At 65.5% G+C, this 50,734-nt stretch carries 38 protein-coding genes and 1 tRNA gene (1 of these 39 running past the window's edge); 17 read left to right on the top strand and 22 right to left on the bottom strand.

What is annotated here, in order from left to right; all coding sequences use genetic code 11:
- Nucleotides 1–568: 568 nt before the first annotated feature.
- Nucleotides 569–949: a hypothetical protein gene (locus tag SRU_RS15015; protein ID WP_231847230.1), complete on the top strand. Its 381-nt coding sequence runs from the start codon at nt 569–571 to the stop codon at nt 947–949.
- Between the two features lie 86 nt (nt 950–1,035).
- Here the strand turns inward: SRU_RS15015 and SRU_RS15010 are convergent, their stop codons facing one another.
- The 5 genes from SRU_RS15010 to SRU_RS14990 form a co-directional block, all read right to left on the bottom strand.
- The gene (locus SRU_RS15010; RefSeq protein WP_013062988.1) at nt 1,036–1,302 is read right to left on the bottom strand and encodes a hypothetical protein; all 267 of its coding nucleotides are present in this window, start codon (nt 1,300–1,302) and stop codon (nt 1,036–1,038) included.
- 236 nt (nt 1,303–1,538) lie between these two features.
- Nucleotides 1,539–2,507, bottom strand: coding sequence for a ring-cleaving dioxygenase (locus SRU_RS15005; RefSeq protein ID WP_013062987.1), 969 nt, complete (start codon nt 2,505–2,507; stop codon nt 1,539–1,541).
- A 280-nt stretch (nt 2,508–2,787) separates the two neighbouring features.
- A complete protein-coding gene (locus SRU_RS15000) occupies nt 2,788–3,114 on the bottom strand; it encodes a hypothetical protein (RefSeq protein WP_103015439.1) in 327 nt (108 codons plus the stop codon).
- Nucleotides 3,115–3,167: 53 nt separating this feature from the next.
- Nucleotides 3,168–3,584 (bottom strand): hypothetical protein, encoded by a 417-nt coding sequence (locus tag SRU_RS14995; protein WP_231847229.1) that lies wholly within the window; start codon nt 3,582–3,584, stop codon nt 3,168–3,170.
- 98 nt (nt 3,585–3,682) lie between these two features.
- The gene (locus SRU_RS14990) at nt 3,683–4,294 is read right to left on the bottom strand and encodes a hypothetical protein (RefSeq protein WP_237701792.1); all 612 of its coding nucleotides are present in this window, start codon (nt 4,292–4,294) and stop codon (nt 3,683–3,685) included.
- 657 nt (nt 4,295–4,951) lie between these two features.
- On the opposite strand from SRU_RS14990, the gene SRU_RS14985 reads away from it, so the two are divergent.
- A complete protein-coding gene (locus SRU_RS14985) occupies nt 4,952–5,380 on the top strand; it encodes a hypothetical protein (RefSeq protein ID WP_013062984.1) in 429 nt (142 codons plus the stop codon).
- A 33-nt stretch (nt 5,381–5,413) separates the two neighbouring features.
- Here SRU_RS14985 and SRU_RS14980 read toward each other — a convergent pair whose 3' ends face one another.
- From SRU_RS14980 to SRU_RS14965, 4 genes are all read right to left on the bottom strand, one after another.
- A complete protein-coding gene (locus SRU_RS14980) occupies nt 5,414–6,451 on the bottom strand; it encodes an NAD(P)/FAD-dependent oxidoreductase (RefSeq protein WP_011405564.1) in 1,038 nt (345 codons plus the stop codon).
- Between the two features lie 566 nt (nt 6,452–7,017).
- Nucleotides 7,018–7,971, bottom strand: a complete 954-nt coding sequence (locus SRU_RS14975) for an endonuclease/exonuclease/phosphatase family protein (protein WP_112905099.1) — start codon at nt 7,969–7,971, stop codon at nt 7,018–7,020.
- Between the two features lie 43 nt (nt 7,972–8,014).
- The gene (locus SRU_RS14970; protein WP_237701791.1) at nt 8,015–9,463 is read right to left on the bottom strand and encodes a SusD/RagB family nutrient-binding outer membrane lipoprotein; all 1,449 of its coding nucleotides are present in this window, start codon (nt 9,461–9,463) and stop codon (nt 8,015–8,017) included.
- Nucleotides 9,464–9,586: 123 nt separating this feature from the next.
- On the bottom strand, nt 9,587–12,742 hold the full coding sequence (locus SRU_RS14965) for a SusC/RagA family TonB-linked outer membrane protein (protein WP_011405560.1): 3,156 nt from the start codon (nt 12,740–12,742) through the stop codon (nt 9,587–9,589).
- 469 nt (nt 12,743–13,211) lie between these two features.
- Here SRU_RS14965 and SRU_RS14960 point away from each other — a divergent pair, with 469 nt between their 5' ends.
- The 13 genes from SRU_RS14960 to SRU_RS14900 all read left to right on the top strand — a co-directional run bounded on the left by SRU_RS14960 (nt 13,212) and on the right by SRU_RS14900 (nt 28,755).
- Complete coding sequence (locus SRU_RS14960; RefSeq protein WP_011405559.1) at nt 13,212–14,732, top strand: PKD domain-containing protein; 1,521 nt, start codon at nt 13,212–13,214, stop codon at nt 14,730–14,732.
- Between the two features lie 131 nt (nt 14,733–14,863).
- Nucleotides 14,864–14,950 (top strand) — tRNA-Ser (locus SRU_RS14955).
- A 114-nt stretch (nt 14,951–15,064) separates the two neighbouring features.
- Nucleotides 15,065–16,336 (top strand): sensor histidine kinase, encoded by a 1,272-nt coding sequence (locus tag SRU_RS14950; RefSeq protein ID WP_011405558.1) that lies wholly within the window; start codon nt 15,065–15,067, stop codon nt 16,334–16,336.
- Between the two features lie 119 nt (nt 16,337–16,455).
- A complete protein-coding gene (locus SRU_RS14945; protein WP_013062977.1) occupies nt 16,456–17,229 on the top strand; it encodes a LytR/AlgR family response regulator transcription factor in 774 nt (257 codons plus the stop codon).
- Nucleotides 17,230–17,280: 51 nt separating this feature from the next.
- Nucleotides 17,281–17,646: a hypothetical protein gene (locus tag SRU_RS14940; protein WP_011405556.1), complete on the top strand. Its 366-nt coding sequence runs from the start codon at nt 17,281–17,283 to the stop codon at nt 17,644–17,646.
- Between the two features lie 175 nt (nt 17,647–17,821).
- Nucleotides 17,822–18,256, top strand: coding sequence for a hypothetical protein (locus SRU_RS14935; protein ID WP_103015447.1), 435 nt, complete (start codon nt 17,822–17,824; stop codon nt 18,254–18,256).
- Between the two features lie 266 nt (nt 18,257–18,522).
- Nucleotides 18,523–19,707, top strand: a complete 1,185-nt coding sequence (locus SRU_RS14930; protein WP_162713415.1) for a hypothetical protein — start codon at nt 18,523–18,525, stop codon at nt 19,705–19,707.
- A gap of 176 nt (nt 19,708–19,883) precedes the next feature.
- Nucleotides 19,884–21,128, top strand: a complete 1,245-nt coding sequence (locus tag SRU_RS14925; RefSeq protein ID WP_011405554.1) for an ABC transporter permease — start codon at nt 19,884–19,886, stop codon at nt 21,126–21,128.
- Between the two features lie 51 nt (nt 21,129–21,179).
- On the top strand, nt 21,180–22,400 hold the full coding sequence (locus SRU_RS14920) for an ABC transporter permease (protein WP_011405553.1): 1,221 nt from the start codon (nt 21,180–21,182) through the stop codon (nt 22,398–22,400).
- A 48-nt stretch (nt 22,401–22,448) separates the two neighbouring features.
- Nucleotides 22,449–23,861, top strand: a complete 1,413-nt coding sequence (locus SRU_RS14915; RefSeq protein ID WP_011405552.1) for a TolC family protein — start codon at nt 22,449–22,451, stop codon at nt 23,859–23,861.
- Nucleotides 23,862–23,912: 51 nt separating this feature from the next.
- Entirely contained in the window at nt 23,913–25,277 is a 1,365-nt protein-coding gene (locus SRU_RS14910) for an efflux RND transporter periplasmic adaptor subunit (RefSeq protein ID WP_112905095.1), read from the top strand.
- Nucleotides 25,278–25,400: 123 nt separating this feature from the next.
- Nucleotides 25,401–26,165, top strand: a complete 765-nt coding sequence (locus SRU_RS14905) for an ABC transporter ATP-binding protein (protein ID WP_173387053.1) — start codon at nt 25,401–25,403, stop codon at nt 26,163–26,165.
- Nucleotides 26,166–26,223: 58 nt separating this feature from the next.
- On the top strand, nt 26,224–28,755 hold the full coding sequence (locus SRU_RS14900) for a DUF5686 and carboxypeptidase-like regulatory domain-containing protein (RefSeq protein ID WP_011405549.1): 2,532 nt from the start codon (nt 26,224–26,226) through the stop codon (nt 28,753–28,755).
- A gap of 52 nt (nt 28,756–28,807) precedes the next feature.
- Here the strand turns inward: SRU_RS14900 and SRU_RS14895 are convergent, their stop codons facing one another.
- The 9 genes from SRU_RS14895 to SRU_RS14855 form a co-directional block, all read right to left on the bottom strand.
- Nucleotides 28,808–30,265, bottom strand: a complete 1,458-nt coding sequence (locus SRU_RS14895; RefSeq protein WP_081580713.1) for a sugar porter family MFS transporter — start codon at nt 30,263–30,265, stop codon at nt 28,808–28,810.
- A gap of 224 nt (nt 30,266–30,489) precedes the next feature.
- A complete protein-coding gene (locus SRU_RS14890) occupies nt 30,490–33,090 on the bottom strand; it encodes a glycoside hydrolase family 3 N-terminal domain-containing protein (RefSeq protein WP_011405547.1) in 2,601 nt (866 codons plus the stop codon).
- Nucleotides 33,091–33,285: 195 nt separating this feature from the next.
- Nucleotides 33,286–34,410, bottom strand: a complete 1,125-nt coding sequence (locus SRU_RS14885; protein WP_112905093.1) for a family 16 glycosylhydrolase — start codon at nt 34,408–34,410, stop codon at nt 33,286–33,288.
- 45 nt (nt 34,411–34,455) lie between these two features.
- Entirely contained in the window at nt 34,456–35,370 is a 915-nt protein-coding gene (locus tag SRU_RS14880) for a hypothetical protein (RefSeq protein ID WP_231847227.1), read from the bottom strand.
- A gap of 92 nt (nt 35,371–35,462) precedes the next feature.
- A complete protein-coding gene (locus SRU_RS14875; protein ID WP_011405544.1) occupies nt 35,463–36,998 on the bottom strand; it encodes a RagB/SusD family nutrient uptake outer membrane protein in 1,536 nt (511 codons plus the stop codon).
- 82 nt (nt 36,999–37,080) lie between these two features.
- Nucleotides 37,081–40,167 (bottom strand): SusC/RagA family TonB-linked outer membrane protein, encoded by a 3,087-nt coding sequence (locus SRU_RS14870; RefSeq protein ID WP_112905342.1) that lies wholly within the window; start codon nt 40,165–40,167, stop codon nt 37,081–37,083.
- Nucleotides 40,168–40,410: 243 nt separating this feature from the next.
- Nucleotides 40,411–41,952, bottom strand: coding sequence for a sodium:solute symporter (locus SRU_RS14865; RefSeq protein ID WP_011405542.1), 1,542 nt, complete (start codon nt 41,950–41,952; stop codon nt 40,411–40,413).
- 139 nt (nt 41,953–42,091) lie between these two features.
- Entirely contained in the window at nt 42,092–43,087 is a 996-nt protein-coding gene (locus tag SRU_RS14860) for a LacI family DNA-binding transcriptional regulator (protein ID WP_011405541.1), read from the bottom strand.
- A 192-nt stretch (nt 43,088–43,279) separates the two neighbouring features.
- Complete coding sequence (locus SRU_RS14855; protein ID WP_237701790.1) at nt 43,280–43,678, bottom strand: hypothetical protein; 399 nt, start codon at nt 43,676–43,678, stop codon at nt 43,280–43,282.
- Nucleotides 43,679–43,941: 263 nt separating this feature from the next.
- Between SRU_RS14855 and SRU_RS14850 the strand changes: the two genes are divergently transcribed.
- Nucleotides 43,942–45,747: an ABC transporter ATP-binding protein gene (locus tag SRU_RS14850; RefSeq protein WP_011405539.1), complete on the top strand. Its 1,806-nt coding sequence runs from the start codon at nt 43,942–43,944 to the stop codon at nt 45,745–45,747.
- On the opposite strand, the gene SRU_RS14845 is transcribed toward SRU_RS14850, so the two are convergent.
- The 3 genes from SRU_RS14845 to SRU_RS14835 form a co-directional block, all read right to left on the bottom strand.
- Complete coding sequence (locus SRU_RS14845) at nt 45,744–46,214, bottom strand: hypothetical protein (protein ID WP_231847225.1); 471 nt, start codon at nt 46,212–46,214, stop codon at nt 45,744–45,746. The two genes, SRU_RS14850 and SRU_RS14845, sit on opposite strands and share 4 nt — an antisense overlap.
- Nucleotides 46,215–46,327: 113 nt before the next feature.
- The gene (locus SRU_RS14840) at nt 46,328–46,693 is read right to left on the bottom strand and encodes a cupin domain-containing protein (protein ID WP_013062961.1); all 366 of its coding nucleotides are present in this window, start codon (nt 46,691–46,693) and stop codon (nt 46,328–46,330) included.
- 124 nt (nt 46,694–46,817) lie between these two features.
- Nucleotides 46,818–47,477: a phasin family protein gene (locus tag SRU_RS14835; RefSeq protein ID WP_011405537.1), complete on the bottom strand. Its 660-nt coding sequence runs from the start codon at nt 47,475–47,477 to the stop codon at nt 46,818–46,820.
- A gap of 389 nt (nt 47,478–47,866) precedes the next feature.
- Between SRU_RS14835 and clpB the strand changes: the two genes are divergently transcribed.
- Complete coding sequence (gene clpB, locus SRU_RS14830) at nt 47,867–50,557, top strand: ATP-dependent chaperone ClpB (protein WP_011405536.1); 2,691 nt, start codon at nt 47,867–47,869, stop codon at nt 50,555–50,557.
- A gap of 118 nt (nt 50,558–50,675) precedes the next feature.
- Here the strand turns inward: clpB and SRU_RS14825 are convergent, their stop codons facing one another.
- Nucleotides 50,676–50,734: the final stretch of a GAF domain-containing protein gene (locus SRU_RS14825; RefSeq protein ID WP_237701789.1), read on the bottom strand. The gene runs 1,633 nt beyond the window's last position; the window shows 59 of its 1,692 coding nt (coding positions 1,634–1,692); its start codon lies beyond the right edge, outside the window; the stop codon is at nt 50,676–50,678.

Raw genomic sequence — 50,734 nt, 5'->3', positions numbered from 1 at the left:
CCAGGCCAAGCTCAGTCTCGCGAGCAGGGGGGCTCGCCAGGGTGATCGGAGACGAAGACGAGAAAAGGTGGTGCTAGGCCCCTCGGGCCGTGTGCGGCCCCAAACAGCCGGTTCCGAGGCCGACCCGGGGGCGGCCCTCCAAAACGAATGTTTTAGGGCCCCAGAAGGATGCCGAGAGGGCCCCAAAGACGACGGTCAAGGCTCACTCCGTGCCGCGCCGCCCAAACCGGGAACGCCTCGCTTTGCCCTCATCGGAACGGGCCTACTGCGGGCCGACACGGGCCCCGCTGGAAACGCGCACAGCGACGTTGCGACACCGCCGCTGTGGACCGCTAGACGGTCGTGAGACAATTCGGGAGTACGAACGATAATCATCGCCCGCGGCAACGTCAAGAACCGAGGCGGCGCGGGCCCTCCCGGGCCGGCGGCCCCGCCGACGGAGAATATTCAACACGAGATTGTCCGGACGCAGTTGTCCTCGTCCCCGGCCCATCCATACATTGCGTTCTACAGTCTCCGGCACTCGGTGCCGGGTTCGCATACGTTTTCGAGCAACCCCGACGGTTTGATGAGCGATCCAGGCATTAAAGCACTCAGCAAGAAGGCAACGGAAGAGCAGGCCGCCTGTCCGGTTACGCTGGTGGTCAGCGGAAACATGGTGACCGGGCACATCGTGGCGCGAGACACCTTTGAGGCGGACACGACCCGGATGGTAGAAATGGCGCAAGAGCAGGCCGAGGACGACGAGGCCGTGCAGGCCATGGGCGATTCAATCTCCGCCATGCTCGACGAGGTGGGTGCGTCCGACGACGGGACGTTCGTGCACGTGTCCGTTCAGGAAGTCATGACCGGCGCGGAGGCCATCAACCTGGGGGGGTCGGTCTTCCGGTTCCGTACGAGCGAGATTGAGGGATACACCATCGGGACGGTGGAAACGCGAGAAGGATAGGGCACTGGGGGGATCCGTTCGGCCGTCCTGGCGGAGCAGCCCCGTCCCACGCTGCTCCGCCGTCGTGGCGGTGGCCGCGCCGCGACCTACTCGTCGTACGTAATCGTGACGGTGCGCCCCTCGTACTCAATCTCTACGCCGTCCTCCACGCGGGTCACCGTCGCGACCGACCGATCGAGGTCGGGTTCCTTGCCCTTCAAGAACGCGCGGACGGTCTCCTCCGCCACGGCCACGTGCTCCGGCTGTTCGCCGAGCTGATCTACATCCTCGGCCGCGTCGAACAGAAGCGGCGTGAGCTGGGCAATCGAGGTGGCCGCGATGAACTCGGGGGTGGGGCCTTCCATGTCTTCCATGATGAAGCGAAGAAGTTGGGCAGGAAAGTGAACGAGGCCTCGCTCTGAACCGCTCTCTCGTAGAACGAGCGCGTGACCCGGTTGAATTAGGGAAGCGTCGCGATGTTTTGGGGGACACGCGCCCCCAGCTCGTCGCTCCGGCACAAATCATCCAAAACGAAAGCGCCCACGACCTCACTGTTGTTCGGGGGCCGCGGGCGCGGTGGTGGGGACCGAGACGTTTGAACGGGACGTCGCTACACCGAAATATCGGCGAGCTGGGCCTCTACCTCGTCCCGTCGGTCCTGCAGGAACGGGGGCAGCATCAACGTGGTGCCGAGCTCGTCAACGGACTCGTCGTGGAGGAAGCCGGGCGGGTCCGTTGCGATTTCGAAGTTGACGCCGTTCGGGTCGCGGAAGTAGAGAGAGTGGAAGTAGTTGCGGTCCTTCATCGTGGTCACGTCGTGGCCGGCGTCGCGGAGCCGCTGGCGAATGGCCCGCTGATGCTCGTCGTCCGACACCCGGAACGCCACGTGGTGGACCGTGCCGTAGCCCCATTGCCCCTCGTGCATGTTGGGCTCGTTGTAGAGGTCGATGAACTGGGCATGGTCGGGGCCGGGCACCCGGAATCGGGTCCAATCGCCGTTCTGGGGGGTTGGCTCGTGGTCCACCTGCTCGTACCCCATCAGCTCGAGGACCTCCGTGGTCAGTTGGCCATTGTGGGGGTGAATGGTGACCCCGTGAAACCCGCGCACCGCGTGCTCGGCGGGCACAGGGCCGTCGGCCCACGGCTCAATGTCGGATGTTCCCGTGATGAGCTCCAGGGGCTGATCGTCGTGGTCTTGAAACTGGATCACGGTCCGCCCGAAGCGCTCCGTCACGGGATACAGGGTGGCTTCGTCGGCCGCGTCGAGCCGATCCACCCAGTAGTCCACGGCCCCCTCCGGAATCGTAAAGGCCGTGGCCGTGGCCTGTCCCCGTCCCACCTGCCCCTTCTGGATGCTGTGATGGGGTTTGAAGGTGAGAACGGTCCCCGGCGTGCCCGTCTCGTCGGCGTAGTAGAAGTGATACATCGTCGGTCCCTGGAATGCCTCCGAGGGGTTGTTGAAGAGGACCGTCTGCTTAACCAGGCGAAGCCCCAAGACGCCCGTGTAGAAGTCAAGGTTTTCCTGCGGGTCGTGCGCGTAGGCGGTGACATGGTGGATGCCGGATACTGGATCGCTCATGAATGGAAGGGCTTTTTTCAAAAAAGGCGACGGGACGGGGGGGAAGACATAGCGACGTGATCGCTTCGACGTACGTTCACCCCCGTGGGCACAGTCTACAAACCCTGGTGCCGAAAATTGTTCGAGCGAACAACGTTGAGAAGGACCGGGCCGTTGCGAGAACGGATGCCTGGGTTGGGGCGTCTCGTGGTGGGGCGGGGGCTCGTGTCGCCACACGAGTCCGGGGCGGTTCAGATGAGCGGGCCGCCGCCGAAAGACGTTGGTGGGGCCTTGGTGGGACCTACAGAAGAATCCGGCTAGCAGTGCCGACGATTCGGTCGATCAACGCGTCCCGAAACTGCTCGGCCCGGACGGCGGCGAGCCCCGCCTGTTTGAGTGCCTCCATCTCGGCCACGTCCTTCTGACCCCGAACGAGCGACTCAAACTCTTCCCGGGAGAGCTCCCCCTGCTCCAGCAGGCGCCCCCATCGTTTCAGGTCGTCCTGCGTCTGGTTCAGGAACGCTTCACCATCCTCGAGGGCAGCCTCTTGCATTTCCTGGAGGTGCGTCCGGGCCAGGTCGGTGACCTCGTCTCTGAGGGCGTCGAGAAACGCGTCAACGTCGGGCATCAGTCCAGAGACTGGATTGATGAGAGGGTGCGGGCGCACGGTGCGGGGCCGCGCTACGGGCTGTTGCGGACCTCGTCGGGCTTCTTCTTGCCGCTCTCCAGCTCGATGATGGTGTCGAAGGCGCGAGCGATCTGAGTCTTCTTTTCCTCAACAAACGTCGCCGAGAATGCGGATTGCTCCTCCCAGTCGGCCAGAAACCCCCCTAGAAGATCCCGGTCGGGATCGATAAGGATGCGCCACTGCCGGGCTGAGATCTCGTTCTCGGGGCGTCCCTTCGCAAACTCGTAGGCCTTCTCCAACTCGGTTTTTAGGTGTTGAACGGCGTCGGCATGCTCCGCATAGGGCGCGGTGGCCTTATCCATCAGGGCTAGGGCCTCCACCTTGAGCGAGGTGGCCTGCTCGTACGCCCGGGCGTTAAATTCGGAGATGGTGGGCCCACAGGCCGTGGCGGCCAGTAGCAGAAGGCCCAAAAGAGCCGTTCTTCCCGCGGGGGGGACGAGTGCCAGGAGACGGTTGTGCGGGCGGGACGCGGGGTGTGGCATGAGTGCCAAAGGGGAGAGACGATGTGCTATGAGTCTGCATCGGAGGACGGCTTTTCTGTCCCCTCCTTCATCGAGGCTCGCTCGTTGCGGGCCTTCCGGTCCCGCTCTTCGGGACTCCGAATGCCAAGACGGGTGAAAATCCGAAAGACCCCTCCGCTGCCCCCTGCGATGAGGAGGGCCGTGAGGAGTTGGCCCGGAAGGGTCGGGCGCCCGATGTTCTGCGCCTGAATCTCCGGAAAGCCCCTCAGAAGCTCGGCGACGATGTCGAGGTCGTAGTTCAGAAACACCAGAAAGGCAACCGTGATGATGAGAGGGGTCTTCACGCCACGGCCCTCGAAGTAGCGAATGAACAGGCGCCAGTCGAAGAGCACGGACATGGCCGATTCGAATACGAGGGAGAGGGCAAGCACCAAAAAGAGCACGTTGATGACCTGGGTGCGGTCCATCCCAGTGCGTGGAGATGAGGTCTCCGACGTGTCTTGAGCCTGCGACTCAAGCGCCCTCTGGACATCACCGAGGGCCGTCTGGAGGGCCCGGGCCGACTCGGCCGAAAGGGTGACGGAATCGGAGACTGCGGTCTGGGCGTGACCGGGCGTGACGGATAGAAGAAATGCCGTCAGGAGAAGGGTCGCAGACATGGCAAAATCTGCGTAGGTCAAAAATGGCGGCCCCCTGCTCTTCAGCGTCCCTTTCGGGGGCCAAGAGCGGAATTCATAGACAGCTGAAACGGCGTAAGTATAACGTCCGGTGCCCGAGTGCCAATCCCCTTTCGTTGGTGTAAAAGAACCCCCGACCTTCCGGCCCGGAGCGAGACGACAGAGACCGATCGCAAACGGTAGAAATAACGGGCCTCCGGATGAGTGCTGAATGCTCGTCGGAGGAGAGCGCTGAGGGCGGGGCCCTCCGTTATCCACAACTTATCCACGCCTGGGTCGCTACTTTATAAATAACGGAAGTCCGTTTCGCGTCGCAGAAACGGGTTTTTCGGGGGGCATGCCGGGCTCTAAATCTGTTATTGTTTTCGTCCCAAGCGGCGGGGGACCTTCGGAAGAAGTTATCCACATTCCCGTCCACAGGTCGCTGGGAGACCGATCCCCAGAGCTGCTGTCAATAACAGCAAAACGATATCCAGGCGATCAGCGCCGGTGGACCTGTGCGAATTCTGGACGAGAGCAACGGCTGTCCCGGCCCTTACGGAATCCTCTCTGGGGGCCGGTCGTAATGTAGATGATATTCGGCGGTGGCTCCGCAGATCGCCGTCACGCGTACCCTTCATTTGGACTTGTCTCCTCCCCATGGCCGACGAAAGTAGTGCATATCCCGAGCCGAGTGATTTCGAAGTGATGCGGCCGACCTACTACGAGAACGACGACGGCTTCATCACGGCCAAGATCGAAATTTCTCCGTTCAGCGTCGAGGGGGAGAGCCGAACGAAGGCGGGGGCCCGCCGCGCCGCCATCCACGAGGCGCGCAAGACGTACCATTCCTACCACCCCAGCTACGAGGTCGAAAGCCCGTTCCCGGATCATTTCGTCGATCGGGAGGGAACGGAGTGGCATCGTCTTCCCCCCTTCCAGCGCTCCACCTATGGGGACTACAAGTTCGTCGACGACTACGGCGACGAAGAGGAGGCCGTAGAGGAGGACTACGTCGACATCGAGACGATGCTTCTGTGGGACGTGCGCCCGGTCGACGTGCTCGACGGGGAAGAGGTAGAAGCATAACCCCACCCCTCGTCGCAGTCGTTGCGGGCCGGGTCATTCATCGGCCAGGGTGGACGCCATCTGCTCGCCCGTCTCCAGGCCGCTTCGGATTGCGGCGTGGAGGCGCGCCGCCCCTGCCACCCAGTCGCCCGTCACGTACACGCCTTCGTGGGCGGCTCCTCGCCGCGGGTCCTCCCGGAGGCCGTCGTCAGGCAGTGCGTACCGCCAGCCTTGGTGGTCCGTCCAGTCGGGGGCGGTGAGGCGCCCGTCGCCAATGATGGCCGCGGCGTGTCGGGCGAGGTCCGCAACGTTGTCCTCTGGGGGGGCGTCGTACCGCTTTGTTGACCACGCAGGGCTCGCCTGCACGACGAGGACCGATCTGCCCTCCGGCACGTGTCCGGGCTTGCACTCTTCGCGCCCGATCCAGCCGACCTCGTGGTCCTTGTCGGCGTTGACCAGTGCGTAGTAGGGCACGTCGACCTCGAAGTCGTACCCGAGGACGGCGGTCCAGACCGTTCGGTACTCCACCGCGCCGGCCGCCTCGCCGAGGCGATCCACGGCGTCAATCCCGGTCTCGTCCAGGAGCCCTGCCGTCTGCGGCGCGGGCGGATTCAGGAGAAGCGCGTCGAACGGCCCGTGCGTGCTGCCGTCCATCGTCGTGAGGTGCCAGCCGTCGTCGGGGTGGAGGGCCGCGATCCGCGTCCCGCGCCTGATCGCCGCGCCGGTTGCGCCGAAGAGATGCTTGGCCAGGCGCGTGATTCCGTCTTCGTACGTCCACCGCCGCGCGTCCCCGTCGCGCCCCTCTGAGACAGTGCCGTCGGCGTCGAAGGTCCAGATGGGACCGTTCACCTCTACGAGCCCCGTGTCGAACGTATCGGCAATCAGAGAGCTGACGCGGCCCCCAGCGTCCTTGAGGTAATTCGCGCCGTACTCGTAGACCGTCCCGTCCCGGCGTCGGGCAGCGGCGCGGCCACACAGGCCCCGCGACTTCTCAAAGACCGTGACCTCGACGTCGGGGCGGGCGGTGCAAAGGGCGTACGTCGCCGCCGCCGCCCCGGCCCCGGCGCCGACCATGCCCACTTCGAGGCTCATGGGCGTATACTCGCGTTTTTGCGGGGGGAGAGCAGAGAACGGGGATAGAAAAGGCCCGCCCCTGTAAAAGATGAGGCAGGCCAGTTCGTATCGCTCAACATAACGCTTTTTAAGATAAGAAAATCGACCCCCGGGGCGTCAACCCTCGGGCGTAAAGGACCTAAAACGATTCCCCCGGTCTTGGGGGGTGGGAGCAGTGATTTCTCGTCCGGTCCATTCCGCTCGTCGCACAGATCCACCGGTCCATCGGAGAGGCCGAATCCATGCATCGTGTGATCCGGTCAGACCCACGCGAGGAGGCGGGGGCCGCCCAAACGGTCCTACTCTGAGCGCCTCACTCGCTCATTCGCTCTGACTCAGTGCCTCCGTCCACCATGACCCACGCTCGCGAAACCCGTCTCCACGACGCGTCCAACTTCGACGACTTCATGCTCGCCGCGGTCTCCGCGATGCTCATCGCGGCCATTCTCGTGGTCTAACCGGCACTGTGTTGTTTCCAACAAAGGGGACCCGCTATCGCCTCTGCCCATCACGGTGGTGAGACTTGAGATAGGACGGAGGCCAAGTCACGGGTCGGACGGCGACGGGGCCAGGGACACCGTCGTGACCACGCTCCGATGGTCCGACGGATACCCCGAAACCGAGCGGTCCGTCGGGGACGCGTCGCGCAGGCCGACCGTGTAGGCCGTCTCGACGCTCACCGACGCGCCCGCCACGTAGATGAAGTCGATGCGGTCGTGCACCTCGTCCGGATCTCCGGTAAGGGTCGTCCAGGTGTATCCGGGACGCTTCACTTCATCCGGGTGGGCCACGCGGAATGCGTCCCGAAAGCCGCGTTCGGTGACCGCACGGGAGGTGGGCCACGGCACTTCGAGGCCGAGATGGAGGCCGGCCTCGGCGGCCGCAGGGGTCCAGTCGAGGTGCGAGGGCTCGTTGAAGTCCCCCATCAGAAACGTCGGCACGTCCTCCTGTACAGACTTTGACAGCGCGTCGAGCACCGGCTTGATTTCAGGGGATCGGGTCTTCCGGGCCTGGGCCACCGCCTCCCGCGGCGTCATCTCGTCGTCCCGGAGGGCGTAGGGCTCATAGGGATACGGGCTCAGGTGGACGTTGGCGATGCGGATGGGATCGTCGACCGTCAGGTACAAGAGGGCCCCGTACCGTGTGGGGCGGGAGATGGGATACCGACTGAGCAGGCCGGTGTCCTCCTCATTCGCCTCGTGCTCGTCGCTGTGGTGAAAGTAGTAGTCCAGTTCGTCGGCAATGTGGCGGAGCCGAGGCTCGCTGATTTCTTGCAGCGCCACCACGTCCGGGTCGACCGCTTCGATGGCGCGGACGGTGCCGGTGTCGGGTGTGGCGTAGAGCACGTTGTACGTCATTACCGTCAGCGAATCCGGCCGGTCGCGCTGAGGCGCGGGGGTCTCCTGGGCCCAGGCCCCCATCGTCCCCAGCGAGGAGAACGCGAGGGCCGCGAGGAGCGCGAGCACGAGATCGGGCCGGAGCGGGCGAACCGAGGGCATGGAGCCAATGGGTTGGAAAACAGGAGTACCGAGGAGGGATGCGCTACTCAAGGAGCCACATCTCGGTATTGATGCTGTTGGGGCCCTGGCGGTCGAGTGCCGCCTGGTAGTTGTCGGCGTTCAACGACTGTTCGCTCTCGGGGTAGCGGAACCGAACCGGAATTTCGTCGCCGTTGACGTTGTCAACGGACGGATCGATGTCCGGAATGCCCGTGCGCCGCCAGTTGAACCACCCCTCCAGGCCGGTGTAAAAGAGCGCGATCCATTTCTGCGTTCCGATCCGCTCCCGGGCCTGTGCCGAGTTGTTGGTCGGGTACGAGACGCCCGCTTGCCCGAAGTATCCGGGTGGCGTCGACTGCCCGTACTGCTCAAAAGACGCCTTGACGGCCTCGCGGTAGTGCGTCTGGGCGTCCGACGAAATCCAACCCCGCTCGGCCGCCTCGGCCTTCAGGAACAGGACCTCCGCGTAGGTCATGATGAGCCCTTTCGCGGCGTCCGGCTCGTCGTAGTAGCGAGTGAAATTGAGGCCGGACTGGAAGTCACGCCCCCCGTTAAAGCCGTCGGACGCATCGTTGGTTAACCCGTTCGGTACCCCCACAAACTTGGGGCTCCCATCCTCGACGGAGGCGGCGGTCGGATCGCCGAAGACCGACAGACGCGGGTCGTCGAAGTGCTTCAGGGTGTCGGTGAGCGTCTCGCTCAGCCTGAAGGTCCGGAACGTCCCGATCCGTGACGTGTGGCGGGGCCACTCGTTCGGGCGCGAGTCGAGGTACTCCAGCGCCGCGTTGTCGTCGTTGGACGTGAAGACGGGCGCCGCGTCCGGGGCGCTGGTGATGGATTGGAAGGCCTGGGACACGGGCACGTCGCCCCCGTCCAGGTTGAGCGAAATGTCTTTCTCGGAGAGTCGCATCAGGAGGCGCAGCCGCAGGGAGTTGGCGAGCTTCTTCCACTTCATCAGGTCGCCGTCGTACAGGATATCGCCCTGGATGGAGCCGCTGCCCGGCGTGAGCAGCTCGTTTGCCCGCCGAAGGTCGGCAAGCATGCCCCGGTAAATGGCCTCCTGTCGGTCGTATTTCGGTGTCTCAATGCCTTCCTGGACCGCCACCGACTCGGAATAGGGCACGTCCCCGTACGCATTGGTGAGCATCGAGAAAATCCAGGACTTGAGCACGAGCCCGACCCCTTCGTACTGGGGCTGGTCTCGTTCCTGGGCGATCTGGATCATGTCTTCTACGTTTCGAAGGTCGCCGTACAGGGGCTGCCAGTAGCCGACCCCGGCCCAGTTGTACCGGTCAATCTCGGTGGCGAACGACACCTTGGCGGTGTACTGAAGCACCAGGTTGCCGGTGGTATGGGCCGTATTCACGGAGGTGTTGACCGAGCCCCGGATGATGTCTGGAAGCAGAAGGTTGGGCGTCACTTCTTTGGGCTCGTTCGGGTTGTCGTTTACGTCTTCGAATCGACTGTCGCAGCCCGTGCTGGCCACAGCCACAGCGAATATCGCCAGGAGGGCCAGAAAAGAAGGAGCGCGAAGGGACGAGGGAAAGTGGAGAGACCGCATGGGAGCGTATACGACGTTGAGAGGCTGTAAGGAGGGACCGGAGGTGGTCGGAGGTTAGAAGTCGAGCTGCACGTTCATTCCGAAGGAGCGGGTGGACGGAATCTGCTGCACCTCGAAGCCCGGAATCTGTCCGTCCCCCCCGGAGATTGTCGTCTCGGGGTCGACGTGTGGCACGTCGGTCCAGAGGAACAGATTGCGGCCCGTCACGGACACGCCGACGTTCTGCACGCCGGCTCGTGTGAGCCAGTCGGGGGTGAAGTTGTAGCGGAGGGACAACTCCCGCAGCTTCACGTAGGTGGCGTCGAAGGAGTTGGACTCGACGTTCGGGCGATCGTAGTAGGTGCGGAGCCAGGTGACGTAGGCAGCCTCCTCGGTGTTTTCCGAGTACGTCCCGTCGTCGTTCTGGACGACCCCGTCGCCCACGACCGTCTCGTTGCGGGCACGAGTGGTGCCCTCCAGCGAGCCGCCCTCAATGCCGGTGGCGTGGGTGTTGGAGTAGAGGAGCCCGCCTTTTCGGACATCGAAGAGGACGTTCAACTGCAGGTTCTCGTAGCTGAACGTACTGCCGATGCCGCCCCGCCAGTCGTGGTTGTAATTGCCCACCTTCTCGACATCGTCAGTCAGCTGGGGCAGTCCGTCCTCGTAGATGATTTCTCCGGTGTGAGGGCTGCTGGGGTCCTCCACCCGGTCGAAGACCCGGCCGTATATGTCGCCCATCCGGCCGCCTTCTCGGGCCTGAGCGGAGCCCCCGAAGGGCCCCTCCCCGAGCACGAAGGTATCGATGCCGTCCGCCAGTTCCACGACCGTGCTTCGATTCCGCGTCCAATTTAGGGACACGTCCCATCCGAAGCCGCTCCAATCCTGAATGGGGCTGAGTTGGAGGCGCGTCTCCACCCCGGTGTTGCGAATTTCTCCGGCGTTGACGAGGCGGCTGTTGTACCCGGTCGACTGGGCGAGCGGTACGCTCAGGATCTGGTCGCGCGTAGTGCTCCGGTAGTACGTGACGTCGAGCTGAGCACGGCCGTCATAGAACCGAAGGTTGGTCCCGACCTCGTAGGAGGACGTGATTTCGGGCTGAAGGTTGGCGTTGGCCAGATCCGCCTCCGACACCACCGTCTGCGTGCTGCCCCACGCGTCCCCGAAGGTGTAGGTGTTGGTGAGGCGAAACGGGTCGGTGTCGTTTCCAACCTGGGCCCAACTGGCTCGCACCTTGGCGAACGAGAGGGGAAGAAACTCCGGCACCTCCACGAGATCCGAGACGATTACGCTGAGCGAGGCCGAAGGGTAGAAGTACGAATTGTTGTCCAGCGGCAGCGTACTCGACCAGTCGTTGCGGCCGGTGAGATCCAGGAAGAGCATGTCCTGGTAGCTTACCGTGCCGGAGGCGAACACCCCGAGAATCTCCTGTGCCTCGTCTCGCTCGTCAGCCTGCACGTTGGAACGAGCGTTTCCGATGTTATAAACGTCGGGAACGCTCAGGGCCTGGGCCGTCAGCTGCACGTTGCGGCGGGTCTGCCGCATGAAGTTGGCCCCCACTGAGGGCTCAAACGTGAAGTCGCCCACTTCGCGGGTGTAGTTGAGCAGCAGGTTGGAATTCCATTCCGTGAACGTCCGGTCTGCCTCTTGGAGCCACCCGTTGGGGGCGGTAATCGAGCTGAACGCTTTCCGCTGCTTCGTCCCCTGATTGCTGTAGTCGAGTCCCGTCCGGGCCCGGAGGTTTAAGTTGTCGGTAAACTCGTACCGGGCGGAGACGCCCCCGTAGAGGCGGTCCCGCTCAAGACCGTTGGTGTTCTCGTTGACCTGGAAGTAGGGGTTGTTCGTCCAGTTGCGGTCGTAGTGCGCCTGCTGGGTCCCCTCCTCCTGCCAGTAGTCTTTCAGAAGATCGTTCTCCACGTGGCGGGCGCCCCAGGTGAAGTAGTACATAATCGACTCCGATCCGTACCCCGAGCTGGGCAGGTTGTCGCTCGTCGTGTTCGCGTAGTTCGCGTTGGCGTCGACGGTCAGGGCATCGGTGACGTCGTAGCTGGCCGACAGGGACGTGCTGGTGCGGTCGAGGTTGGTGTTGGGGACGATGCCGGTCCGGTCGCTTCGAGAGAGGGAGGCTCGGAACGAGCTGTTCTCACCCCCGCCCCGCACGGCCACGTCTGTGCTGACGTTGGTGCCGGTGTTGAAGAAGTTGCGGACCTTGTTGGGCGCAGAGGTCACCTCGGTCGGGACCAAATTGCCTGCCTCGTTGCGGGGGCCCTGCCACTGCGGTCGTTCGACCCCTTCGTCCATGCGGACGCCCCAGTTCCATCCGGGGGCGTTCGTGCCGTCGACGTAGGCGAATTCGCCTCCATTTCCGTAGCTGTACTCGTTCTGGTAGTCCGGCAGCCGGAGGGGGCGGCTGGCCGTCACACTGGTGCGAACCGTCGCCCCAATGCCGTCCGTCTCCGAGCCGTCCTTCGTCTCGATGAGTATAACCCCGTCTGCCGCCCGCGAGCCGTACAGGGCGGCGGCGCTCGGGCCCTTCAGCACGCTCATCTCCGAGATGTTCTGAGCGTTAATCTGGCTGAGGCCGTTGCCGAAGTCCACCTGCGTGGTCTGCGCGTCGGACCCCTGGGTGTTGGGTGTGTTGTCGATCGGGATGCCGTCGACAACGATGAGGGGTCGGTTGGAGCCGGCCAGGGAGGACTCCCCGCGGATGGTGACGCGTGGGGTGCTGGCCAGGCCGCCGGATCCGCCCGTGACGTTCAGGCCCGCGACCTTCCCGGACAGGTTGTTCATGACGTTGGGCTCCGGCGCCTCGGCCACGTCGCTTCCCGACACCCGTTCCACGGAATAGCCGAGCGAGCGCTCCTCGCGGTCCACCCCGAGGGCTGTTACCACGACGTTTTCCAGGCCAACCGTCCCGGTGCCCAGCGTGATGTCGAGCGTCCGGGTGTCGCCGGCAGAGAGTTCGAGGGTGCGGGACACCTTCTCGAAGCCGACGAACGAAAAGACGATTGTCCGGCGGCCAGGCCGGACGGCGGCAAGTTCGTAGGCCCCGTCCGCGTCGGCAGAGACGCCGGTCTGAGTTCCCTGGACGCGCACGTTTGCCCCCGGAAGGGGCGCGCCGGTGGAATCGGTGACGACACCGCGGACGGTAGCGGGGTCCTGCGCGCTGCTGGTGGGAGAAAAGCAAAGCGCACCGAGCAGAACGCCCAGAAGCAGTGCAGAATACCGTAGCATGGGCAAGGCGAGGTCGAATGAGTGCAATACGCCTTCCCCAAGGAAGGAGAGACGAAGGACGCGTTTGTGACGATTGGACTATTTTGATTTATTACAGCGAAGAATAATGTTATCGTTCAATGTGGTTTATAATTTGGCAATACGTAGATAATATTGAGGCAACAGTGAGGAATACTCGTTTTGAGTGATTCGTTGGTCAAACGGAAGATATATGATCAACGTCATCGGGCCCTGTGCTACGCCCTCACGAGAGGGCAGATGTGGACCTGGTCGGGGTGTCCTGTGACTGCGGATGATTGGCCGGCAGCGGTTGTTGAACGGAGAGGCAAGATCTTTGCTCTGATTGTCCACGCCTCAGTGTCAAGCCACTCAAGGTGATCTGTGCGGGGCGGCGCGCAGACGACGATGTGGATCATGAGGGACATCCGGCGGCCTCTGCTTTTAGCCTACTGATTTCCAAACTGGCTTCATGGTTGCTCTTCGTTCTGTGCGCACACTCGTGCTGTCGGCAGGGGGGGCGGTGCTCCTCGTGGGGCTGTTGTTTGGCGTCCTCCTACCGTCCGCACACGCCCAATCCCAGCGGGCGGACGATATGTTCTACGGCAGGCTCGGGGGTGGGCTCTCTGATTTTACGAGCGACCTGTCGTCGTGGCGCCCGACGCATCCATTTGGGGGCGGAAAGTTCACGCGAGGGGCAGGCCCTCCGTTCGTCTTCGTTGGGGAGGTGGGGTACCAGTTTTCGCCGCACTGGGCCCTGGGGATCGGGATACAAGGGGGCAACTACCCTGTGGAGGTATACCCCGAGATCGAAGGCATTTCGGACTCGTACCGCTACACCCCGCGCGTGCTAGGGCGCTACACGATGGGGGGCGGGGCCGTCGCCCCGTACGTGGACCTGGGGGTGCACGCCACGCTCGGGGGGGACCGTCCTCCAACGCGCATCGGAGCCGGCCCCTCCGTGGGCGGCGGCGTGGACATCCGGCTGGGGCGGGCGGCCTCGCTCTACGTGGAGTCGCGTGTCAACCTGACCGTTCCGAGTGGGGCCGTGGACGGATCCGACGCCGGGACCCGGTTCGACGTGACCGGTCAGCTTCTCGGAATCGGGCTGAAGGTACACCTCACGGCCCCGACCCCGCCGCGGATCATCCGACTGGAGGGGCCGGATACGCTGGACACCGGCACGTCGGTGACGTTCGCGGCGACCGTCAACGAGGAGGCGGCCGACCGGCCCCTGGACTACCAGTGGGACTTCGGCGATGGCGCGACCGCGACCGGGCGAACGGCGACGCATGCCTACGACCGGCCCGGGCGGTACGTCGTCTCCTTCTCGGCCCGCAACAGGGCCGGAACGGCGGAGGCGTCCACGGCCGTCGTGGCCGAGCCGCCCCCGGAGCCCCCTCAGATTGCGACGGCCCGCGCCACACCGGAGCCGGCGGCCGCGGGGGCGGCGGTGCAGTTTAGTGCGGCGGCCACGGGAGGCAATCCGATTGCGTACGAGTGGCGGTTTGGGGACGGCGCAAGCGCGGAGGCGGCGTCTCCCACCCACACCTACGAGACCCCGGGCACGTACACCGCACGGCTCCGGGTGTCCAACCCGGACGGAGACGACACCCGAACGGTGACGGTCCGGGTGGCCCGGCCCGCCGGGGCGGACACGAGCGGGGCGGCCGCAGCGGCACAGAATTCCGCCGATTCCTCGGGGACGGGTCCCCCGGCTGTCCCTCCGGCCGACACGTCCGCGCAGGAGCGGTGGGGGATCGTCGTCGCCTCCATGAGCGAGGAAGGGCAGGCGGCACCTGTGGCCCGCCGGTATCGCGAACGGCTTCCGGAGCCGCTGCGTGTGGAGGTGCGCGGGGCCGAGAGCGATCGGGGCGTACGGCGGCACCGGGTGGTAATCGGGCCGTTTGAGGGGACGGAGGCGGCCCAGCAGGTCCTCAGGGAGCGGGCGGAGATGCTGCCGTCGGGGGCGTGGCTCCTTCGTCTCGAGTAGCAAGGCCCTGTCGTGAAGTGCCCAGACGGCCGTGCTCCACGCGGCATCCGTGTCCCCACGCCCAATTCAAGCCCCGATTGAAACCGTCCCCCGAGGCCCATGTGAAAGCACAAGCGCAACCACGCGTCCTCGGAGGGGTGGCAGAGCCTGGTCGAATGCACCGGTCTTGAAAACCGGCGGGCCGCGAGGCCCCGGGGGTTCGAATCCCTCCCCCTCCGCTCCTTGGTCTGCATGCATCAGGGGCCCTTCCATCTGCAGGGCCGAACCGCGGGCGAGGTCGCTCCCGGAGCACAGGCCCATCTCCAGACGCTGCTCACCCGCCGGGATCCGCCATGGCCGCGCCGGCCGCCTCGGAGCTGTCCGCCCTTCGCCGGTTCACGCGGCGCTACCTGCAGTACGGCACCGTGGCGCTTCTGGGGGCCCTCCTCCTCATCGAAGGGGCCGGGCCCTGGCTCGTCGAGTGGTTCCGGGCGACCCCCGGCCCACAACTGTGGGGGCGCGTGCCGTTTGCGTTCTTCACGTTCGCCGTCGGGCTCTGGACGCGCCTGCACCTCTGGGTCCTGCTCGTGCCCGTGGTGCTCGCGCTCTTCCGCTGGGCCGACGTGCGGGCCGGCCTGAAGCACGGCGTGGGGTGGATGCTGGCAATTGGGGTGCCCATCGCCGTCGTCCACGTGGCCATCGAACGGGGCATCTTTGCCGTCGCCACGCTTACCCGCGAGGGCATCTACCCCAACTTCACGACGTCGTTCGACTTCCGGGCGATCGACCCCTACGGCATCGGCGGGTGGCAGCTTGCCGTCTTTCTCGTGCGGCGCCTGATCGCCGACTATTTTACGTACTTCATCGTGGCGGCGCTGTGCTTCGCGTACGAGCACTTTGCCCGCTCCCGGGAGCAGGAGGCCCAGGCCCAGGCCCTGCAGGCCGAGCTGGCGCAGGCCCAACTGCAGGCACTGCGTATGCAGGTGAACCCGCACTTTTTGTTCAATACGCTAAACGCAATCACCGTCCTCGTGCGGGGGGGCGAGACGGCGAAGGCGGGCCGCACGCTTCGCCTGCTGAGCGACATGCTGCGCGCCACCTTTCAGGGGGTGGACGTGCAGACGGTCCCGCTGCGGGAAGAGATCGACCTGGTGGAGCGCTACCTGGAGATCGAGGAGATCCGCTTCGAGGACCGACTGCGGACCGAAATTGACGTCGATCCGGCCGTGAGTGAGGTGGCGGTGCCTTACCTGTTGCTCCAGCCCCTGGTGGAGAACGCCGTCCGCCACGGCATCGCGCCCCACGCCGAGCCCGGAACGGTGCGCGTGACCGCCCGTCCCGCCACCACGCACGGCCAGAAGGGCGTCGAGCTCACGGTGGCCGACAGCGGGCCGGGCTTCTCGGACCCCCCGGAGGTCCTTCTGGACGAGAGCGAGGGCGTGGGCCTCTCCACGACGAAACGGCGGCTCGACACGCTCTACGGCGAAGCGCACGCCCTCGAACTCGGCCCCGCCCCGGACGGTGGGGCGCGCGTGACAATCCGGATTCCGTGCAGTCCGCGGGACACGCTGTTCCCGTCCGAGAAGCAGCGGGAGGCCCCTGCGGCCCCGGCCCCAAGCGCATAGCCCCGGGCCCGCACCGAGCTCGCGCGGGACCGGACGACGCGTATCTACCAGTCTACTCTTCTACTCGTGCACGCGCCCCTCCACGCTCGTACCGCTCAGACGCCACAACACACAGACCCATGCCCATTCGTGCCCTCATCGTTGACGACGAGCCGCTTGCCCGCACCGGGGTGCGTCAGCTTGTGGAGCCCCTCGACGACGTGACCATCCTCGGGGAGGCGACCGACGGGGACGAGGCGGTGCGTCAGATCGAGGCGCAGGCGCCCGACCTCGTGTTTCTCGACGTGCAGATGCCCGAAATGAGCGGGCTGGAGGTCGTGCGCGAGGTGGGGGTGGAGGCGATGCCGCTCACCATTTTCGTAACGGCCTACGACCAGTACGCGCTCGACGCCTTCGAGGCCCACGCGCTGGACTACCTGCTCAAGCCGATCGAGGAGGACCGCTTCGAGGAGGCCATGGAGCGGGCGCGTCAGCAGCTCCGCCAGGTGGAGGCGGACACGCTGAATGAGCAGCTCCGGGGGGTGCTTCGGGAGTATGCGGATGCGGGGGAGACGGGCGGCATCGAGCGCTTCACGATCCGGAGCCGGGACCGCATCTATTTCGTGGACGCCGAGGACGTGCAGTGGATCGAGTCCGAGGGCGATTACGTCGCCCTGCACGACGGGGACGACGCCCACCTGGTCCGGAAGACGATGAAGAAGCTCGAGGAGCAGCTCGATCCCGATCAGTTCCTGCGCGTACATCGCTCCTACATCGTAAACGTGGAGCACATCGACGAACTGCGTCCCCTCGACCACGGCACCTACCAGCTCCGCATGGCGAACGGCACGCCCCTGAAGACGAGTCGCGGCTACAGCGACAACATCGACGCGCTGCTCGACGCCACGGGCTAGAAGAGAACGCCCGTCGCCATTCGCCAGAACCCGCCTATCGTCTACACTCCCATGAACGCGCATCTTGCCGTGGTCGGCCGCCGGTCCTCCCACCCCGTGGAAGGGTCGGACCGATCCCCACTTGACCTGACGGATACCGCCCTGCCGACCTCGGTGCACGGAACCGAGGCGCGGCGGCTCTTCCGGGCCCTCGACGACGCCCTCCGCGAGATGCGGGTGCGGCAGGCGCAGGCCCCGGCCGACGCCAAGTCGGCACTGCGGCTCGGGCTCATCGTAACGGCGGAGAACGGAACGGCCCTCGACGTGCACACGGCCTCGACGAACCTCCGCACGGTGGACCTGGACAATTCGGACGACCGCGAGACGGTGCTCGGTGAGCTTCGGGATCTGGAGCAGGAGTTCCTGGCGGGCGGCTGAAGCCCCCGGGGCCACGGTCCTCGTAACGAAGTAGTGGGAAAGGGGCGCCTGCGGGCGGACGAGACGCTTGGGGCGAATCACCAGCGAAGGCCGGCGGTGCGGTTCCAAGTAGGGCACTACCTCACGACGCCCGCTCGCACTGCACACCGTTCCGCTTAGGTCAAACGCACACGCCATGGCCGATTCCCACGCCACGCACTCCGAACGCCTCCCCAACGGATACGTCGAAAAGACGGACGGACGGGTGGCCCCCAAGGACCTGGTCTGGGATTCCTCCGACGCGGAATTCAGAGAGGTCGAACGAGGAGACGCGGCCTTCGGGGCGAAGCTCGACGGGTTCGAGCGCGTCGCCACGCCGGCCTACTGGGTCACGTTCGACGGAACGACCGGCATCGTCTGGGGCGTCGGCACGTCCCCGGAGGAGAGCCTGCGGACGGCCAAGTTTGAGGCGTTCGGGGACGACCACGGGGCCGTCGGGTACGAGTTTGCCTGCTGGTGTGAGGAGATGAGCACCCGGGTGTGCTCCGAAACGCTGTACGAGAAAGTGAATGACGAAGGCCAGCTTTCCATTTCGGAGGACCGCCTCCGGAAGCACATCACCATGACGTAGTCTCGTCTGACGTAGTCTCGTCGCGGGGCGCCCGTCCCGCATCGCAGAAGAACGGGCGGCCCGAATGCGGGAGGGAGCCGGCCGGGGGGCAGAGGCGGAATGCGAGAAGCGGCCCCATCGATCTCCGCTGCTCGGGCATTCGTCGCACCACACGGCCGGTTCGTCGCAGGACGGGCATCACGGACGGGCAGAAAGCATACGGGAGAGGCGCACGACACGACGCTGCCGCGTGTGCCGCTCTTGTCTCCTGAATGATCCAGGCCGTCATGACTGCCCGTCGCCCACCGTTCTGGGGGCTTCTCCTGCTCGTCGCCGCCGTGGGACTCGCCGGCTGCGAGCCCTACATGAGCCTCACCGACCGCATTCCCACGCAGACGCGGCAGGCGACGGCCCTCCTTCCGGAGGCGCCCCGCTTCGCCGGCATGGTTGACCTGGAAGCGGCGACCGGGCAGCTTGGGGTGTGGACGGAGATGGATCTGCAAGAGCAGCTTCAGCAGGCAGAAGGCACCCGCCTGGGGGCGTTCCTGGACGCGACGGGCATGGCGCCGGAGACGGACCTGAAGGCAGTATACGGGGCGGGCGGCCGCGGCCAGTCGTTCAGTGCAGTGGTGTTTGCGGACCTGACGCCGTCTCAGATGGACCGGTACCTGGACCGCGTGCCGGAGGCGGGCCGCGCAACGACCTACCGGGAGGTCCCCGTCTACCACCTCGTCTCGGGGACCCAAACGGACGAGGCCTCCGCCTCCGACACCCTCACGATGGGGTTTGTGCGCGACGGGGTGATCGCCGCGGCCCCGGACGCCGGGCGCGTTGAGGCCATGGTGGACCGACACCGGAACGCGGCGACCGGCCTCCGGGGCAACGAGTCGTATATGACGCTCGTGGAGCGGGTGGGCCACGGCAGCACGGCGTGGCTCGTGGGACGCGACGTCCTGCAGACTGCGCTCCGCGACTCCACGGCGGAACGGGGCGACACGACAGAGGGGGCGTCTGATCCCAACGAGGCCGGGCTCCAGCGAATGCTTGGGGCCTGGGCCGACCGCACGCTGGGGATCGACGACCCCTCGTCCTTCGAGGCCCCGGACGACAGTCGGTTTGAGCGACTGCGGCGTCAGGTGCGCGAGCAGGCCGTCTCGATCACCCTGAGCGCCGAGTCGATGGAGGGGGAGGCGTACCTCACGATGCAGGACGAGACCAGTGCCGCCAACGTCGTGGACGTGTCCAAGGGCGTGATGGCGGCGCTCCGGCTGTCCGGGGACGACGCGGAGACCGACGGCCTGCGGGGGATGCTCAACGACGTAACCATCGACCGGGACGGCCCGATCGTGCACGCGCAGTTTGCGGTCGGCCGTGAGCAGTTCCGGCAGACGGTCCAGGCCGGTCGGGGGGCGCCTGCGGCTCGTCGGTCGGTGGCTTCGATTCGTCGGGCGAACCGGGCGATTCGTCGATAGGGGGGCATCACGCGGGGGGCGTTGGTGTTGGAGAGGGGGCACCATGACGAGAGCAGCCCGCAGCCGGTGCGCCAGGCGGCCTTCCTCCCCTTCCGGTGGGGGCGCGGCCGAGGAGAAAGCCGACGAAAAAGAGGAGGAAATGCCGTTTCGTGTTTGTTGAACGCTTGCGAGAGCCCATGCGCCGTTTTGTCTTCGAAGTCGTGGAGGGGGTCCGCATTGCCGGGCAGGCCATCTGGGCCAACAAGATGCGGTCGACGCTCACCACGCTCGGCGTCATCATCGGCATTGCGGCGGTGACGCTGATGGCGACCGTCATCAACGGGCTTGACCAGGAATTTGAGAAGGCCCTCTCGCAGCTCGGCACGGACGTGCTGTACGTGGACCAGTTTCCGTGGGGGCAAAACGCCGATCGCGAATGGTGGCGGCTGCGCAATCGCCCCGCCATTCAGCCGGCCCTGGCCGAGACCATCCAGGAGCGCTCGCGCTTTGCCGAGGCCGCGGCGCCGATGATCGACACGGATCAACAGACGACCTACCGGGGGCGAGAGGTTGAGGCCGAGGTTATGGGGTCGCCGCCCCAGTACGGGCGAATCCGAAACGTTGAGCTCCGTCGGGGCCGATTCTACACCCAAGCCGAGGAACGGGCGGGCCGACAGGTCTGCGTGATCGGGGCCACCATTGCCGAGGAGCTCTTTCCGGCCATCACCCCGCTCGGGAAAGAAGTCAAGATGGGAGGGGTCCCCTGCACGGTCGTGGGGGTGCAGACAAAGAAGGGAGAAAGCATGTTCGGGGGGCCCGGGTCGCCGGACGAGCGCATTCTCATGCCGTTTCGCACCTACGACAAGGTTTTTGGCGTCAGTCGCCGAGAGGGGGTGACCGTCATGGCGAAGGTCGGGAATTCGGCCTTGATGAACCGGGCCGAGGAGGAACTGACCGGCATCGTGCGGACGGCCCGCGGGGTGGGGCCGGGGGAGGAGAACAATTTTGCGATCAACGACCAGCAGCAGGTCATGGACAGCTTCGCGAGTGTGCGAATCGCCATCTACGGGGTGGGGCTGTTCCTGACCGGGCTCGCGCTGGTGGTCGGGGGCATCGGGGTAATGAACATCATGTTCGTGTCGGTGCGGGAGCGCACGAAAGAAATCGGCATCCGCAAGGCGGTGGGGGCGAAGCGGCGCACCATTCTGTTCCAGTTTCTCGTCGAGGCCGTCATTGTGTGTCTGATCGGGGGCGTGCTCGGGCTCGGGCTTTCCGCCCTCGGGACGATGGGGGTGAGCGCGTTGGGGCTTAACGCCTCCCTGCCGGCCCAGACGGTGGGACTGGCCTTCGCCATCTGCGTCGGGGTGGGCATCCTATTCGGCATCGCGCCGGCCTGGCAGGCCGCCACGGCCGACCCCATCGACGCGCTCCGATATGAGTAGCGGCCCGTGCCGTGCGGGCCCCTGCACTCTCCGAATGAGATCACTGTTTCCATGAGCGGATTCGAGACAATCCGGGAGGCGCTTCAGGCGCTCCGGGCCAACAAATTGCGCTCCGCCCTCACCCTGCTCGGCATCGTCATCGGGGTCTTTGCGGTCATCGCCGCCGTGACGGCCGTGGACGTGATCGACCAGTACTTCAAGAGCTCGATTCAGGGCTTCGGGGCGTCGACGTTCTCGGTGGAGCGGTACGACTACGGGGGCGGCGACGGGCCCGGGCGCTACCATCCGCCCATCACGCACGACCAGGTTCTGCGCCTCAAGGAACGGGTGGGCACCGACCTGACGGTCAGCGTGAGCGAACGGTACGACGGCGGGGTCAAGGCCCAGTCGGACCGGCAGGAGACGAACCCGAACGTGTCGCTCTACGGCACCGACGAGGCGTTCCTGTCCAACTTCGGCTACGAGATGCGGGCAGGGCGCCCCTTCGTGGAGCAGGACGTGCAGGGGGGGCGCCCGGTGGCCCTTCTCGGGTCGGACGTGGCCGACGTGCTCTTCCCGGCCGTCAGCCCACTCGGCCAGCAGGTGCGAATCGGGCGGGTGCGGCTGGAGGTGGTGGGGGTCCTGGCCGAGAAGGCGGGGCTGTTTCGGAGCCCGAACACGCGGGTGTACGCCCCCCTCACGCACCTTGCGGGGGCGTACGGAAGCGGCGGCCGCAACATGGACGACACGCGCATCCGGGCCGCCTCGCCCCGCCAACTGACGGCCGCGGAAGACGAGGTGCGAAGCCAGTTGCGGGTCATTCGGCAGGTGGAGCCCGGGGCCCCGAGCACCTTCAACATCGAGTCGAGCGACTTCCTCCGGAGCACCTTCGGCCAGTTCACGAGCACGCTCACGACGGGCGGGGCGCTCGTGGGGCTCATCTCCCTGCTGGCCGCCGGGGTGGGCATCATGAACATCATGCTCGTCTCCGTGACCGAACGAACGAAAGAGATTGGCATCCGAAAGGCGGTGGGGGCGAAGTGGCGCAACATCCTGGGCCAGTTTCTGCTGGAGGCGATCATCCTGTGCCAAATTGGGGGCCTGATCGGCATCGTGCTGGGGGGGCTGGGCGGCAACCTAGCGGCCCTCTACTGGGACATCAGCCCCTCCTTCCCGTGGATGTGGGCGGCCATTGCCGTGGGGGGCGTCACCCTGCTGGCCATCGTCTTCGGCGGCTACCCGGCCTACAAGGCCGCCCGTCTCGACCCGATTGAATCCCTCCGATACGAGTAGCGGTCGGCGCCGACCATTCGCGTTCTCCCATCATTCTCGACAGTTTCCATGCGACGACTTCCCCTCTTCCGTCCCGTCTCGACTGGGCTGAGCCTCCTCGCCGTTCTCCTCGTGTTCGGGGCCGCCCCGGCGACCGCGCAGATGCAGCCGCCGCAGGACACCACGCAGGTCACGTTCGACGAGGCGGTGCGCACCGCCCTCGACCAGAACACCAACATCAAGCGGGCCCAGGCCCAGGCCCGGCAGTCCAACGTTCAGGTGCGGTCCGAGTGGATGGACTTTGCGCCCAATCTGAGTATCGATTCGGACGTCACGCGGCGCGTCGGGCGCAACTTTAGTCAGGTGACGGGCGATTTCACCACGCAGTCGACGGACTTTTTCAACCTGAGCGGCCGGTCGAGCATCACGCTCTTCAACGGGTTCGAGAACATTTCCTCCCTCCGGGGGGCCCGCGAGCAGGCGGGGGCGGATCAGACCAACCTGAAGCGCACGCGGCGGGAGGTGGTGTTCGACGTGATGGACCAGTTCATCTCGCTGGTCGAGAGCCGCGAGATCGTGCGGGTCCGCCGGGAACAGGTGACGGCCCAGCGCCAGCGCCTCCGGCAGATTGAGCAGTTCGTGGAGGCGGGCTCCCGGCCTGAGTCGGACCTGTTCACCGCCGAGGCCGATCTGGCCGACGCCGAGCAGCAGCTCCTGCAGGGGAAGCGCGAGCGGGAGGTCACCCAGACCCGGCTCATCCAGACCCTGCAGCTCAATCCCCGGGAGGCCTACGACTTTCGGGTGCCCGACTTGGAGGGGGCAACCCTGGACTCCAGCCGGCAGGAGCTGCCCGCCCTGATCGACGAGGCGTTCCAGAAGCGCCTGGACCTGCGCGTGGCGGAGGCCGAGCGGCGGGCGGCCGAGCAGGGCGTCCGGTCTGCGCGGTCGGCCTACTACCCCACCTTGTCGCTGAGCGGAAGCTACGGGACGGACTGGTCGAGCAGGGGGGTGGCGGGAAACGCGAGCGATGACTTCACCAATCAGCTCGACGTAAACCGGGGCGGCGGCCTCTCGTTGTCCATCAGTATTCCCATCTTCGACCGGCTCCAGCGTAGCAACCAAGTGGAGCAGGCCCAGGTGCAGGCGCAGGACGCCGAGTACGCACTCCAGGACCAGCGCCAGGAGATTGCCCTGCAGGTGCGGCAGTCGTACCTCGACTACCGGAATGCGGTGCAGCAGCTAGAGGCGGCGAACAAGCGCCTTCGGGCCGCCGAGCGGGCCCGCACGGCCGCCCAGGAGCGCTACGAGCTCGGGTCCGCCGACATCGTGGAGCTGCAGAACGCGATTCGCGATTACGTCGATGCGGCCAGCCAGCAGGTCCGGGCCCGATACGAGCTCTTCTTCCAGCAGAAGCGCATCGACTACAATGTGGGACGGCTCTCCCCGTCTGCGCCCCTCCTGGGCGCGCCGGCCGAGCCGTAGAGCCCCACCGTTCTTTTCGTGCCTCTCTACAGAACAGAGATCTTCTCAGCCATGGCCTCCTCGAAGAGCACCTCGAATCGCATGTTGTACGCGGGCGGCGGCCTGCTGCTCGTCCTCCTCGTTGCCGGGGGCCTCGGGTGGCAACTGGGGTGGTTTGGCGGCGGTGAGCGCGGCCTGCAGGTCGAGTCGGAGCGGGCCGAGCGCCGCACCATCACCGAGGTGGTGACGGCCTTCGGCCGCGCCCAGCCCGAGGTGGAGGTCGAGATCAGCCCCGACGTGTCGGGGGAGATTGTGGAGCTTCCCGTAAAGGAGGGCGACGTGGTGCAGCAGGGCGACCTGCTCGCCCGCCTCAAGGCCGACGATTACCGGGCCGCCGTGGAGCGGGCCGAGGCGGGCGTCTCGGAGGCGAAGGCCACCCTCGCCCAGCGCCGGGCCGACTCGGTGCAGGCCCGCCGCACCTACGACCGACAGAAGAAGTTGTACGAGAAGGAGGTCGTCTCGGCGAGCGACTTCGAGGACGCCAAGTCCACGTACGAGCAGGCCGTGGCGCAGCTGCAGGCGGCGCGCTTCCGGGTCGAGAGCGCGCGGGCCGACCTCCAGGACGCCCGCGAGCAGCTCCAGAAGACCCGCATCTATGCCCCCATGTCGGGCACGCTTACGCGGCTCGAGGTGGAGGAGGGCGAGCGCGTGGTGGGGACCCAGCAGCGGGCCGGGACCGAAATGATGCGCGTGTCGCGGCTCGGGCAGATGGAGCTGGAGGTGGACGTCAACGAGAGCGACGTGGTGAACGTCGCGTCGCGGGACTCCGCCACGATTGAGTTCGACGCGCACCCCGACCGTTCCTTCCAGGGGGCCGTCACGGAGATCGCCAACTCGGCCCGCATCCAGAACGAGGGAAGCCAGAACGAGGTAACCAATTTCCCCGTCACGATCCGGGTGCTCGACAACCCCAACACCGGGCTTACGAGCGGCGACGAGGGCGCCATTGCGCGCCCCGAGGTCCCGCGCGAGGGCGCACGCTCACCGGTGATTCGCCCCGGCATGAGTGGGGCGGTCGACATCTACACCGAGACCGCAGAGGAGGCGGTGGCCGTGCCCATCCAGGCCGTCACCGTGCGCGACTTCGCCGAGACCCGCTCCGGCGATGCGTCCGGCGCGGCCGCACAGGGCGACGGGGCGGCGGAGGACCTGCGCCGCGTCGTGTTCGTGGCGGAGGGCGACTCGGCCCGGATGGTGGAGGTGAACACCGGCATCGCCGACGACACGTACATGGAAATTACGGCCGGCCTGGAGGGGGGCGAGACGGTCATCACCGGGCCGTATAGTGCCGTCAGCCGCGAGCTGGAGCCCGGGATGAAGATCCAAACCGGCGAACAGGAGGGCCAGTCGGGCGAAACCATCGCCATGACCCAGTAGGAGGAGCCCGGCGGGGGCGGGTGCATGGCCCCGCCGGGGTTCCGGCCTTACAGCCGAGGGCGACCGAGACTGGACACACGACGTCCGCGCACCCGTTTTGCTCATAGCACACCCGCAACCGCCATGGAAGCACTCGCCACCAACGGGGCCCCGACCAACGCGTCGGACCGGGCCCTCATCGAAGTGAATGGGCTGAAGAAGCGATACATGATGGGGAGCCAGGAAGTGTGGGCGCTCGATGGTGTCACGCTCTCGATCGAAGAGGGCGACTACGTGGCCGTCATGGGGCCCTCCGGCTCGGGGAAGTCGACGTTCATGAATATGCTCGGGTGCCTCGACACGCCCACGAGCGGCACCTATCACCTCCGGGGCGAGGACGTGAGCACGTTCTCCGACGACGAGCTCGCGGAGATTCGCAACCACGAGATTGGGTTCGTCTTTCAGACGTTCAACCTGCTTCCCCGCGTCAACTGCCTGCGCAACGCCGAGCTGCCGCTCATTTACGCCGGCATGTCGAAGCGCGACCGGCGCGAGCGGGCGGCGGAGGCGCTCCGCAGTGTGGGGCTCGGCGACCGCCTCGACCACCGCCCCAACGAGCTGTCGGGGGGGCAGCGCCAGCGTGTGGCGACGGCCCGGGCCCTCGTGAACCGCCCCGCGCTCCTGCTGGCCGACGAGCCGACCGGCAACCTCGACACGGAGACCGGCGACGAGATCATGGAGCTCCTGGAGGGGCTCCACCGGCAGGGCAATACCATTCTGCTCGTGACCCACGAGGAGGCCATCGCCCATCACGCCCGCCGCGTCATCCACCTCCGCGACGGAAAACTGGAGCGCGAGGAAACGGTGGAGGAGCCGGCGCTGGCGGGCGCGGACATCTCGATTGGATAGGCGACGCGACCCACTCGCCCTCGACTGGATTCCCGTGGATGATCCCTGGAGCCGACCCATGGCCCGACGCACTGCCCCGCGTCTTTTCTACCTCGTCCTACTGCCCCTTCTCCTGCTGGCGATCGGCCCTGCCGCCGCCCACGCGCAAGACACGACCGCCGCCCTCCTGGAGGGACGCGTGGTGGACGCGGAGACCGGGGACCCCCTGCCGCAGGCCAATCTCCGCATCGCGGACACGTACCAGGGCACCATCACGAACGTGGACGGGCAGTACACCCTGGCGCTCGACAGCCTGCCGGCCACCGTCGTCGTGCGCTACGTCGGCTACGAGTCCGTCCGCCGCCGCATCACCGCCGACACGCCGCCGCGGCAGACCTTCCGCCTGGCGCCCTCGACCGTGCAGATGGAGGAGGTACGGGTGACGGGCTCCGGAAATCCGGGCGAGACCATCATGCGGCGCGTCATTGAGAACAAGCAGGAGTGGTGGCCGGCGCTCAAGAGCTATTCGGTGGAGGCGTACAACCGGTTCACACTGGCCAATGACACGGCGATTGCCGCCGTGGCCGAGAGCCAAACCACGGCGTTCTGGGACGCGGAGCGGGGCACCCGAGAGGTGGTGCGCTCCCAGCGCGGCACCGCCAACCTGCAAGGCATTGCCGAGTCGGCCCTCCCCGCCGCCGCGACGGTCCTCAACCTGTACAAGGACAACGTCGGGGTCTTCGGGAATCAGATGGTCGGCGTCACCCACCCCGACGCGCTCGACTACTACGACTTTACGCTCGACACCACGCGCGCCATCGACGGACGGCAGGCCTTCCGCATCGAGGTGGAGCCGGCCAATCGCCTCTCGTCCACGTTCCGGGGCACCGTGACGGTGCTTGACAGCACCTATGCCCTGCTCGAGGCCCAACTCCGCCCCACCCCCTCGCTGAGCACGCCGCGGATGCTGAAGGAGGTCGATATCACCTTCGAGCAGCAATTCTCCAACTTCGGCGGGCCGTACTGGCTGCCCGTCGACTTCCGGGCCCGGCGCGACCTAAACGCGCAGTTGTCCGCGCTTATTTCGTTCTCCGACATTCGTATTCGCCAGGTCAGCCGCCTGAACGAGTATCAGATCAACGAGCCGCTTCCCGATTCGCTCTATGACGCCGACGGCGAGGCCGACGAGATCGCGGTGCGTGCCGATAGCACGGTGGGCATTCAGGCCCCCTCCAGCGCCCAGCCCGACTCGCTGGGGGGCGGCCCGTTCGTGCCGTACTCGCAGGACGAGCAGACGGCATACGAGCAGATCGACAGCACCGACACGGTGCAGGACGCGTTCGATCCGGGCGGGCTCTACGGATGGCTTCAGGACCTCGGTCTCGTCGAGGAGGGACTCAGCTTTGGAGGGGACGCGGACGAGACGGCCGCGTCCGACACGACGGATGGGGCCGGCGACGAAGCAACTGCCTCGTTCGTCGACGTGGAGGGCGGGCTTCCGGTTCTTCGCTTCAACCGCGTGGAGGGGGGGCACTTCGGCCTGCGGCTCGACCTCGGCGTCGGGCCGCTCGCCGTCACGGGGCGGGGCGGCTACAACACCGGCCCGTCGGGATCCACGCAGTGGTCGTACGGGGGCGAGGCCACCCTGCCATTGGGCGACGACACGGACCTGTCCGCCGGGTACCACTACGGCATCGAGCCACGCTACCGGGCCCGCTCCCGCATCGCCCCGCTCTGGGCACGCCTCTCAAACAGCCTCTGGACGCTCGCGGGGGCGCCGGACTACTTCGACTACTTCGGCAATGAGCGCCTCCACGTGTCCGTCCGGCACGCCTTCTCCAGTCCCAACCTGGGGCTGGCCCTCCAGCTCCGCAACGAGCGTCACTTCTCCGTCGCGAAGAGCACGGACTACGATGCCCTTGGCCGCTCCGTCACGCAGCCGGTGAACCCTTCGGTGGGGGACGGCCGGCTGCGGTCGGTCGCGCTCACCGCCACGCTGGGCGACGGCGGGCTGCTCGGCGTTCTCCCCATCAACCGCCTGCAGGTGTCCGTGGAGCACAGCGATCCAGGGCTTGCGGCGAGCGACTTTGACTTCACGCGACTGGAGGCGGTGGCCGACGCCCGCATCGAAACGTTTTTCCAGCGCCGCTTCCGTCCCAACGCGTTGGATCTTCGGGTCGATGCCGGGGCTTCGTTTGGGGCCCTCCCCCTACAGCGCTTCGGCGTGATCGAGGCGAGCCCGCAGCCCTACACGCCGTTCGGGGCCCTCCGCACGCTCGACGACCGCCCGTACCAGGGCGAGCACCACGTGGCCCTCTTCTGGGAGCACAACTTCCGGACGGTGCCCTTCGAGCTCCTCGGGTGGCAGGCGCCGGTCGAGCAGGACATTGAGCTCCTCCTGCACGGCGGCCACGGGCGCACCTGGATCGACGACGGCACCGAGCAGCGGCTTCTACGGCGCGGCGCTGCGGTTCAACGGGCGGACGGATTCCACCACGAGGTGGGCCTCTCGGTCAACGGCCTGCTTGAGGATACCCTGCGCCTCGACCTCACCAAGCGGCTCGACGCGCGCGGGTTCAGTGTGGGCGTGAGTGTGCTTCGGTTTCTGTAGTTGAAGACGGGACGTAGGAAGGGGAGGTGGGGGCGAACCCAGAGACGGAGGCCTACGCGGCCGCATCGGCCTCCCGAGACATGTCCTCCAGCGAGCGGCCCTTTGTCTCGTCGATGAACAGCTTCACGAAGACGAAGGCCACGACTCCGAACGCCGCGTAGATGCCGTACGAGATGCCAAGCCCGATGGACCCCAAAAGAATGGGAAAGGTCCACGTGACCAGAAAGTTGGAGAGCCACTGCACCAGGCCGCAGATCGAGAGGGCGGCGCCGCGGAACCGGTTCGGAAACATCTCGCCGAGCATAACCCACATGACCGGGCCCCAGGAGAAGGCGAAAAACGCAATGTATGCGTTCGCGGCCACCAGTGCTACGACCCCTTGATTCCCCTGCATTTCGATGCCGCCAGCCCCGCCCTGCGCCGCCGTGGCGAAGACGTACGCCATGACGCCGAGCATGAGGGCCTGCCCGATCGAGCCCACGAGCAGAAGGGGCCGACGCCCCACCCGGTCGATCAGGGCAATCGCCACGAAGGTAAAGACGACGTTTACCGAGCCGTTGACGACGTTCGTCAGCAGAGCGCTTGCCTCGGTAAAGCCGGCGGCCTGCCAGAGCGTCCCCCCGTAGTAAAACACTACGTTGATTCCGGTCAACTGCTGCAGGGCCGCCAGCCCAATGCCGGCCCACAGCAGGGGGTGAATCCGACCGGTGTGCTCCTGAATCACGTCCGTGAGGCGCGGGCGCCGCTCGTCGTTCAAGGTCGACCGAATGTCGGCGAGCTTCTCCTTCACGTTGGTGGCCGTGCCCAGGCTGTCGAGCACGGAGGCGGCCTCTTCCTCCCGGTTCGCGGCCACCAGGTAGCGGGGAGACTCCGGAATCGCGAGGAGGGAAAGAAAAAATACGCTGGCGGGAATTAGCTCCATCCAGTACATCCATTGCCACGCGTCGAAGCCCATCCAGAACGCGTTGGCGGCGCTTCCGGCAGCCTGCGCGATCAGGTAGTTGTTGAGAAAGGCCACGAAAAGCCCCACCACGATCATGAGCTGTTGGAGCGTGGCTAGGCTGCCCCGAATGCTGGACGGAGCAATTTCGCTGATGTAGGCGGGGGCGAGAATGCTCGCTGCTCCCACTGCTAGCCCGCCGATCAGGCGGGCGGCCACGAAGGGCACCGATCCCCCTGCGGCCCCGGAGCCCCAGGCGCTCACCATAAAGGCGAGGGCCGTGAGGATGAGCGTGGGCCGCCGGCCGACCTTGTCAGCCAAGTTGCCCGCGAAGAAGGCGCCCACCGCGCTCCCCAATAGCATCGACGCCACGTTAAAGCCCGTGACGACCTCCCCAGCTCCAAAATCACTCTGGATCGCCTCCACCGTCCCGTTGATGACTCCGCTGTCGAACCCGAACAGGAACCCGCCGAGCGCAGCGGACAGGGACAAGAGGACGATTTTGAGGACGTTTCCGGTGAGTACTTCCTCATTGGCCTCAGAAGAGGAGTCGGCAGTGGGGTCGGGCATGACGGAATCGACTGCAACGAAAAGAGCGAGGGGCGGACGGGTATTTGGGGAGAGCCGACGCTGGAACGGCACCTCCTGAGAGAGCAGCGCGCTTACACGAGGCCGTGGCCGGGTGGCTGTAGCCGGGTCTCTGCATCGTCGCAGCACCGCTCAGGAGGCAACCGTTCACGCCCGGCACGTTGACATGCACCGTTCCTGTCGACTTGCCGTTACTGTAAGAGCCGTTACTTAAGAGAGGACGTCGTGCCTTGCTCTTCCGGAGAACGGTTCGGCCCCTCCGTGAGGAACCGGTCGCCAACGAGGTCCACGGAGGTGCTGAGGTTGTGAACCGCCACCCGAAAGGTCCCAGGCTCTACCACTGGCTCACCGTCGCGCCCGATGAAGCTGAAGTCGTCGGTCCGCAGCGAGAACGAGAGTCGCGTGCGCTCGCCGGGCGCGAGATCTATCTTCGCAAAGCGGGTGAGCTCCTTCACAGACGGCGTGACGCTGGCGACGAGGTCGCTCAGGTAGAGTTGGGCCACGTCCTGGCCTCGCCGTTCGCCGGCATTGGTGACGGTGACCTCGACCTCAACCTGCCCGCCGTTCTGGAGCGCGCCGGTCGTCATTGAGTCGCGGCTCACCGTGAGGTCGCTGTAGTCGAAGCGCGTGTAGGACAGCCCGTGCCCGAAAGAGAAGAGCGGGTCAAAGCCGCTCATGCCACCCTGCCGGTCCTGGTTCTCGCTGTACTTGCGGTCGTACGTCCGCATGCCTACCGACGAGCGCGGGTAGGTGTAGGGCAGGTGGCCGCTGGGATTGACAGCTCCGTACATGACTTCCATGAGTGCCTGCCCACCCTCAGGACCCGGGTTGTATGCCGTCAGCACGGCGTCCGGCAGGTCGGCCGTATCGTTCAAGAGGCGCGGGCGTCCCTGAATCAGCACCAGGGCCACCGGCGTGCCCGTATCGGCAACCCGGTGGAGGAGCGTGCGCTGGGCGGGAGGCAGGGCCATGTCGTTGAGGTTGCCCGGGGTTTCCGCGTAGGCACCCTCGCCTAGGGCCACCACGGCCACGTCGGCCTCTCGGGCGGCGGCCACGGCCTCGTCCACCTGCTCGGGATCTGTAAGCGTAGCGCCGGGCACGTAGGTCATTCCATCTGTGCCTACCCGCTCACGGACGGCCTCCATAAGCGTAGGGCGCTCTTCTGGAAACATCTTCTGTGCGGCCCCACCGCCCTGCCACGTGTACGACCAGCCGTTGTGCATCGACTGCATGGAGTGGGCCGTGGGGCCGGTCACGAGCACGTCCTGGGTGTCGGACAGGGGCAGAAGAGGGGTGCCTTGGTCCGTCTCGCGGTTGCGGAGCAGCGTCACCGACTCGCGGGCCGCCTGGAGCGAGACGCGCCGGTCGCGCGTGCTTCCGACCTGTTCGGCCTGCTCCAGCCCACGCAGCGGCTCCTCAAAGAGACCGGTCTGGAACTTGAGCCGCAGGATGCGCCGGACCGCCTCGTTGATGCGCGACTCGGGGACTTCCCCGTCCCGCACCAGCGACACCAGGTGGTCGTAAAACGAGAGGTCAGTGGGCACCATGCTCATGTCCATACCCGCCATCACAGCCATCTTGGTCGCTTCCCGCTCGTTATCGGCAACGTGGTGCACGTTCACGAGCTTCTTCACGTCGAGCCAGTCGCTGACCGCTACGCCCTCAAAGCCGAGCTCCTCGCGGAGCACGTCTTGCAAGAGGTACGAACTGGCGTGGGCGGGCACGCCGTTGACCTCGCCGGAGTTGATCATGATGGACTTGGCGCCCGCGTCGATGGCCTTCCGGAACGGTTTCAGCTGGTGCTCACGCATCTCGATGTCCGAAATCCGCGCCGGAGTGCGGTCCAGTCCAGACTCAGGGACGGAGTACCCCACGAAATGCTTCAGCGTACCGGCCACGCGGGAAGCGTTGCTCACATCAGTGCCCTGGTAGCCCCGCAGCATACCGAGACCCATGACGTTGGTCAAGTGCGCATCCTCACTGAACGTTTCGTAGAGGCGGGGCCAGCGCGGCTCCCGTCCCATATCGAGCACTGGCGCGAAATTCCACGGAATGCCAGAGGCGCGCACGTCGCGGGCCGTGATGGCCGCCGTCTCCTGGGCGAGCGCCGGATTCCAGGTGGCCGCCAGGCCCTGATTCTGAGGAAAGAGCACGGCCTCCCGTGTATAGTTGGCGCCGTGGACCGCGTCGATGCCGTACAGGATTGGTATACCAAGACGCGTCTCCTCCATGGCCGTCCGCTGCACCTGGCGAATGACTTCCGCCCAGTGGCCGACGGAGAACGCCTGTCCCGTCACGTTCAGGATGGAGCCCACGTGGTGCTCCACGACCACGTTGCGCAGCTTCTCCGGACTCAGCTCATGCTCGCGGATCGCCGAAGGGTTATCCTGGTGCGGGTCCTTTGAAACCATGCTGAGGGTGAGCTGGGTCATTTGTCCCACCTTCTCCTCCAGCGTCATCTCATTGAGAAGGGAGTCAACCCGCGCCTCTACGTTCTCGACGCTGGTCGTGACAGAGTCATCCAGAATGCCCTGGGCGAACGCGCCGCTGCTCCGGACCGAGGCGCTGACGGGCGGCTGTGGGCTCTTCAGCAGCGAGACGTCACGATCGAGCGCCATGCGGCGCCCCTCGGGGTCGGCCTGTTGCCCTGTTTGGCCCACGGCGTCGGATTCCATCGTCGTGTCAGGAGGAGAGGTGTCGGCCATCGTGTCGTTCGTGGTGGTGGGACGCGTGTCGGCACACCCTGCCAGCAGCACCGAGGCAGCGAGCAGGAAACGTGCCCAGTCTGTGGGTAAGGAGACGTTCATCCGATTCGATGTGGGGAAGATTCGTGGTGGAAACGGATCGGTCGGCCAGCTCTGCTCCGCCCCTCCGATAAAAACGTCGCTCTAGCCCCCGACCTACATCCGATCCGGCCGTGCGGGTGCGCTGTGACTGTAGAACGCGAGTACTCCTGTGGGGCGGGGGACTAAGATCTGCCGGGGTAAGGGCAGGCAGGATCGCTACTCGGGCTTGTACACCCGTACGTAGTCGATTACCATGCGCTCGGGAAATGCCGAGTCGTCAATGCCCTCGGCCCCGCCCCAGGTCCCGCCGACGGCGATGTTCATCAGGAGGTGGAATTTCTGGTCGAAGGGCCATTCCTCCCAGCCGTACTGCTCGCGGTTCCGGAAGGTGAAGTACCGCTCCCCGTCGACGAAGACGCGGATCTCGCTGGGGGTCCACTCCATGGTGTATTCGTGGAAGGCGGACGTGGCGTCGGGCACAGTGATCGAGCCGCCTTTATCGGTGTCGTTGATGTGGTTGAACGCCTCGGTGTGGATGGTGCCGTGGATCACGCCCGCGTCGTACCCTACGTGCTCCATGATGTCCATTTCGCCATTGTCCGGCCAGTACTGGTCGCCATAGGTGTCCTCGTCGGCCAGCATCCAGAGGGCCGGCCACGTACCCCGTCCGCCCGGCAGCTTAGCCCGAATCTCGAAGCGGCCGTATTTCCAGGACGCCTCGCTGTTGAGGCGGGCCGACGTGTAGGCGTTGCCCTGATAGGATTCCTTACGAGCCTCGATGACGAGATTGCCGTTTTCTAAACGTGCATTTTCTGGGTCATTTTCCGTGTAGTACTGCTGCTCCTGATTGCCCCAACCGTCGCCACCGGTTTCATAGTACCACTTGTCCGAGTTCGGGAGGCCCTGTCCCTCAAACTCGTCGCCCCAGACCTGCTTCCAGGTGACGGTGGCGTTGATGGGAGCGACGCGCACGCTCTTCGAAGCGTCGTCGGTGGCCCCGTTCGCGTCCGTCACCGTGAGAGTCACCTCGTAGCGTGCGTTCTCCCCGTACTTGTTCTCTACGGTTTCTGGGAAAGTGTGGCGCACCTGCGCACCCGTTTTCGTCGTTTCTCCGATGGACCACTCGTAGGAGGTAATGCCGCCTTCCGCGTCGCTGGAGCCGGTAGCGTCGAATTGCACCTCAGTTCCGGCGGTGGGCCTGTTGGAAGACACGCTAAACGTGGCGGTCGGAGCGGTATTGGACTCCGTACCTCCGTTTCCTCCCCCCGAGTCGCACCCGGTGGCGAAGAACAGTGGCAGAGCAACGGCGAACGGTCGTAGATACAGGAGCATTGTGTACATGGCAGGAGCGTAGGCTGCGGAAAAAGGGTGCGCCCCGCGTGGAAGCTAATTGCTAGACTCCGGGATCACGGGGCGCCGGCGGATTTCGTCGATGTAGATCGTTCCCGTGAAGGTGTTCGGGTTGTTGTCATTGAGTAGGAGCACGATTTCTCCCATCTGCGTCGGGTCTACGGGCACCCCGTCGAACTGCTGAAAGTTGCCTCGGAAGTCGAAGTAGTAGGTCGCGTACTCCCCGTCGGCTGGCACCTCCGCTACGAGTTCAGGCACGGTGACGTTGGCATCTGCGTTGTCGCCCGCTCCGTTGAGCGCCGTGCGGATGACGGCTGGACCGTCACTCGACGCCGTCGCGCGAATGCGCATCTCCACGACCGGCGTGTCCTCGAAGTTCGTTGGTGCACTGAACGGCTTCGAGATACCCGGGAAGACGCCCACGCCGCCCAGGTTGGTGCCGTCAATGCGGAGCTGGCCCTCCTCCTGGCTGATGCCCGGTCCGCCGAAAGCGAAGAATCCCTCCGTTCCACTTTCAAAGTCGGCAATGGTCTGCGGGCCGATCACCGTGCCAGCAAACCGGACCGTGGCGGTTACGCCCCCGGCGCGGAAGCGGATCGGGGAAGCGTAGTTTCCGGACTGGCGGGGACCTGTGAAGGTGACAAGGAATGAACTTGATCCGTCGGCCGGAGTGCCGTTCTCTTTGCCCACCTCTACGGTATAAACGTCGGGCAAACTGGCGGTGTCAGGACGAGGACGTTCGCTGAGGCCCTGGTATTCCAGCGTGAGGGTATCGGACTGCGAGAGGTCTGGCTGAACGCGGAAGTCGATCTGGGGAGTCACAGGCGCAATCACACCGTCCGCCGTGTCCGTGGCGGGGCCCGAGTCGCACCCCGCCAGCACGAGGCCGGCGGCGACGACAATCAGCAAGAAGCGCAGCACCTGGTGGGCGTAGGAGGAGTCGTGGGTCATGGCAGGCAACGGGCCCTGTAAAGCCGGGCCTCTGATGGTCAAGAATACGTGTGAAGTGCAAGGGCGGGCCGGGACACTCGTCCTGCGAGGGGCTACTCGTACCCGGGATTCTGGTCGAGCGCCGTGCCCTGGTCGAGTTGCTCCTGCGGAATGGGGAAGCGCTCGTTGACGCCCTCCTGAAATCCATCGTCGGCCATCAAGTCAGTGCGCCCCTGTCGCACGAGGTTGAAGAAGCGCTGGTACTCCATCGCGAACTCCACCCGCTGCTCGTGCCAGATGATGTCGCGGAGCTCGCTCTGGTTGGCGGTCGTGATGTCGGGGAGGACCCCATCCGGATCGTTCGACGGATCGTCGTCATCGTCACGGGCCCGGGCGCGCACCTTGTTCAGCGATTCCAGTGCCGCCTGCGGATCGCCGTTCTCATTGGCGGCTTCCGCGTGCCACAGCAGCACGTGGGCGTAGCGGATGACGCGCCGATTCGTGGGACCCTTGCGGGGGCCAGAGGGCTGGCGTGCGGCCGGCAGCCACATCTTTTCGTTGAGGTATCCATCGGGACCGTTAGCGGCACAGGCCCCGACGACTTCAACCGTTTCGGTGTTACCCTCCGGACCGGTAATCGTCTCGCCGCTCTCGATGATGGTAGCATCTCGGCGTGGGTCATTGGCCTCAAAGGCGTCATAGAGCGCCTGAGTGGGACAGTTGAATCCGTAGCCCCAGGTGTCCCGGCTGTTCTGGTAGATGGTCCCGACCGTGCCCTCTAGAGCACTCGAGAGGTCCACATGGTTAATTTCGAAGACCGACCCAGGGCCAAACTCTCCACGCTGGTCAAAGACGCGGCTGTAGTCTGGGTCGAGGCTGTAGCGGCCCGAGTCGATGATTTCCCTGGCCAGGGTCTGCGCGTCGCTCCACTCTTCCTGGAAGACGTGTGCCTCCACGCGCAACGCCTTCGCGGCGCCCTCCGTGGCCCGGCCCAGGTCCGGCGCAGTGGGCCCCATCGCGGTGGCGGCATCCTGCAGGTCTGTCTCGATCTGTGCCCACACCTCCGCCTCCGACGTGCGGGGCACGTCGGCATCCGAAGCTGGAAGCGGCTCGGTAATCAGGGGAATGCCCGGCCCGTCGTTGGCCCGGTCGTTACCCAGGCCGTACATCTTCAGCGCGTAGAAGTGGAAGTATGCGCGCAGAAACTTCGCCTCCCCCACAATCTGCTCGCGCTGACTGGCGCTCATGCTCTCGATGTCCGGCACGTTCGCAATCACGAGGTTCGCCCGGTAGATGCCCGTGTACATCGTATTCCACGTAGAGGTGATGTACGGGTCTGTGGGGCGCGGATTGAACTGCTCCACGCGCTGGACCGAGATCTGATCGCTCCCGCTTTCTCCACCTTTCGTGGCGTTGTCTGAGGCGATGGAGCCAAAAATCATGGGATAGGGCGGGAAGAAGTCGAACGACCGCGCCTGGGCGTAGTCGTATACCGAATTCAGGGCCCGCTGGGCGTCCTCCCCATTCCGGAAGAAATTCTCGGAGGTCAGTTCGCCCTGCGGCGATTTCTGCAGGAAGCTATCGCACCCCGTGAAGAGGGCGGTGAGGACGACGGCCGCAAGGAGGCTGGAGAGAAGGCGTCGGTACATGGCCGATCAATCGGTCGGTGTGGAAAGGGTGTGTCGAGGCTGAGCCCCGTGTGGGGCGCCGGGAGGGCGTGTGGAGCGCCGTTTAGAAGCCGAGGTTGATGCCGACGGTGTAGACCCGTGGCTGCGGGTAGGTGGCCCGGTCGATGCCGCGGTCGAGCGTGCTGTTGTTGACGCCGATTTCGGGGGTGTAGCCGTCGTATCCCGTGAGCGTGAAGAGATTCTTGGCGCTCACGTAGAGGCGGGCCCGATCCAGACCGGCGCCGAGGGAGCTGAGCAGACGCGACGGCACCGAGTATCCCAGCCGGACATTTTTAAGGCGGAGGTACGATCCGTCCTCCACGTAGAAGTCGGAGATGCGGCTGTTCTGGTTCGGATCAGAGGACGTGAGGCGGGGCATGCGGGTGCTCGTGCCGGGGCCCGTCCAGCGGTTCTTGACGGCCTCGCTCATGTTGAATGCCGTGTTGAACACCGTGTAGAACTTGTAGGCCGCGAAGAGGTCGTTGCCCTGCACGCCCTGAAAAAGGGTGCTCAGGCTCACCCCCTTGTACTCGACGTCCAGGTTGAACCCGTAGGTGAAGTCGGGCGTCGGATTGCCGATGAAGGTCTGGTCTGCCTGGGTGATCTGCCCGTCTCCATTCAGGTCCTTGAAGCGGATGTCACCCGGCGCCGTGTCGGCGCTCTGGTAGGGTCCCTCGTCACTCAGCTCATTCGCGTTGGCCACTTCTTCCGGCGTCTGGAACAGGCCGTCAGTCTTGTAGCCGTAGAAGGCCCCAACCGGGTGGCCCGGCTCGGTGCGCGTGATGGATCCGTTTCGGTAGTTTCCGCTATTGATCACGAAGTCGGTCGACTGGGCGAGGCTCACCACTTCGTTGCTCAGGGTCGTCAGGTTGCCGCCAACCCGTACGGTCAGATCTTCAGCCGGCGTCAGAGAGTAGTCGGCCGAAAACTCCCAGCCGCGGTTCCGAATTTCTCCGGCGTTCTCGGGGCTGGCACTCACCAGACCGCTCGTAGGAATCGGGGGGAGAGACACCAGCAGATCGGAGGTGACCTTGTTGTAAAACCCGGCGCTCAGGTTCAGACGGTCGCCAAACAAGGCCGCATCGAGCCCGATGTCCGTCTGAGTTGTCTCCTCCCACTTTACGTTAGGGTTCGGCGACTGCAGCGGAGCAGACCCTGGAGCTAGCTGGCCGTTCAGCACGTAGTCCTGATTGCCGGCAATGGTGGCTGCGAACGGGTAGTCCCCGATGCGCTGGTTTCCGTTTTGCCCCCACCCGGCCCGTAGCTTCAGGTTGGTCACCAGTTCGTTGTCGGGGAAGAAGGGTTCTTCAGAAATACGCCACGCCGCCGAGACGGATGGAAAGAACGCAAATCGATTGTTCGCCCCGAACCGCGAGGAGCCGTCGTAGCGCGCCACGGCGGTCAGCAGGTAGCGGTCCGAGAAGTTGTAGTTGAGGCGTCCGAAGAACGACAGTAGGTTCGACTCCGCGAGGCTCCCGCCGATGTTCACGACCTCGGGGCCAGCGCCCAAGTACCGGAGCGACGGATCGTTGCCCGGCTGTCCCTGCGTGGTAGCGTTGATGAAGCGGTAGTAGTTCGTCTCGATGGTAGTACCCCCCACCGCTTCCACGTCGTGGGAGCCAAAAGCCTTGTCAAAAGTTAAGGTATTGTCCCAAATAAGCGAACTCTGAAAATCCGAATACTGCGTGGTGCTTGGGGAGACGTTGCGGAAGCTGGGGCTGATGTCGTACTCCGGGGTAAAGGCATACGTGTTGCCGTTACGCAAGTCAAAGCCGAGCTGAGAGCGAACACGGAGCGACGGCAAAAAGGATAACTCCGCAAAGACATTTCCCACGAGACGGTTCTCGTTATACTCGTTATTCCGAAAGTCTAGAGCAGCCAGCGGATTGTTGGCGTTCGTGCGGGGTTGGGCCGTAAAATTGCCTGCACTGTCGCGCGCCGGCACCGTGGGGTCAACCTGCAGCGTCTGGATCAGTAGATTCCGCACATTGTCCGACTCTGAGATCGTGCTGCGGGTCCTCCGTTCGAAAGTCAAGTTTTCGCCCACAGTGAGTAGGTCGTTGACCTCGAACTCGGTGTTGACCCGTGCATTCAGCCGCTCCAGACTCGACTTGTCAATAATACCTCCCTCCTCAAAGTACCCGCCACTGATTCGGTACGTCAGATCCTCGGTCCCTCCAGACACCGCTAGGCTGTAGTTCTGTGTAATCCCACGTTCGAAGACCAAGTCCTGATAGTCTGTACTTCCTTCAGGACCGAGGTAGGCACTCGGCGACGTGAAAGTGGGCGCCTGACCGGCGTTGATATTGGCCTCGTTGCGCAGGGCGGCGTACTCAGGCCCCTCCAGCATGTCGATCGTGCGCGGCGTTTGCTGGATGCCCGTGTAGGCACTAAAGCTGACGCTGCGCTCGCCGGCGCTTCCGCTTTTTGTGGTGATGATGACCGCGCCGTTGGCTGCCTGTGCCCCGTAAATGGCTGCCGCAGACGCCCCCTTCAGAATGTCGATTGACTCAATGTCGTTGGGATTGAGGAAGCTGATGCCACCCGCCCCCGTTTCCGTTGGATCCGACACCGGGACACCATCCACCACGTAAAGGGGATTGCTGTTGCCCGTAGTGCCGGTTCCGCGGATCCGTATGCTGAAGCCAGAGCCCGGGCTTCCTGTGTTTTGAGTCACTGTCACACCAGACACGCGTCCCTGAATCGCCTCTTGAGCGCTCTCAATTGGGGTTTCCGCTAAATCTTCCGTGGGCACCGATGAAATCGAGCCAGTAAGATCACTCCGTTCCTGAGTGCCATACCCCACGACGACCATCTCGTCCATCGCCATTGCGTCCGGCGCCAGGGCAAAGTTCAGTTCAAGGGTCTCACCGGCCGCCACATCGACCTCCTGGGTGCGAGAACGGAATCCTACGAAAGAGGCCCGAACTTGGTACGTCCCCGGTTCGAGGCCAGGGATGCGAAACGCCCCGTCCGCGTCGGTGCTTGTGCCTCGCTGAGAATCAACGATGACGACGTTTGCACCCGGCAAGGCGTCTCCAGACGAGGCCTCCGTCACCATCCCCGTAATGGTCCCAGTCTGGGCGATGGCGGAACCGACCCCGCCCATCAACAGCAGGGCGAACGATAAAAGCGCTTTTTTCCAGAGCATGATGCTGAGCAAATCGCTTAGGAAGTGTTCGCGTGGGACGGAGGCCGGGAGCGGTTCCGTCTGGTCGGTTTCTTGAAACGAATTGTTGGAGTGAAACGGGTTTCAAGAAACCGGTTTCATAATAAACCGGAGGTTATCAAAATGTCAAGTGGACCACAGGATTGTGTCCCGACCCGCCGTGTCATCGCGCTGAGCGCCGTTTCGGGCCGCCGCTCCGGGGAGCGTTTCCGTTCGTCGCCGGGCCTACCACAGAAGACCGACGGTGACGGCGATGGCGATGAGCAGGAGGATGGTGGCCGTCGTCGTTTCGGGGGTGATGTCCGAGTCACTCCGTTGCCACATGGCCGCCGCGTTGGGGGCGGAGGCGATCCAGGGAGCCGTGGCGTAGCTGACGCCTCCCATCACGACCAGACTCGCCACGAAGAGAAGGCCCGCCACGTAGAGGAAGTGTAGGCCTGGATCGACGAGGAGGAGAGCGAGCGCCAGCAGGCTGCCGGCCACGAGGGTGAAAAACGCGGCGTGGTGGTTCACGCGACGGACAAAGAGCCCGCCGAGGAAGACGGCGACGATGGGAGGGGTGAGGTACGAGAGCGCGGACTGCAGGTACGTCCAAAGCGACGAGAACTGGGCAATTTGCGGCGCGATCGCAGCGCCGAGAACCAGGACGACAGCGGCGACGATCCGTCCAACGAGCACAAGTTGGCGCTCTGATGCCTCTGGGCGCAGCGCCGCGTAGAAGTCCATCGTGAGGAGGGCCGACGCGGAGTTTAGCACGGAGTCGACGGACGACATGACTGCCGCAACAAACGACACTAGGACAAGGCCACGTAGACCGCTAGGAAGAAGATCAAACGCGAGTGTTGGAAAGACGAGGTCCGGATTCTGTAGATCAGGATACAGAACTAAGGCGAGAAGGCCAGGCATTACCATCAAGATCAAAACCGGGAGTTTAAGTGCTCCGGCAAGTAGTGCTCCCTGCCGGGCCTCATCAAGTGAGCGTGCCGCCATCGTACGCTGCACCATCACCTGATTGATGCACCAGTAATATACACCCAGCAGCATTAGGCCTGTACAGAGGCCAGGCCACGGGAGAACCTCACTGTTAGCTGGAAGGATGAGGTTTCGCATGGACGGGGTGGTGGCGCTCTCAACTGCCCCCCATCCGCCCACCTGCCAGTACGCTGCCGCCGACACGCAGGCTGTACCCGCGAGCAGGAGGACACCCTGGAGCACATCAGTATAGACGGCGGCGCGAAGCCCCCCTGCGATGGCGTACATGCCCGCCAGGAGGGCAAGCACCCCTACACACACTTCTAGCGACAGCGTGGGAAGCACGACCCGCATCACGATGGCTCCCGCGTAAAGCGTGCCCGCCATGTCGATCAAGACGTTCCCGGTGAGAGCGAGGGCCGAGAAGTACTTTCGGGTGCGCACGTCAAAGCGATACTCCAGAAACGCAGGTGCCGTCGTAATGCCGAGACGACGGTAGACAGGGAGGAAAAAGAAGATGAGGACAAGGAGAGCGACGACCGCCGTCCATTCGTAGTTGTAGATGACGAGTCCCATCTGGTACGCGCCCCCAATCAGGCCCACCAGGGTGCTCCCTGACATGTTGGTCGCAAACAGCGAAAGGCCCGTGAGGGGCCAAGAAATGGAGCGCCCCGCGAGAAAGTAGTCATCGCTCGTGTCGGACCGGCGCGTTCCCCAAAATCCGATGCCGAGGATGACGAGGACGTACCCCGCAACTGCGACCCAGTCAAGAATGCCGAATGAGCCAGATCGCATAGGGCACTGGGGCCGTGTGTGGCCACAACTGTCAGACGACGGAGGCGATGAGGGTCCCCCCTCGGCTTTCAGGACGCAGGAGAAGTCATCTTCCCGGCCCGCCTGGGATCAATCGAGACGTGACGCCCCCATGGACCCGTCACGAGTCCCGCGGTTTCGTGCTGTCGCGCACCTTCAGCTCGTGGGGGACGCGAAAGGTCTCGGACTCTGGCGGACGGCTGGACTGCACGCGTTGGAGAAGCCGCTCCCCGGCCCGCCGGCCTAGCTCGTACACCGGGACCCGCACCGTGGTGAGCGGGGGATTGGCGTAGCGGGCACTCGTGATGTCGTCGAACCCGGCCACCGCGATGTCGTCGGGCACGCGAAGTCCGGACTCCTGAAAGGCCAGCATGGCTCCAATCGCCATGTAGTCGTTGCAGGCAAAAACCGCGTCCGGGAGTTCCTCTCCCTCGAGAAGTTTTTTCCCGGCTTGGTAGCCGCTTTTCTGTGTGAAGTCCCCCTCCACGAGGGGACCCTCGTCGAGATCGTGCTCAGCCAGGGCGTCGCGATAGCCCCGCATCCGCCGCTCCACGTCGTAGCTTCCAGGCGGTCCGGTGATGGCGGCAATCCGGGAATGCCCCGCCTCGATCAGATGACGCACTGCGTGGGCAGCACCCTCACGGTTTTCCATGCGGTACAGGTCGAAAGCATCCCCCTGGAGCTCGCTGTTAACGAAAACCGTCGGAAGGTCCATTCCTTCGGTCAACGGATCGGACCGCGCCCGAGGCGTCATAATCACCAGCCCGTCCACGCGCCCAGCCAGTGATTCCAAGGCCGACCTGCCCTCATCCGGGTTGTAGTGTGAACTCGCGATGAGTAGAAAATGGTCGGCCTCCTGCGCGGCGTCGTCGAGCCCCCGAATCAGCTCCGAGAAAAACTCGCCGTGCGGGGCGGGGAGGATGACCCCGATGGAACGCGTACGGCCACTGCTGAGGCTTCGGGCAGTGGCATCGGGAGCGTAGCCCATGCGCTGCGCTACTTCGAGCACATGTTCCCGAGTCTCGCTGTTGACCAGGTGGTCGTGGTTGAAGACTCGTGAGACAGTGGTCGCCGATACACTTGCCTCGTCGGCGACATCGCGAATCGTGACGCTCATTCTTGAGGTGTGATGCTCATTATTGAGGAATGAAAAGTGGGAGAGGCTTTACCGGTGGGAAAGCAGGCCGGCAGGGTCCTTTGTGAGGGGCACGCGAGGAAAATGAGCCCCTGCGCGCATTCGCCGGGGGCCAAGATTGTCTTTGGGCGCGTTCGGCGTTGTCGGGCGAAGGGGGCCGGACCGATCGTCGCGTCACATCCCGCCCTCGTAGTACGCGTCGAAGCGGGGGATCCGGTCGAGGCCCGTCCAGTCGGTCACTGTCTGCTCCTCCGCATAGACGTACGCCCGGGGGACGTTGCCGGGGTCGAAGGCATTGGGGCGGGACCGGTACATGTACTCGACGCGCGTCTCGCCGTCGGCCGTCGTGGTGTCTTGGCCCGCGGGCGGCCCCAGGGCCGCCAGCGCGTGGTCGATCGGCATGCCGCGGTAGATGCGGCCCTCCATCACGTGGACGCTGTCTTTGCCCGACAGCGCGTTTTCCTGGACGTACGACTCGCGGCCGTCGTCGAACAGGGCACCGCCGGCGGTGCCACAGGCCCCGAGGAGTCCGACCGAGAGGAGAAGCAAGACAGATGGCGTAGGGAAGCGCATGGGGGGACGGTGGTGGGCGGGAGACACGAGTCTAGCCCTTTCACACGCACGCCTCGTGGTTGTTGCGCACGGCTTCACAGTCGAGGGGCCGTTTGGGGAAACGAGTCAGAGCGCCAACCTGCCTCCATTCGCGGCGCTAAGCAACTGGTTTGGCGTCTTTTTCCCAAACGAGAACGCCCCCCCGCGAATCCCTGCCGTCGCAGAAAAGGTTGACTCACTGAAGCCGACACGCACGACCACAACGCCGTCCGCCCGCACCGCCCATGCCGGAGACCGATTCTACGTCTGAAGAGCCGTCGCTCCGCCCCGAGCGGCTGTGGACGTCCCTCCGGCGCATCCTTCGGCTCGGGTGGCCCTACCGGGTCCGCCTCGTGGGGGCCGTGGTGCTCACCGTGGTGGGGGCGGCGGTGGCACTCGTCGTGCCGTTGGGACTGCGCGAGCTGGTGGACGCGGTGTTTCAGCAGGAAAACCGGGCCCTGCTCGACTGGCTGACCGTGGCGCTTATCGTGCTCTTTCTGGCCCGCTCCGCGGCGGCCTTTGGGGGCAAATACCTGCTGGGCTGGACCGGCGAGCGCGTGGTCGCGGACCTGCGCAAGAAGGTTTACCAACACCTCCACCGGCAGAGCCTGCGGTTCTTCACCGACCACCGGACGGGAGACCTCACCTCGCGTCTCACCAACGACGTAGGCTCGGTGCGGAGCGCGGTGAAGGACGCGCTCCCCAATTTTCTGACCCAGTCGCTCTCGCTGGTGGGCTCGGTGGCGCTCATGGTGGTGCTCAACTGGCGCCTCAGCCTCATCATCTTCCTCATCGTGCCGGCCGTCACCGGGTTTGCGATCTACTTCGGGCGCAAGATTCGGGCGCTCGCCCGCGACATCCAGGACCGGCTGGCCGACACGACCGCCGTGGCGGAGGAGGCCCTCGCGTCCATCCGCGTCGTCAAGGCGTTTGCGCGGTCCGACTACGAGGTGGACCGCTACAACGAGGCGGTGGAGGACCTCTTCGGCACGGCGCGCTACCGGGTGGTCGTCACGGCCCTGTTCGAGTCGACGGTGGGGCTGCTTTTCTTCGCCGCCCTCGTGGCGATCTTCTGGTACGGCGGCATCGAGGTGCTGGCCGGGCGGCTCACGGAGGGAGACCTCGTGGCGTTCGTGTTCTACGCCTTCAACATCGCGCGGAGCGTGAGCAGCATGTCGCAGCTCTACTCCACCTTCAACAGCGCCGCGGGGGCGACCGAGCGCCTGTTCGACCTGCTCGACACCGAGCCCCACCTCCGCGACGCCGCGGACGCCATCGACCTGCCCCCGATCGACGGCCGTGTGCGCCTCGACGACGTGACCTTTGCCTACGACGAGGGGCGGCCCGTGCTCAAGGACATCTCGCTCGACGTGGCGGCGGGCGAGACGGTCGCCCTCGTGGGACCGAGCGGCGCGGGGAAGTCGACCCTGATGAGCCTGATTCCCCGCTTCTACGCTCCCCAGGAGGGGCGTGTCCGCGTCGACGGCCACGACCTGAGCGACGTCTCGCGACAATCGCTGCGTGCCCAGATCGCGTCCGTGTCGCAGGAGGTGCACCTTTTCAACGCCACGATCGGGGAGAACATCCGCTACGGGCGGCTCGACGCGTCCGACGAGGCGGTGGCCGAGGCGGCCCGCGCCGCCAACGCGCACGACTTCATCGTGGACCTGCCCGAGGGCTACGACTCGGAGGTGGGCGAGCGAGGCGTCAAGCTGAGCGGCGGGCAGCGCCAGCGCGTGGCCATCGCCCGGGCCCTGTTGCGCGACGCGCGGCTGCTGCTCCTGGACGAGGCCACCTCGTCCCTCGATTCGGCGTCGGAGGCCCTCGTGCAGGAGGCCCTGGAGCGGCTCATGGAAGGGCGCACCACGTTCATCATCGCGCACCGCCTCTCCACCGTCCAGACGGCCGACCGCCTCTTCGTGCTCGACGACGGCCGCGTCGTGCAGCGCGGCACCCACGCCGAGCTGATGCAGGCGGGCGGGCTCTACCGCCGGCTCGCGTCGTATCAGTTTCGGGAGCCGAGCGGAGTCGACGAAGGGATGCTTGACTAGTCTGCTCCGTTCCGCATCGCGTCCAGCGCCTCCTGAGTGGCGTCGTCCACGGGCAACGCGTCGACCCGCTTCGACAGCGCGGCGACGGTCGTGCCGGCCTGCCAGGAGACCGGGGCGTCCGGGTCGTGGAGGAGGTGGCGGTAGAGGAGGAGGGACCGGGCGAAGCAGCCCCCGGCCTTCTCGTCGTCGTCCCGGTACTCGTAGGTTTCGCCCATCCGGTGGAGGGCACGGGCGAGCGTCTGGGCCACGTCCGGCACAAACCGGTCGTTCTCGTGGCACAGCTCCATCAGCGCGTCGGGCGGCAGCGTCCGCAGGTCCTCGGCCCGCCCGTCGAGGTGGGTGCGGCAGGCCTCATCGATCCCCTGCAGCAGGTCGTCGGGTTGTTCGCGGGACGACTGGCCCAGCAGCGTGGCGATCGCCTTCGTGAACTGGCGGATCTGCCGCATGAGCACGTCCTGGTGGATCATGAGGAGGCGGGCGCTCTGGAAAAGAAAAACGTGTTGCCGTCGGTGGAAGAGACGCGGCGGCGCGCGCCTCGCGGAGCCGCCCCCAGCGGTCCGCCCCGACCCGAGCCGGCGGCTCAAATCCATTCGGGATCCTCAACCGTGCGGTCGGTGTCGAGATTCCCGGTGTTGCGGGTGGCGGCGGGCTCCACGAGGAGAACGTGCGCTTCCCCGTCGGGGGCGACCGGGCGGTGGTCGGTGCCGCTCGGGACGACGCAGAAGTCGCCCTCGTCGAGCCGCCGATCGTCCGCGTCCCGGAACTCGATGACGAGCCGTCCACGGAGGACGAGAAAAAACTCGTCCGCGCCGTCGTGGTGGTGCCAGTCGAACGGCCCCTCCAGCTTGGCGAGCTTGACGTGCTGGTCGTTCACTGCCGCGATGATGCGGGGCGCCCACTGTTCGTCGAACTGCTCCAGCTTCTCGCGGAGGCTTCCGGCGTGCATGAGGAGGGGGGACGCGTCGATGGCATTGAGCGGTGTGGAGGCGGAGGCATGTACGAAAAAAGCGGCCGACCCTGGAGGGATGGCCGCTTTCGTGCCGTACGGGATGGTCAGGCCGAACCGAAGGCTACGCCTCGTCCGCCTCGTACGAGAAGCTCTCCTGGACCGAACGGTCCTGTTTGTGGACGACGAGTTGGCTGGGCGCCTGCTCCTTGGCCGTGGCACGGGCCGTGCTGACGGCCTCCTTCTTCGTGTCGTGGGTGCCGACGGGGGCCTCCTCCCCCTCCACCGTGATGCTCCACCCGTCGTCGCTGGGCGCGACGTGAAAGACACGGGGCTCGACGGCCGTCTGCTGAGCGTTGAGCATCTCCGAGAGGGCGTCCAGCTTTTTCGACAGCTCCCCCACGCGCCGAGACAGGTTGCGCACCTCACTGCGGCTGGCCAATCCGAGCTGGCCGAGCGTGCCGCTGAGGGTGTCCGAGACGGCCTGCTCCACCGACTGCGTGGCGTCGTCGAGCCGCTGGGTCACGTCTTCGGTAAGGGTTTCCTGCTGCTCGCGGACGGTCTCGGTGGCCTTTTCGATCTGGTCGCGGCGCGCGTCCTCGTAGTTTCGGCCGCGCTCAACGAGCGTCTCAAACACCTTGTCGCCCTCCTGTTCGAGCCGCTCCAGCGCCCCGAGGCCGGCGAGCCAAATCTCGCGCGCCCGTCCCGATACCTCGTCGGGCAGCGTCTTCAAGGAGAAGCCTTTCCGGTCGTCCGTGGGCGTCTCGTCGTTCGTGGCCGTCATGGCAGTCCGTCAACTCGTTGATGGATGGGCCTGCGAGGAAAGCACAATTGCAATGTGTGAGACACTGCAAATATAGTAATAACGCAGCGCGTCATTGGTTCCGGGCTGGAATGAAACGCGGCACGAATTGAATGGGGATATTGCGGGATGGCAGAACGCTCCGCACACTGGCAGAAGCGTGAACCGTGATGCGTGACGTTTTTTCCTCCTCATGCTTCACGCATCACGGACCAAACAACTCTCTGTCATCCTGTCAGATCACTGCCGGCTGGTACACTTTTCGTCTATTACACGGGATGCATAGCGTGGAGGCTCGTCCAGGGACGCCCGCTTGGGCCGAGGGCCGCGCCGCACTCCCATTGCCGTTTGACCAACCCCAAGATTGACTTATGAACCTGCAAAAATTTACCGTCAAGGCCCAGGAGGCCGTGCAGAAGGCGATGGAGCTGGCGGCCTCCAAGAACCACCAGGGCATTGAGCCGCCGCACCTGCTGGAGGCCTTCCTGAGCGACCCCGACAGCGTGGCCGTGTCGATCCTGCGGCGTGTGGGGGTGAGCCTCGATCGCCTCCGCACGGAGGTGGAGGCGGCCCTAGAGTCGTTGCCCACGGTGACGGGCGCGAGTGCTGGCGACCAGTATGTGGGGGAGGAGCTGAAGAAGGTGTTCGACCGCGCCCGCGCCGAGGCGGACGTGATGGACGACGAGTACGTCTCGACCGAGCACCTCCTCATCGGCCTCGTCGAGGGCCAGAACGAGATCGGACAGGCCCTTCGCGCCCAGGGCGGCTCGAAGGAGCACGTCATGGAGGCGCTGGAGGACGTGCGCGGCGGGCAGGGCGCCGACGACCCCCACGCCGAGAGTCGCTACGAGGCGCTCGACCGCTTCGCCCAGGACCTGAACGCGATGGCCCGCGAGGGCGACATCGACCCGGTGATCGGGCGCGAGCAGGAGATCCGCCGCGTGCTGCAGATTCTGAGCCGCCGCACCAAGAACAACCCGGTGCTCGTGGGCGAGGCCGGCGTCGGCAAGACGGCCATCGCCGAGGGCATCGCCACGCGCATCGTGCAGGGCGACGTGCCGGAGTCGATGCAGTCGAAGCGCATTGTGGCGCTCGACATGGGGGCGCTTCTGGCCGGCTCCAAGTACCGGGGGGAGTTTGAGGACCGGCTCAAGGCGGTCGTCAACGAGGTGTCCGAGTCCGACGGCGAGATCGTCCTCTTCATCGACGAGCTGCACACGCTCGTGGGGGCCGGGGCGTCGGAGGGCGCCATGGACGCGGCCAACATTCTGAAGCCCGCTCTCGCCCGCGGGGAGCTGCGTGCCATCGGCGCGACCACGCTCGACGAATTTCGCAAGCACATCGAGGACGATCGGGCCCTGGAGCGCCGCTTCCAGAAGGTGCTCGTAGAAGAGCCGAGCGTGGAGGACACGGTCTCGATCCTGCGCGGCCTCAAGGAACGCTACGAGGTGCACCACGGCGTGCGCATCAACGACAGCGCGCTCATCAACGCCGCCGACCTCAGCGAGCGCTATATCACCGACCGGCAGCTGCCGGACAAGGCGATCGACCTGATCGACGAGTCGGCCGCCCGCCTCCGCATGGAGATCGACTCGATGCCCGCGGACCTCGACCAGTTGGAGCGGGAGATCCGGCAGCTCGAAATTGAGCGCGAGGCCGTGAAGCGCGACGAGGGGGACCAGGCCGAGAAGCTCGACGAGATCGACCGGAAGATCGCCGACCTCGAGGACGAGCGCGACGAGCTGAAGGCCCGCTGGACGGAGGAGAAGGACCTGATCCAGACGGTTCGCTCCGCGAAGGAGCGCATCGATGAGCTCCGCGTGAAGGCCGAAAACCTGGAGCGGGAGGGCAAGTACGACGCGGTCGCCGAAATTCAGTACGGCGAAATTCCGGACCTGAAGGAGGAGGCCGAGGCGGCCAACCAGAAGCTCGAAGAGATCCAGGAGGACGGCGCGCTGCTGAAGGAGGAGGTCGACGGCGAGGACATCGCCGAGATCGTCTCCAACTGGACCGGCATTCCGGTGTCGAAGATGCTGGAGAGCGAGCGCGCGAAGCTCCTCCGCATGGAAGAGGAGCTGTCGGAGCGCGTGGTCGGCCAGGACGAGGCCATCGAGGTCGTCTCCAACGCCGTCCGCCGGGGGCGCACCGGCATGCAGGAGGGCGATCAGCCGATCGGTTCGTTCATCTTCCTGGGCACCACCGGCGTGGGGAAGACGGAACTGGCGAAGACGCTCGCCACGTTCCTCTTCGACGACGAGGACGCGATGGTGCGCATCGACATGAGCGAGTACCAGGAGCGCCACACGGCCAGCCGCCTTATCGGCGCGGCCCCCGGCTACGTCGGCTACGAGGAGGGCGGCCAGCTTACCGAGGCGGTCCGGCGCAAGCCCTACTCCGTGGTGCTCCTCGACGAGATCGAGAAGGCGCACCCCGAGATCTTCAACGTGCTCCTGCAGGTGCTCGACGACGGGCGCCTGACCGACAACCAGGGGCGCACGGTCGACTTCACGAACACGATCATCATCATGACCTCGAACATGGGCTCCGACGTGATCTCGGAGCGGATGGACGAGGTGGAGGGCGGGTACCTCTCGGAGCGCGAGCATCAGGAGCTTGAGGAGGAGGTCCTCAAGATGCTGCGCCGCCAGGTGAAGCCCGAATTCCTGAACCGGATCGACGACATCGTGATGTTCCGCTCGCTTAGCCGCGAGCACATCCGCGAGATCGTCGAGATCCAGTTCGGGCGTGTCCAGCAGATCGCGGACAAGAACCACGACCTGTCGCTCGAGCTGTCCGACGACGCGAAGGACTGGCTCGCCGACCGCGGCTACGACCCGGCCTTCGGCGCCCGCCCGCTGAAGCGCGTGATGAAGCGGCACGTGTCGAACGGCCTCTCGCAGGCGCTGCTCGACGGCACGATCGCCGACGGCGACCACGTCCGCATCGAGCGGGCCGACGACGAGGAGGGCCTCACGTTCGAGGCCGTGGCACCGGCGGGGGCCGAGCAGGCCGCCGACGCCGCCGCGACCGGCGGGGACGGGGCCGCGGCCGTTGACGCCTAACCCACGAGGCCTGGAATGCAAGAGGCGGAACAGCTGCGCCGTCGTCGTCCGGGGTCCGGAGGGCGGCGGCGTTTTTTGGGACCGGCCCTGCGCCGCGGGCTTCATTGAGAAGCGAGTCCTACGGTGCCGAGACGGACGGCGCCCCGTCGCCACGGGCCGGGGACGCCGCGGGGGCCT

This window comes from Salinibacter ruber DSM 13855 (assembly GCF_000013045.1).
GTDB classification, from domain to species: domain Bacteria; phylum Bacteroidota; class Rhodothermia; order Rhodothermales; family Salinibacteraceae; genus Salinibacter; species Salinibacter ruber.
This window is presented reverse-complemented; position numbering and strand designations above follow the sequence as displayed.

Bases quoted from the DNA above. Each gene is read 5' to 3' on its own strand.
- SRU_RS15015 (WP_231847230.1), top strand. From the start codon at position 569: ATGAGCGATCCAGGCATTAAAGCACTCAGCAAGAAGGCAACGGAAGAG.
- SRU_RS15010 (WP_013062988.1), bottom strand. From the start codon at position 1,302: ATGGAAGACATGGAAGGCCCCACCCCCGAGTTCATCGCGGCCACCTCG.
- SRU_RS15005 (WP_013062987.1), bottom strand. From the start codon at position 2,507: ATGAGCGATCCAGTATCCGGCATCCACCATGTCACCGCCTACGCGCAC.
- SRU_RS15000 (WP_103015439.1), bottom strand. From the start codon at position 3,114: ATGCCCGACGTTGACGCGTTTCTCGACGCCCTCAGAGACGAGGTCACC.
- SRU_RS14990 (WP_237701792.1), bottom strand. From the start codon at position 4,294: ATGTCTGCGACCCTTCTCCTGACGGCATTTCTTCTATCCGTCACGCCC.
- SRU_RS14985 (WP_013062984.1), top strand. From the start codon at position 4,952: ATGGCCGACGAAAGTAGTGCATATCCCGAGCCGAGTGATTTCGAAGTG.
- SRU_RS14980 (WP_011405564.1), bottom strand. From the start codon at position 6,451: ATGAGCCTCGAAGTGGGCATGGTCGGCGCCGGGGCCGGGGCGGCGGCG.
- SRU_RS14975 (WP_112905099.1), bottom strand. From the start codon at position 7,971: ATGCCCTCGGTTCGCCCGCTCCGGCCCGATCTCGTGCTCGCGCTCCTC.
- SRU_RS14965 (WP_011405560.1), bottom strand. From the start codon at position 12,742: ATGCTACGGTATTCTGCACTGCTTCTGGGCGTTCTGCTCGGTGCGCTT.
- SRU_RS14960 (WP_011405559.1), top strand. From the start codon at position 13,212: ATGGTTGCTCTTCGTTCTGTGCGCACACTCGTGCTGTCGGCAGGGGGG.
- SRU_RS14950 (WP_011405558.1), top strand. From the start codon at position 15,065: ATGGCCGCGCCGGCCGCCTCGGAGCTGTCCGCCCTTCGCCGGTTCACG.
- SRU_RS14945 (WP_013062977.1), top strand. From the start codon at position 16,456: ATGCCCATTCGTGCCCTCATCGTTGACGACGAGCCGCTTGCCCGCACC.
- SRU_RS14940 (WP_011405556.1), top strand. From the start codon at position 17,281: ATGAACGCGCATCTTGCCGTGGTCGGCCGCCGGTCCTCCCACCCCGTG.
- SRU_RS14935 (WP_103015447.1), top strand. From the start codon at position 17,822: ATGGCCGATTCCCACGCCACGCACTCCGAACGCCTCCCCAACGGATAC.
- SRU_RS14930 (WP_162713415.1), top strand. From the start codon at position 18,523: ATGACTGCCCGTCGCCCACCGTTCTGGGGGCTTCTCCTGCTCGTCGCC.
- SRU_RS14925 (WP_011405554.1), top strand. From the start codon at position 19,884: ATGCGCCGTTTTGTCTTCGAAGTCGTGGAGGGGGTCCGCATTGCCGGG.
- SRU_RS14920 (WP_011405553.1), top strand. From the start codon at position 21,180: ATGAGCGGATTCGAGACAATCCGGGAGGCGCTTCAGGCGCTCCGGGCC.
- SRU_RS14915 (WP_011405552.1), top strand. From the start codon at position 22,449: ATGCGACGACTTCCCCTCTTCCGTCCCGTCTCGACTGGGCTGAGCCTC.
- SRU_RS14910 (WP_112905095.1), top strand. From the start codon at position 23,913: ATGGCCTCCTCGAAGAGCACCTCGAATCGCATGTTGTACGCGGGCGGC.
- SRU_RS14905 (WP_173387053.1), top strand. From the start codon at position 25,401: ATGGAAGCACTCGCCACCAACGGGGCCCCGACCAACGCGTCGGACCGG.
- SRU_RS14900 (WP_011405549.1), top strand. From the start codon at position 26,224: ATGGCCCGACGCACTGCCCCGCGTCTTTTCTACCTCGTCCTACTGCCC.
- SRU_RS14895 (WP_081580713.1), bottom strand. From the start codon at position 30,265: ATGCCCGACCCCACTGCCGACTCCTCTTCTGAGGCCAATGAGGAAGTA.
- SRU_RS14890 (WP_011405547.1), bottom strand. From the start codon at position 33,090: ATGAACGTCTCCTTACCCACAGACTGGGCACGTTTCCTGCTCGCTGCC.
- SRU_RS14885 (WP_112905093.1), bottom strand. From the start codon at position 34,410: ATGTACACAATGCTCCTGTATCTACGACCGTTCGCCGTTGCTCTGCCA.
- SRU_RS14880 (WP_231847227.1), bottom strand. From the start codon at position 35,370: ATGACCCACGACTCCTCCTACGCCCACCAGGTGCTGCGCTTCTTGCTG.
- SRU_RS14875 (WP_011405544.1), bottom strand. From the start codon at position 36,998: ATGTACCGACGCCTTCTCTCCAGCCTCCTTGCGGCCGTCGTCCTCACC.
- SRU_RS14870 (WP_112905342.1), bottom strand. From the start codon at position 40,167: ATGCTCTGGAAAAAAGCGCTTTTATCGTTCGCCCTGCTGTTGATGGGC.
- SRU_RS14865 (WP_011405542.1), bottom strand. From the start codon at position 41,952: ATGCGATCTGGCTCATTCGGCATTCTTGACTGGGTCGCAGTTGCGGGG.
- SRU_RS14860 (WP_011405541.1), bottom strand. From the start codon at position 43,087: ATGAGCGTCACGATTCGCGATGTCGCCGACGAGGCAAGTGTATCGGCG.
- SRU_RS14855 (WP_237701790.1), bottom strand. From the start codon at position 43,678: ATGCGCTTCCCTACGCCATCTGTCTTGCTTCTCCTCTCGGTCGGACTC.
- SRU_RS14850 (WP_011405539.1), top strand. From the start codon at position 43,942: ATGCCGGAGACCGATTCTACGTCTGAAGAGCCGTCGCTCCGCCCCGAG.
- SRU_RS14845 (WP_231847225.1), bottom strand. From the start codon at position 46,214: ATGATCCACCAGGACGTGCTCATGCGGCAGATCCGCCAGTTCACGAAG.
- SRU_RS14840 (WP_013062961.1), bottom strand. From the start codon at position 46,693: ATGCACGCCGGAAGCCTCCGCGAGAAGCTGGAGCAGTTCGACGAACAG.
- SRU_RS14835 (WP_011405537.1), bottom strand. From the start codon at position 47,477: ATGACGGCCACGAACGACGAGACGCCCACGGACGACCGGAAAGGCTTC.
- clpB (WP_011405536.1), top strand. From the start codon at position 47,867: ATGAACCTGCAAAAATTTACCGTCAAGGCCCAGGAGGCCGTGCAGAAG.